The 57,671-nt window shown below is 69.8% G+C and carries 48 protein-coding genes (2 of these 48 running past the window's edge); 36 read left to right on the top strand and 12 right to left on the bottom strand.

Annotated features, from left to right (window positions below; translation table 11 throughout):
* The 7 genes from CHC08_RS06150 to CHC08_RS06120 all read left to right on the top strand — a co-directional run.
* Positions 1–510, top strand: partial view of an LLM class F420-dependent oxidoreductase gene (locus CHC08_RS06150; RefSeq protein WP_089206277.1) — the 3' portion only. It extends 531 nt beyond the left edge of the window; the window shows 510 of its 1,041 coding nt (coding positions 532–1,041); its start codon lies off the left edge, out of view; it ends in the stop codon at positions 508–510.
* A 226-nt stretch (positions 511–736) separates the two neighbouring features.
* A complete protein-coding gene (locus tag CHC08_RS06145; RefSeq protein WP_089206169.1) occupies positions 737–1,804 on the top strand; it encodes a M24 family metallopeptidase in 1,068 nt (355 codons plus the stop codon).
* A 25-nt stretch (positions 1,805–1,829) separates the two neighbouring features.
* On the top strand, positions 1,830–2,390 hold the full coding sequence (efp, locus tag CHC08_RS06140; protein ID WP_089206168.1) for an elongation factor P: 561 nt from the start codon (positions 1,830–1,832) through the stop codon (positions 2,388–2,390).
* Positions 2,390–2,800, top strand: coding sequence for a transcription antitermination factor NusB (gene nusB / locus CHC08_RS06135; protein WP_089206167.1), 411 nt, complete (start codon positions 2,390–2,392; stop codon positions 2,798–2,800). Before efp ends, nusB begins: the two co-directional genes overlap by 1 nt.
* 237 nt (positions 2,801–3,037) lie before the next feature.
* Positions 3,038–3,796 carry a class I SAM-dependent methyltransferase gene (locus CHC08_RS06130; RefSeq protein WP_089206166.1) on the top strand — a complete coding sequence of 253 codons (759 nt, stop codon included), beginning with the start codon at positions 3,038–3,040 and terminating at the stop codon, positions 3,794–3,796.
* 55 nt (positions 3,797–3,851) lie between these two features.
* Positions 3,852–5,072, top strand: a complete 1,221-nt coding sequence (dinB, locus tag CHC08_RS06125; protein ID WP_089206165.1) for a DNA polymerase IV — start codon at positions 3,852–3,854, stop codon at positions 5,070–5,072.
* Between the two features lie 147 nt (positions 5,073–5,219).
* Positions 5,220–5,618 (top strand): DUF3040 domain-containing protein, encoded by a 399-nt coding sequence (locus CHC08_RS06120; protein ID WP_089206276.1) that lies wholly within the window; start codon positions 5,220–5,222, stop codon positions 5,616–5,618.
* A 135-nt stretch (positions 5,619–5,753) separates the two neighbouring features.
* Here CHC08_RS06120 and CHC08_RS06115 read toward each other — a convergent pair whose 3' ends face one another.
* Genes CHC08_RS06115 through CHC08_RS06105 form a run of 3 tightly spaced genes read right to left on the bottom strand, consistent with a single transcriptional unit; the run spans position 5,754 to position 10,500 of the window.
* Positions 5,754–8,201, bottom strand: coding sequence for a transglutaminase TgpA family protein (locus tag CHC08_RS06115; protein ID WP_089206164.1), 2,448 nt, complete (start codon positions 8,199–8,201; stop codon positions 5,754–5,756).
* Positions 8,198–9,454 carry a DUF58 domain-containing protein gene (locus CHC08_RS06110; RefSeq protein ID WP_089206163.1) on the bottom strand — a complete coding sequence of 419 codons (1,257 nt, stop codon included), beginning with the start codon at positions 9,452–9,454 and terminating at the stop codon, positions 8,198–8,200. The genes CHC08_RS06115 and CHC08_RS06110 overlap by 4 nt, the downstream gene beginning before the upstream one ends.
* Positions 9,451–10,500, bottom strand: coding sequence for an AAA family ATPase (locus CHC08_RS06105; protein WP_420823556.1), 1,050 nt, complete (start codon positions 10,498–10,500; stop codon positions 9,451–9,453). Before CHC08_RS06105 ends, CHC08_RS06110 begins: the two co-directional genes overlap by 4 nt.
* Positions 10,501–10,953: 453 nt before the next feature.
* Between CHC08_RS06105 and mraZ the strand changes: the two genes are divergently transcribed.
* The 18 genes from mraZ (at position 10,954) to CHC08_RS06015 (ending at position 31,965) form a co-directional block, all read left to right on the top strand.
* A complete protein-coding gene (gene mraZ / locus CHC08_RS06100) occupies positions 10,954–11,385 on the top strand; it encodes a division/cell wall cluster transcriptional repressor MraZ (RefSeq protein ID WP_089206161.1) in 432 nt (143 codons plus the stop codon).
* Positions 11,386–11,612: 227 nt separating this feature from the next.
* Positions 11,613–12,605, top strand: coding sequence for a 16S rRNA (cytosine(1402)-N(4))-methyltransferase RsmH (gene rsmH, locus CHC08_RS06095; protein ID WP_089206160.1), 993 nt, complete (start codon positions 11,613–11,615; stop codon positions 12,603–12,605).
* A gap of 196 nt (positions 12,606–12,801) precedes the next feature.
* Entirely contained in the window at positions 12,802–13,119 is a 318-nt protein-coding gene (locus CHC08_RS06090) for a hypothetical protein (RefSeq protein ID WP_089206159.1), read from the top strand.
* 785 nt (positions 13,120–13,904) lie between these two features.
* Complete coding sequence (locus tag CHC08_RS06085) at positions 13,905–15,650, top strand: peptidoglycan D,D-transpeptidase FtsI family protein (protein WP_476718280.1); 1,746 nt, start codon at positions 13,905–13,907, stop codon at positions 15,648–15,650.
* A 40-nt stretch (positions 15,651–15,690) separates the two neighbouring features.
* Positions 15,691–17,235: a UDP-N-acetylmuramoyl-L-alanyl-D-glutamate--2,6-diaminopimelate ligase gene (locus CHC08_RS06080; protein ID WP_089206157.1), complete on the top strand. Its 1,545-nt coding sequence runs from the start codon at positions 15,691–15,693 to the stop codon at positions 17,233–17,235.
* A gap of 12 nt (positions 17,236–17,247) precedes the next feature.
* The gene (locus CHC08_RS06075; RefSeq protein ID WP_089206156.1) at positions 17,248–18,738 is read left to right on the top strand and encodes a UDP-N-acetylmuramoyl-tripeptide--D-alanyl-D-alanine ligase; all 1,491 of its coding nucleotides are present in this window, start codon (positions 17,248–17,250) and stop codon (positions 18,736–18,738) included.
* A complete protein-coding gene (gene mraY / locus CHC08_RS06070) occupies positions 18,735–19,790 on the top strand; it encodes a phospho-N-acetylmuramoyl-pentapeptide-transferase (protein ID WP_089206155.1) in 1,056 nt (351 codons plus the stop codon). The genes CHC08_RS06075 and mraY overlap by 4 nt, the downstream gene beginning before the upstream one ends.
* Positions 19,791–19,825: 35 nt before the next feature.
* Positions 19,826–21,265 carry a UDP-N-acetylmuramoyl-L-alanine--D-glutamate ligase gene (gene murD, locus CHC08_RS06065; protein ID WP_089206154.1) on the top strand — a complete coding sequence of 480 codons (1,440 nt, stop codon included), beginning with the start codon at positions 19,826–19,828 and terminating at the stop codon, positions 21,263–21,265.
* Positions 21,262–22,542: a putative lipid II flippase FtsW gene (gene ftsW, locus CHC08_RS06060; protein WP_089206153.1), complete on the top strand. Its 1,281-nt coding sequence runs from the start codon at positions 21,262–21,264 to the stop codon at positions 22,540–22,542. Before murD ends, ftsW begins: the two co-directional genes overlap by 4 nt.
* Positions 22,543–22,556: 14 nt before the next feature.
* Positions 22,557–23,648, top strand: coding sequence for an undecaprenyldiphospho-muramoylpentapeptide beta-N-acetylglucosaminyltransferase (gene murG / locus CHC08_RS06055; protein ID WP_089206152.1), 1,092 nt, complete (start codon positions 22,557–22,559; stop codon positions 23,646–23,648).
* Entirely contained in the window at positions 23,645–25,051 is a 1,407-nt protein-coding gene (gene murC, locus CHC08_RS06050; RefSeq protein WP_089206151.1) for a UDP-N-acetylmuramate--L-alanine ligase, read from the top strand. Before murG ends, murC begins: the two co-directional genes overlap by 4 nt.
* 40 nt (positions 25,052–25,091) lie before the next feature.
* Entirely contained in the window at positions 25,092–25,760 is a 669-nt protein-coding gene (locus CHC08_RS06045) for a cell division protein FtsQ/DivIB (protein WP_089206150.1), read from the top strand.
* A gap of 226 nt (positions 25,761–25,986) precedes the next feature.
* Complete coding sequence (ftsZ, locus tag CHC08_RS06040; RefSeq protein ID WP_089206149.1) at positions 25,987–27,378, top strand: cell division protein FtsZ; 1,392 nt, start codon at positions 25,987–25,989, stop codon at positions 27,376–27,378.
* 90 nt (positions 27,379–27,468) lie between these two features.
* Positions 27,469–28,173: a YggS family pyridoxal phosphate-dependent enzyme gene (locus CHC08_RS06035; RefSeq protein WP_089206148.1), complete on the top strand. Its 705-nt coding sequence runs from the start codon at positions 27,469–27,471 to the stop codon at positions 28,171–28,173.
* Positions 28,174–28,293: 120 nt separating this feature from the next.
* Positions 28,294–28,797 carry a cell division protein SepF gene (locus tag CHC08_RS06030; RefSeq protein WP_089206147.1) on the top strand — a complete coding sequence of 168 codons (504 nt, stop codon included), beginning with the start codon at positions 28,294–28,296 and terminating at the stop codon, positions 28,795–28,797.
* 82 nt (positions 28,798–28,879) lie between these two features.
* The gene (locus CHC08_RS06025; RefSeq protein WP_089206275.1) at positions 28,880–29,167 is read left to right on the top strand and encodes a YggT family protein; all 288 of its coding nucleotides are present in this window, start codon (positions 28,880–28,882) and stop codon (positions 29,165–29,167) included.
* Between the two features lie 48 nt (positions 29,168–29,215).
* Positions 29,216–30,076 carry a DivIVA domain-containing protein gene (locus CHC08_RS06020; RefSeq protein ID WP_089206146.1) on the top strand — a complete coding sequence of 287 codons (861 nt, stop codon included), beginning with the start codon at positions 29,216–29,218 and terminating at the stop codon, positions 30,074–30,076.
* 44 nt (positions 30,077–30,120) lie between these two features.
* Complete coding sequence (locus CHC08_RS06015) at positions 30,121–31,965, top strand: hypothetical protein (protein WP_143653124.1); 1,845 nt, start codon at positions 30,121–30,123, stop codon at positions 31,963–31,965.
* A 351-nt stretch (positions 31,966–32,316) separates the two neighbouring features.
* On the opposite strand, the gene ileS is transcribed toward CHC08_RS06015, so the two are convergent.
* Positions 32,317–35,481 carry an isoleucine--tRNA ligase gene (ileS, locus tag CHC08_RS06010; RefSeq protein WP_089206144.1) on the bottom strand — a complete coding sequence of 1,055 codons (3,165 nt, stop codon included), beginning with the start codon at positions 35,479–35,481 and terminating at the stop codon, positions 32,317–32,319.
* A 471-nt stretch (positions 35,482–35,952) separates the two neighbouring features.
* Here ileS and CHC08_RS06005 point away from each other — a divergent pair, with 471 nt between their 5' ends.
* From CHC08_RS06005 to CHC08_RS05995, 3 genes are read left to right on the top strand one after another with little or no spacing between them, the layout of a single operon-like run.
* Positions 35,953–36,360 (top strand): TraR/DksA family transcriptional regulator, encoded by a 408-nt coding sequence (locus CHC08_RS06005; protein WP_089206274.1) that lies wholly within the window; start codon positions 35,953–35,955, stop codon positions 36,358–36,360.
* Positions 36,324–36,929 (top strand): signal peptidase II, encoded by a 606-nt coding sequence (locus CHC08_RS06000; protein ID WP_089206143.1) that lies wholly within the window; start codon positions 36,324–36,326, stop codon positions 36,927–36,929. Before CHC08_RS06005 ends, CHC08_RS06000 begins: the two co-directional genes overlap by 37 nt.
* The gene (locus CHC08_RS05995; protein ID WP_089206142.1) at positions 36,922–37,851 is read left to right on the top strand and encodes an RluA family pseudouridine synthase; all 930 of its coding nucleotides are present in this window, start codon (positions 36,922–36,924) and stop codon (positions 37,849–37,851) included. Before CHC08_RS06000 ends, CHC08_RS05995 begins: the two co-directional genes overlap by 8 nt.
* A gap of 243 nt (positions 37,852–38,094) precedes the next feature.
* Here the strand turns inward: CHC08_RS05995 and CHC08_RS50550 are convergent, their stop codons facing one another.
* Positions 38,095–39,690: a serine/threonine-protein kinase gene (locus CHC08_RS50550; RefSeq protein WP_218825138.1), complete on the bottom strand. Its 1,596-nt coding sequence runs from the start codon at positions 39,688–39,690 to the stop codon at positions 38,095–38,097.
* Positions 39,691–40,100: 410 nt separating this feature from the next.
* On the opposite strand from CHC08_RS50550, the gene CHC08_RS05985 reads away from it, so the two are divergent.
* Positions 40,101–40,940 carry a transporter substrate-binding domain-containing protein gene (locus CHC08_RS05985; RefSeq protein ID WP_218825137.1) on the top strand — a complete coding sequence of 280 codons (840 nt, stop codon included), beginning with the start codon at positions 40,101–40,103 and terminating at the stop codon, positions 40,938–40,940.
* A 79-nt stretch (positions 40,941–41,019) separates the two neighbouring features.
* Here the strand turns inward: CHC08_RS05985 and CHC08_RS05980 are convergent, their stop codons facing one another.
* Together CHC08_RS05980 and CHC08_RS05975 are read right to left on the bottom strand one after the other, a co-directional pair.
* Positions 41,020–43,176 carry a serine/threonine-protein kinase gene (locus tag CHC08_RS05980; protein WP_179281904.1) on the bottom strand — a complete coding sequence of 719 codons (2,157 nt, stop codon included), beginning with the start codon at positions 43,174–43,176 and terminating at the stop codon, positions 41,020–41,022.
* A gap of 48 nt (positions 43,177–43,224) precedes the next feature.
* Entirely contained in the window at positions 43,225–45,357 is a 2,133-nt protein-coding gene (locus CHC08_RS05975; RefSeq protein ID WP_089206140.1) for a serine/threonine-protein kinase, read from the bottom strand.
* A 317-nt stretch (positions 45,358–45,674) separates the two neighbouring features.
* Here CHC08_RS05975 and CHC08_RS52750 point away from each other — a divergent pair, with 317 nt between their 5' ends.
* Complete coding sequence (locus tag CHC08_RS52750) at positions 45,675–46,604, top strand: chorismate mutase (protein ID WP_089206272.1); 930 nt, start codon at positions 45,675–45,677, stop codon at positions 46,602–46,604.
* Positions 46,605–46,846: 242 nt separating this feature from the next.
* On the opposite strand, the gene CHC08_RS05965 is transcribed toward CHC08_RS52750, so the two are convergent.
* The 3 genes from CHC08_RS05965 to murA all read right to left on the bottom strand — a co-directional run bounded on the left by CHC08_RS05965 (position 46,847) and on the right by murA (position 51,368).
* The gene (locus CHC08_RS05965; RefSeq protein WP_179281903.1) at positions 46,847–47,422 is read right to left on the bottom strand and encodes an RDD family protein; all 576 of its coding nucleotides are present in this window, start codon (positions 47,420–47,422) and stop codon (positions 46,847–46,849) included.
* A gap of 369 nt (positions 47,423–47,791) precedes the next feature.
* On the bottom strand, positions 47,792–49,999 hold the full coding sequence (locus tag CHC08_RS05960; protein WP_089206138.1) for a transglycosylase domain-containing protein: 2,208 nt from the start codon (positions 49,997–49,999) through the stop codon (positions 47,792–47,794).
* A gap of 52 nt (positions 50,000–50,051) precedes the next feature.
* Complete coding sequence (murA, locus tag CHC08_RS05955) at positions 50,052–51,368, bottom strand: UDP-N-acetylglucosamine 1-carboxyvinyltransferase (protein ID WP_089206137.1); 1,317 nt, start codon at positions 51,366–51,368, stop codon at positions 50,052–50,054.
* Between the two features lie 99 nt (positions 51,369–51,467).
* Between murA and CHC08_RS05950 the strand changes: the two genes are divergently transcribed.
* Complete coding sequence (locus tag CHC08_RS05950) at positions 51,468–52,016, top strand: hypothetical protein (RefSeq protein WP_089206136.1); 549 nt, start codon at positions 51,468–51,470, stop codon at positions 52,014–52,016.
* Here CHC08_RS05950 and CHC08_RS05945 read toward each other — a convergent pair.
* Together CHC08_RS05945 and ybaK are read right to left on the bottom strand one after the other, a co-directional pair.
* Positions 52,003–53,394, bottom strand: a complete 1,392-nt coding sequence (locus tag CHC08_RS05945; protein ID WP_089206135.1) for an amidase — start codon at positions 53,392–53,394, stop codon at positions 52,003–52,005. The two genes, CHC08_RS05950 and CHC08_RS05945, sit on opposite strands and share 14 nt — an antisense overlap.
* Before the next feature lie 226 nt (positions 53,395–53,620).
* Positions 53,621–54,121: a Cys-tRNA(Pro) deacylase gene (gene ybaK, locus CHC08_RS05940; RefSeq protein ID WP_089206134.1), complete on the bottom strand. Its 501-nt coding sequence runs from the start codon at positions 54,119–54,121 to the stop codon at positions 53,621–53,623.
* A 322-nt stretch (positions 54,122–54,443) separates the two neighbouring features.
* Here ybaK and hisD point away from each other — a divergent pair, with 322 nt between their 5' ends.
* The 5 genes in view from hisD to hisH are tightly spaced (at most 7 nt apart) and all read left to right on the top strand, a layout consistent with a single transcriptional unit that may run on beyond the window.
* Entirely contained in the window at positions 54,444–55,751 is a 1,308-nt protein-coding gene (hisD, locus tag CHC08_RS05935) for a histidinol dehydrogenase (protein ID WP_089206133.1), read from the top strand.
* Complete coding sequence (locus CHC08_RS05930) at positions 55,748–56,818, top strand: histidinol-phosphate transaminase (protein WP_089206132.1); 1,071 nt, start codon at positions 55,748–55,750, stop codon at positions 56,816–56,818. Before hisD ends, CHC08_RS05930 begins: the two co-directional genes overlap by 4 nt.
* Positions 56,815–57,432: an imidazoleglycerol-phosphate dehydratase HisB gene (gene hisB / locus CHC08_RS05925; protein ID WP_089206131.1), complete on the top strand. Its 618-nt coding sequence runs from the start codon at positions 56,815–56,817 to the stop codon at positions 57,430–57,432. Before CHC08_RS05930 ends, hisB begins: the two co-directional genes overlap by 4 nt.
* Positions 57,429–57,584 (top strand): hypothetical protein, encoded by a 156-nt coding sequence (locus CHC08_RS49335; RefSeq protein WP_179281902.1) that lies wholly within the window; start codon positions 57,429–57,431, stop codon positions 57,582–57,584. Before hisB ends, CHC08_RS49335 begins: the two co-directional genes overlap by 4 nt.
* 7 nt (positions 57,585–57,591) lie before the next feature.
* Positions 57,592–57,671: the 5' end (the start) of an imidazole glycerol phosphate synthase subunit HisH gene (hisH, locus tag CHC08_RS05920; protein WP_089206130.1), read on the top strand. Its footprint extends 553 nt past the window's final position; the window shows 80 of its 633 coding nt (coding positions 1–80); its start codon is at positions 57,592–57,594; the stop codon falls past the right edge of the window.

Genomic DNA, 57,671 nt, shown 5'->3' with positions numbered 1-57,671 from the left:
CTCTCCGCCGAACTGGCCGAGGGCTGGCAGCCGATCTTCTACATGCCGGAGAAGGCCGCGGACGTCTGGGGCGCCTCCCTGGCCGCGGGCAGGGCCAAGCGCGACCCGGCCCTGGGCGAGCTGGACGTCATCGCCCAGGCGGCGCTGGCCATCGGCGACGACGTGTCGGACTGGCTGGAGCTGGGCCGCCCGATGGCGGCCCTCTACATCGGCGGGATGGGCGCCAAGGGCAAGAACTTCTACAACGACCTCGCCCGCCGGTACGGCTACGAGAAGGAGGCCGAGCAGATCCAGAACCTCTATCTCGACGGCAAGAAGGACGAGGCCGCCGCGCTCGTCCCCCAGGAGCTGCTCGAGAAGATGTCGCTGATCGGCTCCGAGGGCCACGTCCGCGACCGCCTTCAGGCCATGAGGGAGTCGGGCGTCACGACCATCAACGTCACCCCGCTCGGCCGTACGCACGAGGAGCGCATCCAGCTGATCGAGAAGGTCAGGGATCTCGCGTCCTGACCTCTCCGTGAGCGGGAGGGCCGGGCTCTCCCCGGGCCGCGGCCCAGACCGGGCCGGTCTCTCCCCGGGTCGCGGCCCAGGCCGGGCCGGTCTCTCCCCGGGTCGCGGCCCAGACCGGGTCGGCCTCTTCCCGAGAGGGGGTCCGTGCCGGGGCGGACCCCTCCCGCTTACGGAAATCACTTCAAAATGGTCGTAGCGCCATGAAATCGGTCAATAACATTCAGATATGACCGTCACCCACGCTCGGCGCCGTGAACACCTGGCGGCTCTGCTCCCCGCTCACGAGGCGGACGCGATCCTGGTCACCCATGGCGTGAACGTGCGCTACCTGACCGGCCTGGACAGCTCCAACGCGGCGGTGCTCGTCCGGGCGGACGCCACCGCGACGCTGGCCACCGACTCCCGCTACACCGAGACCGCCCGGCGGATCTGCTCCGACATCGAGGTGGTCGAGGAGCGCGACGTCGCCGGGGGCCTGGTCTCCAGGGCTCGCAGGATCGGCGTCGAGGCCGACCACCTGTCCGTCGCCGACTACTTCCGGCTGGGCGAGGACCTGCTGCGGGTGTCCGGGATGGTGGAGGCGGTGCGCCTGGTCAAGGACGAGGCCGAGATCGACCTCATCCGCACCGCGTGCGAGCTCACCGACCGGGCCCTCGCCGACGTGCTGCCCATCCTGAGGCCCGGGCTGACCGAGAAGGAGATCGCCAGGGCGCTGGAGTGCCGGATGATCGAGCTGGGCGCCGACAGGCCCGCCTTCGACTCGATCGTGGCGAGCGGCCCCAACGGCTCGATCCCGCACCACTCGCCCTCGGACCGGCCGCTGGAGCGCGGTGACCTGGTCACGATGGACTTCGGGGCGCTGTACGAGGGCTACCACGCCGACATGACCAGGACCGTGGCGGTCGGCGAGCCCGCGCAGTGGCAGCGCGAGCTGTACGAGCTGGTCCGCGCGGCCCAGCGGGCCGGTCGCCGTGCCGTACGGCCCGGCGCGATCACCCATGACGTGGACGCCGCGTCCCGCGACCTGATCGTGGAGGCCGGGTACGGTGAGTACTTCGGGCACGGTCTCGGCCACGGTGTCGGGCTGGAGATCCACGAGGCGCCGTTCCTGTCTCCGGCAAAGCCAGAGTCCGACCCCGAGCACGCTAGACTAAAGGATCGAGTTCCGGTCACCGTTGAGCCTGGGGTTTACCTACCGGGCAGGGGCGGCGTCCGCATCGAGGACACACTCGTGGCGCGTGATCAGGGGCCGGAACTTCTCACACGGACGACCAAAGAGCTGCTTGTCCTTTAAGAGCGGCCGTACGCAGGAGAGACTAGTGGCGACGACGAACGACCTCAAGAACGGCCTGGTGCTCAAGCTCGAAGGCGGTGAGCTCTGGGCGGTTGTGGAGTTCCAGCACGTCAAGCCCGGCAAGGGCGGTGCGTTCGTCCGCACCAAGCTGAAGAACGTCAGGTCGGGCAAGGTCGTCGACAAGACCTTCAACGCGGGCGTCAAGGTCGAGGTGGCCAACGTCGACAAGCGCGAGATGCAGTTCTCGTACATGGACGGCGAGGAATACGTCTTCATGGACACCGAGAACTACGACATGCTCAACGTCTCCAGGACGTCGGTCGGCGCCGCCGCCGACTACCTCCTGGAGAACATGCTGGCCGTTCTGGCGATCAACGAGGGCAACGTCCTCTACATCGAGCTGCCCGCGGCCGTCGAGCTGACCATCACCGAGACCGAGCCCGGCCTTCAGGGCGACCGCTCCACCGGCGGCACCAAGCCGGCCAAGCTGGAGACCGGCGCCGAGATCAAGGTGCCGCTGTTCATCACGACCGGCGAGAAGGTCAAGGTCGACACCCGCACCGGCGATTACCTCGGCCGAGCCTGATGTCGGCACGGGGTAAGGCGCGCAGACGCGCGCTGGACATCCTCTTCGAGGCGGAGGCGCGGAGTGAGAATCCACTGAGCGTCCTCGCCGAGCGTCTGGAGCGGGCCGAGCCACCCGTGAACGAATACACCACCACGATCGTCGAGGGTGTCTGCCGGCACCGGATCCGCATCGACGAGCTGATCACCACCTACGCCGAGGGCTGGACGCTCGACCGCATGCCCGCGGTCGACCGCAACCTGCTGCGTGGCGGCACCTACGAGCTCCTGTGGATGCCCGACGTCCCGGAGGGCGTTGTCATCAGCGAGTGGGTCAGCCTGGCCTCCGAACTGTCGACCGACGAGTCGCCGCAGTTCGTCAACGGCCTGATGGCCCGCTTCAAGCAACTCAAGCCGTCGCTGGCGCTGTAGCCGGCCTGCGGGGGCCGGCGGACCCGTCCCCGGCTCCCCGGCACGCGTATGTATGGCGCCCGTCCTGGTCTCCGGCCGCGACGGGCGCCCGCGTGTTTTCATCGCATCCTTATGCCCCGGAATCGACCCGTGCCGGGAAAAAACTCGATCAAGCGTGAGTATGGATCGTGCTTGGGCCGCTTCACGGGCGGTCCAGCGTAGGCTGGGTTCGTCACCGAAAGAGGAGGCGATCTGAAGTTGCATGCCGTAGGCATCTCGCGGCAGGCAGGCACCCCGGCGGTACGAACCGCTGTCGTGTGGGATGTCCTGCGTGCAGTGCTGGCCGATCAGATGGCCGCTACCGGCCGTGATCGACTCGACATCGTCGATGCCGGGGGTGGAACGGGCGGCTTCGCCGTACCTTTGGCTGATCTGGGACACGCTGTCACGGTCGTCGACTCCAGCCCCGACTCGCTGGCCGCGCTGGAGCGCCGCGCCGCGGAGGCGGAGGTCGAGGTGCGCGCCCTGCAGGGCGACGCCGCGGACCTGGGCGAGCTGCTCCCCGCGGGCGGTGCGGACCTGGTGCTCTGTCACAGCGTGCTGGAGTACGTGGAGGATCCGGTCAGCGCGATGACGGCCATGGCCGGGCTGCTGCGCAAGGGCGGGGTGATCAGCGTGCTGGCCGCCAACCCCGTCGCCGCCGCGTTGCACCGCTCGGTCGCCGGCCGCTTCGACGAGGCCCGCCAGATCCTGGAGGACCCCGAGGGGCGCTGGGGCGATCGTGACCCCACGCCGCGGCGCTTCACCCGCGAGAGCCTGGAGCGACTCCTCGGCATGACCGGTTTTGTCCCCGGGGAGGTTCACGGTGTGCGGATCTTCGCCGACCTGGTGCCCAGCAGGCTGCTCGACGGCGAGCCGGGGGCCGCGCGTGCCCTGATCGCCCTGGAGCAGGCGGCCGCCGCCCATTCGGTGCTCCGTGACATCGCGACCCAGCTGCATGTGTTGGGTCACCGGTGAAGGGCACATCGAACGCGTGTTCTCGTAGAATGACGTCGTGTCGAGAAAACAGCAGATGCCGCGTCCAGGCCCGAATCTGGGCGCCGACGACACCGGCTGCCCCATCCTCCACGTCGACATGGACGCCTTCTACGCCAGCGTCGAGCTGCGCGAGCGCCCCGAGCTCAAGGGAACACCCGTCATCATCGGCGCGCCCGGTGCGCGCGGGGTGGTGCTCAGCGCCACCTACGAGGCCAGAAGGTTCGGCGTGCACTCGGCGATGCCCATGACCCGGGCCCGCCGCCTATGCCCCCAGGCGGTGATCATCCCCCCGAGCCGCGGCAAATACTCGGAGGTCTCCCGGGGCGTCATGGAGATCTTTCACACGTTCACCCCCGAGGTGGAGCCGATCGCCTCCGACGAGGCGTTCCTCGACGTCGGTGGGGCCCGAAAACGGCTGGGCCCGCCGGCCGCAATCGCCGAGATGATCCGCGAACAGGTCGTGCACGAGCACGGAATCACCTGTTCCGTCGGGGTTGCCAACAGCAAGTTCGTGGCCAAGCTCGCCTCGCAGCACTGCAAGCCTGACGGCCTGCTGGTCGTGCCCGTGGACCAGGTGGTCGACTTCCTCCACCCGCTCCCCGTGGCGGCGCTGTGGGGCGTGGGAGAGCGCACTGAGCAGTCCCTCATGAGGCTCGGCATCAAGACCGTCGGTGATCTCGCCAGGGTCCCGGTCGCGACCCTGGAGCGAGGGATCGGCCAGGCGGCGGCCACGCACCTGGCCGCGCTCGCCTGGGGGCGCGACGAGCGCCCCGTGACCCCGCACGTGCCCGACAAGAGCATCGGTGCGGAAGAGACATTCACCACAGATGTTGACGATCCGGTGAAGATTCGCAGGGAGTTGCTCCGCCTCTCAGAACGGGTCGCCGCGAGGCTCAGGCAGGGTGGTCACGTCGGCCGGACGGTCAGTGTCAAGCTTCGGCGGGCCGATTTCAGCACGATCTCCCGTTCCCGGAGCCTCCACGAGCCCACGGACGTCGCCCAGATCCTCTACGCCACCGCCTGCGAGCTGTACGCCGCGGCCGGCCTGGAAAATGTACGACTTCGCCTGGTCGGAGTGCGGGTGGAGAACCTCCGCCCGGCCGACGGGGCGACCAGGCAACTCGGTCTGGGAGAGCGCGAGACGGGCTGGCGGGAGGCCGAACAGGCTATGGACAGGGCGGTCCGGAGATTCGGTCATGATGCGGTGCTCCCGGCGTCGCTTGTTAGCCCGCCGTTTGATGGAATAGACCCATGATGCCGCCTCCGGTTTGGACTACGTTGGACGTTTTCTTTCGTCTACGTCTACAGCCTCGTATTCTGGGGATAACCGACCGCGAGGTTCGGACACCCCGTGTCGTCCGTCACCGTCTTCCCCGTCCTGGGGCTGTCCTTGGGAGGCGCCGTGCCGCTCTCTGAGCACGAGCAGCGCTTGCTCGACCAGATCGAGCAGGCCCTCTACGCCGAGGACCCGAAGTGGGCCAATACCGTCAGGATCAGTGATCCGCGTAGCCATTACAGGCGTCGCCTGGTGAAGGCCTCCATCGGCTTCATCTTGGGCGTCGTCCTGCTGATGGTCGGCGTTGTGATTATCAACATCCCGCTCGGCGTCGGCGGTTTCGTGGTCATGCTCGCCGCGTGTTTGTGGGGTCTGTCCAGTTGGAAGCGGATGAACGGGTTCGGTGAGGCATCCAATGCCGCGCCGTCCGATCAGCCGCAGAGCAAGGCGGGGCGCCGTAGCTCCCGGCCGAGCTTCATGGAGCGCGTAGAAGAGCGCTGGCGCCGTCGACACGACGAACGCTAGTGAGGAAACGCTCCGCCACCTGACGGTGGCGGGCCGTTTTCTTTGATGATGTGGGTCACTCCCGGTGGGAGTGACCCACATCATCGGCCGTGATGTCCCTTTTGCGCGTCCTGTCGCGGTCGAGTCCTCCCGCGTTCAGGCGTTCTTCCTGGTCGGCCGACGGAGCCTGATGTTTTCCAGCCGGTCGAAGCCGTCCAGCAGCCGCCCGCCCATCGCCCGCATCCGCAGGAGCGTGGAGGTCGGCAGCAGCACCGCCCGGATCCGCCTGCCGCGGGTCACGGTGGCCGCCAGTGCCCGCCGTACGCGGTGGAGGTCGGCGCGGAGCGAGCCGATCTCGCCGGGAGTCCTGGCGTAGAGCATCCGCTCCACCACCGTGGCGATCCTGGTCACCGCGGCCGTGGCCTCCGCGTCGAACTCGTACTGCTCGGCCAGCCGCCGGGCCAGAGCCCTGGGACTCTCGCTCGCCTGCCTGGACATGCCGTAGTCGCACAGGGCGTCGTCAAGCTCGGACCACGCCGCACTCACCGCCGGATCCCCCCGGTCGGTCCTGATCGAGGCGACGCCGGTGAACCCGGGGGCGGCCGGATCCTGGAGATCCGCGTCATCGGAGGAGGCCTGGATCTTGCGGGAGTAAGCCCTGCGGCGGCGGGCGCGGAGCTCCAGGCGGAACATCCCCGGGATCAACGCGATCAGCAGGACGATCGCGGCCCCGATGCCGATCTTCGCGATCAGCGGCATGCCCTCGTCCACCGGGACCAGCGCCCCGCCGAACTCGGGGTCGAGCGGGCGGGCGCCTCGGTTGGCCGTCGGTCCGCCCGGCAGGTCCGCGCTACCGGAGCTGGAGGTGGGACTCGCGGAGGGCTCGTCGGTGGTGGTCGGTGCGATCTCGGGCCGGGTGTAGGACGGCACCGTCGCGCTGCCCTGTCCACCTCCGCCGGTCGGGGTGGGCTCGAACCGCAGCCATCCCGTGCCCTCGAAGTAGAGCTCGGGCCAGGCGTGCGAGTCGTGGGTGCGCACCTGCCACTCACCGGCGAAGTTGGTGCCGCTGGTGTAGCCGATGGCGACCCGGGCGGGGATGCCCAGAATTCGTGCCAGCACCGCCATCGAGGAGGCGAACTGCTCGCAGTACCCGGTCCGGTTGCGGATCAGGAAGTCGGTCAGAGCCGAGGCGTTGTTCCCCTGGGTGGCCAGGCTGTAGGTGAATCCGCCCTTCTTGGTGAAGAACTCCTGCAGCTCGACCGCCTTCTCGTAGGGGCTCGCGTTCTGCTTCGTCACCTGTCCGGCCAGATCCCTGATCGCGCGCGGAAGGTCATCCGGCAGCGCCAGGTAGCGCGCGTCGATCGCGGCGGGCGCGGCCCCCGCCGTCTTGAGCGCCTCCGCCGTGGGCTGGGGTTCGGCGGTGGTCACCTCGTAGGTCAGCCCTCCGGCGGTGTCCCGGGTGGAGAACACCATGAGCGTGTCGCGGTCGGGCCGCCAGTCGCCCTCGACGGTGACCCGGGTGGCCGGATAGGGCAGGGGCAGGAAGCTCAGCCCCCTGACCTCATCGTTCACCGTGATCTTGGTGGTCGCCTGAGCGGTGGGCACGGAGGCGCTCTGGCCGGGAGCCGGAGGCATCGGTCCCTCGGAGGTCCGGTCCTCCGGGCGCCCCTTCGGCTCCGACATCGTCCACTGGTCGCCGTCGAAGGTGTCCAGCGAGTACATCCGCAGATAACGCGGGGAGCTGTCGCTGATGGTGTACGTCAGGACGGTGGAGTTGTTCGGCAGCGAGAGCTGGCCCCGCAGGTTGACCATCGGGTTGGGGATGCTGATCGAGTTGCCGCCCCCGCCCCTGCCGTTGCCCACGCCGAACCCGAACAGCGGGTCCGGCTCCAGGGTGGGCAGCAGCGAGGGCAGAAGGACGGCCAGCACGATCGCGGTGACCCCGATGCGCTTGCCGGACAGCCGCAGCGCCCCGGTGTCGGAGGTGGCGGGCCGCGGGGCGACGAAGGACGGCGTCCGGCGCACCAGCACCGTCCGGCCCCAGTGGCTGACCCGTTCGCGGCCGTCGGCGACCAGCAGTGCCAGGTAACCCAGGGCCCCGATGATGAACGCCGGCCAGCTGATCGGATCGACGACGACCGCGGCCGGAACGGTGAACAGCGCCAGCAGGGGCAGTCCGGTGAGCGCCGCCCTGCGCAGCCGGGAGGCCAGCAGGTCGACGAGGATCGCGATCAGGCCGACGCCGCCGCAGGTGAGCAGGACGATGCCGACGCTGTCGGGCACCGGGGCGGCGAATCGCTGGATGTCGGTGAAGCCGGTGGACAGCAGCTCGCCCAGCCTGACGACCGACTCCTTGGTGGGCACCACCTTGGCCCAGGCCTGCTCGCCGGTGAACACCGCGGTCAGATAGATCGCCGCCGCGACCAGCTGGGCCAGGGGCGCCAGCCAGTTCGGCAGGGTGTAGCGGCTGGCCAGGACGCCGACGCCGGTCACCACCAGGATGATCCCGAGACTCGTCCAGAACCAGCTGCCACCCTGGAAGAGGGGGTAGAGCGCGATCGCGACCGCTCCCGTGGCCACTCCCGACGCTATGGGAAGTCTCATGAGCCGCCCTTGCTCGCTGCGAATCGCCCGCGTTGCGCGGCGTCCGGCCACACGCTCGCGATGGAGGCGCCCGCGGGCAGCCGGACGATGCGCCAGCCCATCCCCGCGAGCACCGCCTGCGCCGCCTGGTATTCCTCGTTGTCGCCGAGCTCGGGACGCTCCCAGCCCGCCACGTCCAGCATCACGGCCACGCCGGTCACGTTGCCGTGCCTGAGCCTGGCCAGCTCCTGCGCCTGCTCCAGGTCGATCCCGCCGAGCACGGCCACGATCAGCCCGTCCCCACCGCCCTGCCGCAGTGCGCTGATGCCGTACTCGAGTGATCGCGCCGGGCTCGTCCGCACGACGGCCAGGGTGTCCAGGAGCGACCAGCTCAGCCCACCGTCGGTGAGGTGCTCGGCCCCCTGGTCGGTGACCAGGCGCAGGCCGAGGCCCTCATGGGCGAGCTGCACGCCGATGGAGGCCGCGGCCGAGACCGCCACCTCGAACGAGGATCGCGGTCCCTCGCCCCGGTGCGCGTAGCGGCGGGTGTCCAGGAGCAACGCCCCCCGGCTCTGCCACTGCTGTTCCTCGCGCCGCACCATCAGCTCGCCGTACCTCGCGGTCGAGCGCCAGTGCACCCGCCGCAGGTCGTCTCCCTGCCGGTAGTCGCGCGGCGCGACGTCGTCGTCACCCGCCGACGCCACGCTTCTGGTACGGCTGTCGCCTCCGCCCGTCCACTCGCCGGAGAGGCGGACGTGGGGCAGCGCCGTCACCTGGGGGGTCACCACGAGCGTGTCGCTGATGGTGAAGGACCTGGTCAGCTCCACCAGGCCGAAGGGATCGCTGATCCGGATGGAGAGCGGTCCGATGGTGAAGCGGCCGCGCAGGTCGGAGCGGACCCGGTAGTCGATCTCCCGGATGCCCTGCGACTCCACCCGGTCCAGGACGAACCTGGGCCGGGCGCCGAGCGCGTAGGGAACGGTGTCCTCGATCATCAGCAGGCCGGTCGGCAGCCTCGTGACGTTCTCCAGCCGGAGTGTCACCGTGGCCTCACTGCCCAGCTCGGCCCTCGGCGGGTCCAGGCGGCGCGCGCAGCTCAGCCGGTAGCGCGTGCGGGCCACCACCAGGGCGGCCAGCAGCGGCAGGGAGAGGATCAGCACGCCGATCCTGAGCAGGTCGTGCTCACCGAGGATGAAGGCGCACAACAGGGCCGCGATGCCGGATGCGAGGAAGGACCGGCCGCGGGCGGTGAGCGCCTTGAGGCCGGAGGTCACTTCGCTTGGGCCTCAGGCACGGGCACCCTGCGGATCAGGTCGGTCATCACCTGTTCGGGCAGGCGGCGCTGCCCCTGGGCCTCGACGCTGGGCAGCAGCCGGTGGGCGAGGACGGGGACGCACAACTCCTGCAGGTCGTCGGGGATGACGTAGTCGCGGCCGGCGAGCGCGGCGTGCGCCCGGGCGGCCCTGACCAGCTGCAGGGTCGCGCGCGGAGAGGCGCCGAGCCGGAGGTCGGGGGAGTTCCGGGTGGCGGTCACCAGGTCGATCGCGTACTTCTTGATCCCCTGCGAGACGTAGATCGCGCGCACCGCCTGGATCAGGGCCTGGATCTCGGCGGTGGTGGCCACCGGCTCCAGCTTGTCGAGCGGAGAGGTGCCGCCGTGCACGTCGAGCATCTCCAGCTCGGCCGTGGGCGCGGGGTATCCCATCGCGATCCGGGCGGTGAAGCGGTCGCGCTGCGCCTCCGGGAGGGGGTAGGTGCCCTCCATCTCGATGGGGTTCTGGGTGGCGATCACCATGAAGGGGGTGTCCAGCTTGTAGGTCGTGCCGTCAACGGTGACCTGATGCTCCTCCATGCACTCCAGCAGGGCCGACTGCGTCTTCGGCGAGGCACGGTTGATCTCGTCGCCGACCACGATGTTGGCGAAGATCGGCCCAGGCTTGAACTCGAACTCTCGGGTCTGCTGGTTGTAGGCGCTCACACCGGTGATGTCGCTGGGCAACAGGTCGGGGGTGAACTGCACGCGGCGCACCGGGCAGTCGATGGACCGCGCCAGAGCCTTGGCAAGCATGGTCTTGCCGACTCCGGGCACGTCCTCGATGAGTAGGTGGCCCTCGGCGAGGAGGACGGTCAAGGTCAGGCGGACGACGTCGCTCTTGCCCTCGATCACTGATTCGATCGACTGGCGGATCCGGTGCGCGGTGACGGCGAGATCATCGAGCTGCGGTGAGACGTCATGGGTTACTGCCACCAGGCCTCCATGAAGGTACGGCGTTACGCGCCGGGGGTTCGTATTGCGGACCTTTGTAGGTCCATAGCTCATTCTGCGTACTGACCCTACGGCGCTGTACGTTCCAGCGGCGACTTTATGCGGTCATTAGGGCCGATTCCGGGTGAACAGCCACAGTGTGTGGCATGGCCGTCGTGTTTTCGTGCCATTGACGTACGGACTCTGTGACAGATGGATGCGGCCGGGCGCGGCCGGGACCGGCGTTGACCGGGGGGCTTCACTTTCTGTCACTCATCACCGCGATGCGGTCGATTCACAAATCTTCTGACTATTCGGGTGCCTTCTGGGCGTGCTCGCGACACGCAAGGGGGCCCTCATCCCCTCCACTCCGCACCACCCCTTCTGAGCTGCGGAAATATCAGCAAAACAGCGCGCGAAGACCCGCAGAATCAGTTGACGGTGGGGAGAAGTGGAGTATGGTGGTGCGCAGTGGAGGGCAGGGGCTACTAACGCCGGGCACTCCGCCAGGCACGGGAGGTGGGGCCGGTGTTCCTCGGCACTCATCACCCGCGTCTTGATGACAAGGGACGGCTGTTCCTGCCGGCGAAGTACCGTGAGGAGCTGGCGGAGGGTCTGGTGATCACCAAAGGCCAGGAGCGCTGCCTCTACGTTTTTCCCGTAGAGGAGTTCCAGCGCATTACCGAGGCTCTGCGCACCGCGCCGATGACCGCCAAGGCGGTCCGCGACTACAGCCGTGTCTTCTTCGCCAGTGCATCTGACGAGGTCGCCGACAAGCAAGGCCGGATCACCGTCCCACAGGCTTTGCGCGAATACGCCAACCTGTGCCGTGACTGCGTGGTCATCGGAGCCAACACCCGGCTGGAAATCTGGGATGCACACGCCTGGAGCACTTATCTGGCCGATCAAGAGCAGGCTTTTGCCGATCTCTCGGAGGAGGTGCTGCCAGGGATTCTGTGACTCCACGGTCGACTCATCGGTTAAAACGTCGTTCGGCGAGGTCTCCACCCGCAACCACACCTAGTCCGTCAGCTGATGCACCTTCCCCGGTGTCAGGTGTCGGACCGATACGCGGGTGCGGATGGGGACCTGGCCGGACGGCCCCGAGGGTGGGGGCCAGTAAACATACCGATGAACGTCCGCCGCACGTCTTATGAGACGAGGCGGAAAAAGGGGGATTGCGCTTCATGCGCGCGGGTAACGACAACCATGATCTTCAGGTGCCGGGCGGCCACGTGCCCGTGATGCTTGATCGCGTACTCGAGCTTCTCGCTCCCGCGCTTGCCCGCCCCGCCCCCGTCGTCGTCGACGCCAATCTCGGGCTCGGCGGCCACGCGGAGGCGCTGCTCGCCGCACATCCCTCGCTGCATCTGATCGGGATCGACCGCGACCCCGACGCGATCGAGCGGTCCACGATCCGGCTCGCGCCGTACGCCGACCGGATCACGCTGGTGCGCGCGGTCTCCGACGAGCTCACCGAGGTGCTGGCGGAGGCCGGTCACCCCCGTGTCCACGGCGCGCTCTTCGACCTGGGCGTCTCCTCGCCCCAGTTGGACGAGGGCGAGCGAGGTTTCGCCTACTCCTACGACGCCCCGCTGGACATGCGGATGGACCGCGACGAGGAGCTGACGGCCGAAGTCGTCGTCAACACCTACACGGCCGCCGAACTGATCAAGATTCTCCGCAATTACGGCGAAGAGCGATTTGCTCCGCGTGTCGCGAACCTAATCATCAAGGAAAGGGCCAGGGAGGCCATAACGTCGACCAAGCGGCTTGCGGAGATTGTCCGCACGGCAATCCCAGCCGCGACCAGACGGACCGGGGGCAACCCCGCGAAGAGAACCTTTCAGGCGTTGCGGATCGAGGTGAACGCGGAGTTGACGGCGCTGGAACGCGCGCTCCCAGCCGCGCTCGACGCATTGACGCTGGGCGGGCGCGTCGTCGTGCTCGCGTACCACTCCCTTGAGGACCGGCTGACGAAGCAGGTCATCACGGCGCGGACCAGGGACACCAGCCCGCCGGGGCTGCCCGTCCCGTTGCCGGCGCATCAGCCGCGGTTCGCCCTCCTGACCAAGGGAGCCGAGCTTCCAAGTGAAGAGGAGGTCACCCGCAACCCGCGGGCGGCCTCTGCCCGGTGTCGGGCGGCAGAGAGGATCCGTGAGGCAGTTGACGAGGAGTGAGTCAGACGTCCGCCGCACCGCGCCGAGCCGTGGTGCGCGACCTGCCTACGTCCCCCGCACGATGCCGCAGGGACACAGGCCCAGACCGGCCAGGCCCGCACCGGCCAAGCCCGTGCCCGTCGGTGCGCCGGCCGCGCCGGTCGCGGCCCCCGCGGCCGCGGCGCCCCGGCCTGCGCGTGCGCCGAGGGCTCCCTTCGTGCTGCTCGTGGTCGGTCTGCTCTGCGGTGGTCTGGTCAGCCTGCTGCTGCTGAACACCGTCCTCGCCCGGGACTCCTTCGAGCTGAGCAAGCTGCGCGCCGACATCAACCTGTCCCACCAGCAGAAGGAAGAGCTGGAGCACACCAACATGCTGCTCGAGATGCCCGCCGCGGTCGCGGACAAGGGCTCGCTCCAGGGACTGGACCCCGACTGGAACAAGCTGCTCCCCCTCATCCCCGGCCATCCCACCAGCCGGACCGCCAGCGACGGACAGACGCTCGCCGGGCAGGAGCCAGTGCCGGGCACGGGCCGGTGAGGGACGCCGGAGGCAGGGGCCAGGGGCCGGGCCGGGGCGGTTCCGGCGGTGGATCCGCCGGAGGCACCGGTCGCCGTGCCCCGGGCGGTCCCGGCCGTCCGGACGCGACGGGAAAGCCGGGTCCGGGCCGTCCGGCCCGCCCGGAGGGTCCCGAGGGCCGCGGAGGGCCGGGTTCGTCCGGCAGGCCCTCCTCCGCCGACGGACCGGCCAAGCCCGGTTCCTCCGGCAGGCCGCCGGGTTCCGACGGGCCGAACAGGTCCGGTCCGTCCGGCAGGGCGCCGGGTCCCGACGGGCAGGGCAGGCCCGGTTCCTCCGGCAGGAAACCCGGGCCCGAGAGATCCGCCAGGCCCGGTGCGCCCGGCAAGTCTTCGGGGCCCGAGCGGCCCGTCAGGCCCGGTGCGTCCGGCAAGCCTCCGGGTTCCGCGGCGCCGCGCAGGCAGGGTTCCGCGGGCAAGGCGCCGGAGCCCGGGCAGGGCAGGTCCGGGCGACCCGACAGGCAGGCGAGGTCGCGCTCCGAGGGAGCGGGAAGGCCGGAGGTTCCCGGCAGGCCCGCGCGTCCGGAGACGGCGGGCAGATCCGGCAGGCCTCCGGGCCCCGAAACGCCGCGCCCTGAGACGCCGCGTAGGCCGGGGCGTCCTCCGCGGCCACAGGAGCCGCAGACCGCTCCGGGCCGGGTCCGTCCCGCCCCGAGGCGGACGGGCGAGCAGATGACCGATCCGGGCCGTACGCGCCCCAGGGGATGGTCCGGCGGCAGGCCGCCGCGACCGCCCGCGCGGCCGCCGGCGGTGCTGCGGCTGGGCAACCCCGGCAGGCGCATCAACATCAGCCTGATCGCGATGACCTTCGTGCTCTCCATCTTCGCCGGACGGCTCATCCAGCTCCAGGGCCTCGACTCGAAGGTCTATACGGCGGAGGCGGCCAAACAGCGGGTCCAGGCCGAGAAGCTGACCGCGCGGCGAGGCTCGATCACCGACGTCAACGGACACGAGCTCGCGCTGACCCTGGAGGCGCGCGAGATCTTCGTCGATCCCTCCGAGGTCGACGCCAAGAAACGCGACCAGGTGGCCACGGTCCTCGCCAAGGAGCTGAGCCAGCCGAAGGAGGGGATCGCGGCCAAGCTCGCCGACACCAGCAGTCACTACGAGCAGGTGGCCGCCGCCGTCGACCCGCCCGTCGCCCAACGGATCATGGATCACGAGTTCAAGGGCGTCGGCGCCAAGCACCGTTACCGGCGCGACTACCCCGGTGGCAACCTGGCGGGCACCCTGCTGGGGTTCGTCGGCGACGACGGCACGGGACTGACCGGGCTGGAGAGCACCTACGACAAGCTGCTGGCCGGCCGCGACGGACAGCAGTTCGTCGAGACGGGAGCCATGGGGCAGCGCATCCCGATGACCCGCAACACCCTGGAGGCGCCGGTGGAGGGCCGGGACGTACGGCTCACCATCGACCGCGACGTCCAGTGGGCCGCGCAGAAGGCGATCACGGACCAGGTCACGGCCACCGGAGCCCGCACCGGCAGCGCCATCGTGATGGACGTGCAGACCGGCCAGGTGGTCGCCATGGCCAACGCCCCCGAGCTCGACCTGAAGAACTGGTCGAAGACCCCCGCCAAGGACTGGGTCAACCGGTCGGTGGCGGACGTGTTCGAGCCGGGCAGCACCAACAAGGTCATCACCGCGGCGGCGGCCCTGGAGTCGGGAGCCGTGCGGCCCGACACCCTGTTCACGGTCCCCGACCAGGTCAGGTGCGCGGACCGGGTGCTTCGCGACTCCCACCCGCACGCCGTCGAGCGGCTGACCTTCTCCGGCATCGTGGCGACCTCCAGCAACGTCGGCACGATCCTCGCCGCGCACAAGATCGGGGACCAGAAGGTCGGAGACCAGAGGCTGTACGAGATGTTGCAGCGCTTCGGTTTCGGCGCCAAGCCCGGTGCCGGCCTCCTGGGTGAGGAGGCCGGGCTCCTGCCCGACTGGAAGTCGTGGTCGGGCAGCCAGCGCTGCACGATCGCCTACGGCCAGGGCGTCTCGGTGACCGCGCTCCAGACGGCCAGCGTCTACCAGACCATCGCCAACGGCGGAGTCCGCGTCGCCCCGCAGGTCGTGGCCGGCACCACTGCCGAGAACGGCGCGTTCACGCCGTCGAAGCCGGGCAAGCAGACCCGGGTGGTCGGTGAGCGTACGGCGAAGGAGATCTCCTCCATGCTGGAGGCCGCGGTGAGCGAGGAGGGCACGGGCCACCTCGCCGCCATCGACGGCTACCGGGTGGCCGGTAAGACAGGTACCGCGATGCGCTATGACGCTAAATGTCAGGGTTATTGTGGATACAGCGCGACATTTGTCGGGTTTGCCCCCGCGGACAAACCCCGTCTGGTCGTCCTGGCAGTGGTCCAGGACCCCCAGAAGGGCTACTACGGCGGGGAGATCGCGGCCCCGGTTTTCAAGCAGGTGATGACGTTCGCCTTGAAGAGCAAGAAGATCCCGCCGACCGGCACCCAGCCCTCTCCGGTGCGGATACGCGCCGGGGAATGATGAGTGAAGGTACGCTCTCGCCGTGCGTCCCCCGTCGTCCATGCGACCATCCACCAGTTCACCCCGTTCGCTCTCGGGGCTAGCAAGCCTGCTCGGCGCGCCTTCCGGCACGTCACGAGCGCCGCTGGCCGCAATCTCGGGGATCACCATCGACTCGCGCCAGGTGCGGCGGGGAGATCTTTACGTCGCGCTGCCGGGAGCCGCCTCCCACGGCGCCGACTTCTCCGCGCAGGCCCTCGCCGCGGGAGCCACCGCGATCCTGACCGACCAGGCGGGCAGGGAGGCCGCGATCGCCACGGGCCTGCCCGTCCTCGTCGTGCCGGATCCGCGCCGTTTGCTCGGGCAGGTCTCCGCCTGGGTGTACGGCAATCCCGCGGCGGACGTGATGGTCATCGGCGTCACCGGGACCAGCGGCAAGTCCACCACCAGTTTCCTGCTGGAGGCCGGGCTGCGGGCCGCGGGACACAAGGCGGGGCTGATCGGGGGCGTGGAGATCCACGCCGGCGAGCTCCGCTTCATGCCGAAGCTGACCACCCCGGAGGCCAGCGACCTGCAGGGCCTGTTCGCCCTCATGCGCGAGCAGGGCGTCACCGCCGCCGCCATGGAGGTCTCCAGCCACGCGCTGGCACTGGGCCGCGTCGACGTGGTGTTCTACGACGTCGCGCTGTTCACCAACCTGTCCCAGGACCACCTCGACTTCCACAAGGACCTCGACGACTACTTCACGACCAAGGCCCGGCTGTTCACCCCCGAGATGAGCCGCGTGGGCGTCGTCAACCTCGACGACGTCCACGGGCGCAAGCTCCTCAGCCTGGCCAAGATCCCGATGACCACCTTCTCCGCGGAGGGCACCCCGGAAGCCGACTGGCGGGCCGTGGACGTGCGTCTGGGCGCCGAGGGCAGCGCCTTCCGCGTCGCCGGCCCCGGCGGCGTCGAGGAGGCCGTGACGATCTCGCTGCCGGGCCTGTTCAACGTGGCCAACGCCCTGGGCGCGATCGTCTCCCTCGTGGAGGCCGGGGTGCCGCTGCGGACCGCGGTCGCGGGCGTCGGCACGCTCGCCGGAGTGCCGGGCCGGATGGAGCGGGTGCCCGGGGGCGAGGATTTCCAGGCCATCGTCGACTACTCGCACAAGCCGGGCGCCGTGGAGTCGGTCCTGCGCTCGCTTCGCGCGGTCACCACGGGCAGGCTGACCGTGGTGCTCGGTTGCGGCGGTGACCGTGACCGGGGCAAACGCCCGATGATGGGGGAGGCCGCCGCCCGGTTGGCGGATGTGGCTATTCTCACCAGCGACAACCCCCGCTCCGAGGATCCGCTGCGGATTCTCGCGGAGATGATGGACGGAGTTCTCAGCGTGCCCCAGGATGGGCGCGCACATGTGATCATTGAGCCGGACCGCGCCGCGGCCGTCGACCTGGCGATTAGCCGGGCGGGTTTCGGTGATGTCGTCGTCGTGGCTGGGAAAGGTCACGAGCAGGGGCAGTACGTCGGTGACGAGGTGCTCCCGTTCGACGACAGACAAGTGGTCGCCGACGCGATCGTCAGGCGGCGGAACCGAACCGGGCGCCGAAGCACGTATGGAGAGTAGGGAAGACGCATCATGATCCCGTTGCCGCTGGCCAGGATCGCCGAGATCACCTCGGGCGCCCTCGCGGGCATGGCCGATCCCCGCGCGGTGGTGCGCGGCCCGGTCGTCATCGACTCCCGGGCCGTCGAACCGGGGTCGCTGTTCGTCGCCATCAAGGGCGAACGAGTCGACGGGCACGACTTCGCGGCCCAGGCCATCGCCGACGGAGCGGTCGCCGTGCTGGCGTCCAAGCCCGTCGAGGTCCCCGCGATCATCGTGGGCGACACCGTGGCCGCGCTCGCGGCCCTGGCCACCGCCGTCTGCGCGGACCTGCCGGAGACCACGGTCATCGGCATCACCGGCTCGGCGGGCAAGACCACGACCAAGGACCTGCTGGCCAGGCTCACCGCCAGGATCGGCCCGACCGTGGCCCCCGCCGAGTCGTTCAACAATGAGATCGGCCACCCCCTCACCGTGCTGAAGGCCGACGAGGGCACCCGCTACCTGGTGCTGGAACTCAGCGCCAGATACATGGGCGACATCAAGCACCTCACCCGCGTCGCCCCGCCGAAGATCGGCGTCGTCCTCAACGTCGGCAGCGCCCACCTGGGCGTCTTCGGCGGCAAGGAGGCGATCGCCAAGGCCAAGGGAGAGCTGGTCGAGGCGCTGACCAGCGGCGGCGTGGCCGTACTGAACGCGGACGACCCGCTGGTGGCCGCGATGGCCGAGCGCACCGAGGCCAGGGTCACCTGGTACGGCCGCGCCGAGAGCGCGGCCGTACGGGCCGAGGACGTGACCGTCGACGCCCGGGGCCGCGCCGCCTTCACGCTGCGCACCCCGTCCGGGGCCGCTCCCGTCCGGCTCAGGCTGTACGGCGAGCACGCCGTGCAGAACGCGCTAGCCGCCGCCGCGGCCGCCTACGAGCTCGGCCTGCCGGTCGCCACCATCGCGGAGGAGCTGTCGGAGGCCGAGCCCCGCAGCCGCTGGCGGATGGAGGTCACCGACCGCCAGGACGGGGTCACCGTGATCAACGACGCCTACAACGCCAACCCCGAGTCCATGCGCGCCGCCTTCGGCACCCTGGACACCCTCGCAGGCGGGCGCCGCCGCTTCGCGGTCATCGCCGCGCTGCGGGAGCTGGGCGAGGAGAGCGCGACCCTGAACGAGGAACTGGGCCGTCTGGCCGGGAGCGCCGGTCTCGCGGGCCTGTTCGTCGTCGGCCCCGACGCCGAGCCGGTCCTGGCCGGCGCCAGAGCCGTCGCCCAGGACGGAGCGAGCGGCGTTCCGGGAGGCGGCGATCCGGGTCCGGACGGCGCGAACTCCCCGCAGGAAGACCAGGAAGACCAGGAAGGCGGAGCCGCAGCCGCGGCCACCGTACACATCACGCACGTCGCCGACGCGGCCGCGGCGGGCGCCGAGTTGTCGGGGCTGCTGGCCCCGGGTGACGTGGTGCTCGTCAAGGGGCCGCGTGCGGCCGGACTGGAACGTGTGGCCGCAGCGCTGCTCGAAGGTGACCGCCAATGACAGAGATCATCATTGCGGCGGCGGTAGGCCTGCTGCTGTCCATGTTCGGCACGCCGCTGGCCATCCGCCTGTTCTCGCGGCGTGGCTACGGGCAGAGCATCCGTGAAGAGGGCCCCTCGGGCCACCACGACAAGCGCGGTACCCCCACCATGGGCGGCACCGTGATCGTGATCGCGTCGCTGATCGGGTTCGCCTGCGCCCACCTGGTCAGCCAGACCACGCCCACGATCTCCGCGGTCCTGGTGCTGTTCCTGATGGTGGGCCTCGGCGCGGTCGGCTTCCTCGACGACTTCATCAAGATTTACAAGCAGCGCAGCCTCGGCCTGCGCAGCGGCGCCAAGGCGCTGGGGCAGCTGGTCATCGGCGCGGTCTTCGCGGTCCTGGTGACCCGCTTCCCGAACGCCTACATGATCACCCCGGCCGAGACCCGGCTGTCGTTCCTGCGGGACTTCGGCCCGTCCATCGGTCTCATCGGGTTCGCGATCCTGGTGCTGATCATGATCGTGGGTTTCTCCAACGCGGTGAACCTCACCGACGGCCTCGACGGCCTGGCCAGCGGTGCCACCGGTGTGGTGCTGGCCTCCTACGTGCTGATCGGCAACTGGCAGCTCCGTAACAGCTGCACCGTCCAGCTCGGTCCCAACTGCTACTGGGTCCGGGACCCGCTGGACCTGGCCGTGGTCGCCGCCGCCGTGCTCGGCGCGCTGGTCGGCTTCCTGTGGTGGAACGCCCCGCCCGCCAAGATCTTCATGGGTGACACGGGCTCGCTGGCCCTGGGCGGCGTGCTGGCCGGACTGGCCATCACCACCCGCACCCAGTTCCTGCTGATCATCCTGGCCGGGATGTGCGTGATCATCACGATGTCGGTGATCATCCAGGTGGGCTTCTTCAAGATGACCGGCAGACGGGTCTTCAGGATGGCTCCACTCCAGCACCACTTCGAGCTGGCGGGCTGGGCGGAGACGACGATCGTGGTGCGCTTCTGGCTCATCGCCGCGCTCTGCGCCGCCGCCGGCCTCGGACTGTTCTACGTCGAATGGATGCCCAAGTGACGAGCGAGCGCGGCGAGTGAACCGATGAGCACACGATGAGCACGGCAGCTCCGTCCGCGGGGGAGGGCGGCGTGATCTGCGTCGCCGGTCTCGGGGTCTCCGGCACGGCCGTCGCCCGGATCATGGCCGCCCGGGGCGAGAAGGTGATCGTTCTGGAGGGCAGGGACGGCGAGCGCGCCAGGGCGAGCGCGGAGGAGCTCGCCGGGCTCGGGGTCGAGGTCCGCTTCGGCGAGCCCGTGGAGCCGCCTCCGGGCACCTCCATGGTCGTCACGACCGGCTGGCCGCCGCACCACCCGCTGCTCGTCGCCGCCGCGGCGGCCGGGATCGAGGTGATCGGTGAGGTCGAGCTCGCCTGGCGGCTCCGTCCGGCCGGTGCGGCCCCGTGGCTGGCGTTGACGGGCACCAACGGCAAGACCACCGCGGTGCGGATGCTCACCGCCATGCTGGCCGCCGCGGGGCACAGGGCGCTCGCGGCGGGCAACGTCGGGACCCCGGTCCTGGAGGCCGTCACGGGGCCCTGGGACGTTCTGGCGGTGGAGCTGTCCAGCTTCCAGCTGCACCGCTCGCCCAGCGTGGCCCCGCACACCGCCGCCCTGCTCAACGTCGCCCCCGACCATCTCGACTGGCACGGTTCCCTGGAGGAGTACGCCCGCGTCAAGGGCGAGATCTTCACCCGGGCCGGGACGGTCGTCCACAACGCCGACGACGAGTGGGCCGCCCGCCTGGCCGCACCGTACGAGAGCGCGCGGGGATATCCCGGAGCCGCGCGGAGCGTGAGCTTCACCCTCGGCGTCCCCGGGCCCGGCCAGATCGGCGTGGTCGAGGACCTGCTGGTGGACCGGGCCTTCGTGGCCGACCCCGTGCGCAACGCCGAGGAGCTCGCCTCGTTCGCCGACGTCCGGCCGTTCGCGCCGCATAACGTGGCCAACGCGCTCGCCGCCGCGGCCCTGGCCAGGTCCTACGGGGTGCCGGCCGAGGCCGTACGGCGGGGCCTGCTGGACTTCGTCCCCGACCCGCACCGGATCGCGCACGTGGCCCGGGTCGGCGAGGTCGACTACGTGGACGACTCCAAGGCCACCAACCCGCACGCCGCCGCCGCGTCGCTCGCCGCCTACGCGTCGATCGTCTGGATCGCCGGAGGTCAGCTCAAGGGCGCCGACGTGGACGAGCTCGTACGGCGGGCAGCGCCGCGGCTGCGCGGCGCGGTGCTCCTGGGTGTCGATCGCGGGCGAATTCGCGAGGCTCTGGCGCGACACGCCGGGAATGTTCCGGTGGTTGAGGTGCCAGGGCAAGACACTGGGGTCATGGATCGCGTCGTCACCGAAGCCGCAAGGCTCGCCACCCCCGGAGACACCGTGCTGCTGGCTCCGGCCGGTGCCTCCCTGGACATGTTCGCCGGTTATCCGGCCCGAGGGGAGGCGTTCGCCCGAGCCGTGCGGCGTCTTGCCACAGAGGACGGCGGGAGACGGGCGTGAGCGTGACGGCGCATGAGGGCGCCGCCTCCCGCCAGGACGGGTTCCGCGAGCATCTGAACGCCTTCCGGGAGCTGCTCAACCGGCCGCTGACCTCCTACTACCTGATCCTGGGATGCAGCGCCCTGCTGCTCGCGCTGGGCCTGATGATGGTGCTGTCCGCCTCCAGCATCGAGGCGCTGCAGGAGACGGGAAGCCCGTTCTACTGGTTCTTCAAGCAGTCGATCTCGGTCGCGATCGGCGTCCCGCTGATGTGGATCTGCGCGCAGCTGCCGCTGCGGTTCTTCAAGCTCGCCGGATACCCGCTGATGGCGCTGTCGATCATCGGACTGGTGCTGGTGCTGTTCGTCGGCACCTCCCAGCTCGGGGCCCAGCGCTGGATCGACCTCGGTCCGATCTACCTGCAGCCGTCCGAGCCGGCCAAGTTCGGGCTGATGCTCTGGGGGGCCGACCTGCTGGCCCGCAAGGCGCGCGGCGGCCGGATCGAGTGGCGAAACCTGTTCATCCCGCTGATGCCCGGCACGGTGATCCTGGCCGTCATGGTCATGCTGGGGCGCGACCTCGGCACCACGCTGGTGCTGATGCTGATCTTCCTGTCGCTGCTGTGGGTGGTGGGCGCGCCGCTGAAACTGTTCGGCGGGATCCTCGGGGTGGCGGTGCTCGCGGTCATCGTCATGATCAGCACCGAGGGCTACCGCTCCGAACGGATCGCGGGATGGCTGGACCCGTGGGGCAACGCCCAGACCTCGGGCTTCCAGGCGGTGCAGGGGCAGATCGCCATGGGCAGCGGCGGCTGGTTCGGGCTGGGTCTGGGCTCCAGCAGGCAGAAGTGGAGCTGGATCCCGCACGCCGAGAGCGACTTCATCTTCTCCATCCTCGGAGAGGAGCTCGGCCTGATGGGCACGCTCGTCGTGATGGCGCTGTTCGGCCTGCTCGGCTACGCGGGGCTGCGGGTGGCCACCCGGGTCAAGGACCCGTTCGTCCGGCTCGCCTCGGCCGCCGCGGTCGCCTGGATCGCCGGCCAGGCGATCGTCAACATCGGCGCGGTCATCGGCGTGTTTCCCATCACCGGGATCCCGCTGCCGCTGGTTTCCTACGGCGGATCCGCCCTGTTACCCACCCTCGCCGCGCTCGGCATGCTGCTCTCGTTCGCAAAACATGAGCCTGGCGCGCGCGAGGCTCTCGCCGCGCATGGCCCCGGACCGGTGGCGCGGGGCCTAAGCTGGCTTGGCCTGGGTGGTCCGGCGCTGAAACGATGGCCGGTCCGCAGAAAACGATAAGCGAAAGGACCGACATGAGGGTGGTCCTCGCCGGCGGCGGGACGGCCGGTCATATCGAACCAGCGCTGGCTCTGGCCGACGCGCTGCGCCAACTTGACCCGAACATCGGGATCACCTGTCTCGGCACGGAGCGCGGCCTGGAGACCCGGTTGGTGCCGGCGCGGGGTTACGAGCTGCAACTCGTGCCCGCGGTGCCGCTGCCCCGGGCCATCACGCCCCAGCTCCTGAGCGTGCCCGGGCGCCTGGCGGGCGCCATCAACGCGGCCGCGGGGATCATGGACCGTGTCCAGGCCGACGTGCTGGTCGGTTTCGGTGGTTACGTCGCGACCCCCGCCTACCTGGCGGCACGGCGGCGCGGGGTGCCGATCGTGGTGCACGAGGCCAACCCCCGGCCCGGACTGGCCAACCGGCTGGGCGCACGGCTCACCGACCACGTCTTCACCGGCCACCCGGACACCCCTCTGGCCCGCGCGAAGTATGTGGGGATCCCTCTTCGCCGTGAGATCGTCACGCTGGACCGGCTGTCCATGGGTGACAAGGCGCGCTCCTGGTTCGGGCTGGAGGCCGACCTGCCCACGCTGCTGGTCACCGGCGGCTCCCAGGGCGCACGGTCGCTCAACCAGGCGGCCCTGGCCGCCGCCCCCGCGCTCCGCAGGGCCGGGGTGCAGGTGCTGCACGTCATCGGCCCGAAGAACACGCTCGAGGTGGAGCCGCCGCCGGGCGACCCCCAGTACGTCGTGCTGCAGTACGTCGACCGGATGGACCTGGCCTATGCCGCCGCCGACTTCGCCCTGTGCCGGAGCGGCGCCATGACCTGTGCCGAGCTGACCGCCGTGGGCCTGCCGGCCGCCTACATCCCGCTCCCGCACGGCAACGGCGAGCAACGCCTCAACGCCATGCCGATCGTGCAGGGCGGGGGCGGCATCATGATCGACGATGCCGATCTGACCTCGGAGTGGATCATCCAGAACCTTCTGCCCATCCTGTCGGACCCCGAACGCGTGGTCATCATGTCCGAGGCGGCGTCCAGGATGGGCCGCAAGGACGCCGATGTGACGCTCGCCCGCCAGGTGATGCAGATCGCGCAGCAGGGGAGAAGTAAGTGAGCCTCGTCAAGTTGGTCGATCCGGTCGCGGCAGGAGATCTCGGACGGGTCCACTTCATCGGGATCGGCGGTTCCGGAATGTCTGGCATCGCCCGCATCCTGCTCAAGCGCGGCGTGCCGGTCTCCGGCAGCGACTCGCGCGGCTCGGACATGCTGAACGGACTGCGGGAGCTGGGGGCCAGGGTCCACATCGGCCACGCAGCCTCGCACATCAAGAACATCGACACCGTCGTGGTCTCCACCGCGATCCGCGACTCCAACCCGGAGCTCGGCGAGGCGCTGCGCCAGGGCCTGCGGGTGATCCCCAGGGCCGCCGCGCTGGCCTCCGTCATGGCGGGCAAGACGGGGGTCGCCCTGGCCGGGACCCACGGCAAGACCACCACCACCTCGATGCTCACGGTGGCGCTGCAGAAGTGCGGTGCCGACCCGTCCTACTGCGTCGGCGGCCAGCTGGTGACCACCGGCCTGGGCGCCGACGAGGGCACGGGCGAGGTCTTCGTCGCCGAGGCCGACGAGAGCGACGGCTCCTTCCTCATGCTGGCTCCGGACATCGCCGTGGTGACCAACGTGGAGCCGGATCATCTGGACAACTACGGCGATCCGCGCGCGGTCTACGACAGCTTCGCCCGTTTCGTCGAGCGCGTCGGCAAAACCATGGTCATCTGCGCCGACGACCCCGGCTCCGCCGCGCTGGTCCCGATCGCCCGTGCGCGCGGCCTCAGAGTGATCACGTACGGTGAGGCCGACGACGCCGACCTCAGGGTGGGTGAGATCACTCCTGACGGCCTGGGCATCACTTTTGAGGTCCACGGCCACGGAGAGGTCAGGCTGGCCGTCCCCGGCCGTCACAACGCGCTCAACGCCGCCGCGGCCATCGCGGTGGCGGCGGAGCTGGGTGTGTCCTTCGACGAGATCCGTGACGGCCTGGCCGCCTTCACCGGTGCCAAGCGCCGCTTCGAGGCCAAGGGGGAGGCCGGGGGAGTCGCGGTCTTCGACAGCTACGCCCACCATCCGACAGAGCTCGCCGCCGACCTGCGCGCGGCGCGGGACGTGGTGGCGTCCTTCTCGGGCACGGGCAGGGTCATCGCGGTCTTCCAGCCGCATCTCTACTCGCGGACCAGGTTCTTCGCCGACGAGTTCGGCATCGCCCTCGGGCTGGCCGACGAGGCCATCGTCCTGGACGTCTACGGTGCCCGTGAGGATCCCGAGCCGGGTGTTTCGGGGGCGCTGGTGGCGGGTAAGGTGCCGCTTCCGGCCGATCGGGTGGCCTACGCGCCGCAGCGGGAGAGCGTCCCCGCCCTGGTGGCGGAGAGGGCCAGGCCCGGTGACATCGTGCTCACCATGGGTGCGGGCGACGTGACCGAGCTCGGGCCCAGAATCGTGGCGGAGCTGGCCGCGCGGTGACCCGCGCCAGACGACGTGGGTCGCCGGAGGGGGCGGGGCGATGAGCAGTGTGTGGCGGTCGGCCTTCCTGGCCCTGCTCACCGTGGGGGTGGTGGGCACCGCCGCCTGGCTGGTGTTCTTCTCGTCGGTGCTCGGGGTGAGGGAGATCCAGGTGGTGGGCAACCTCGGCCTTCCCGCCCAGCGGATCCAGCAGGTGGCGGGGGTGGCCGAGGGCAAACCTCTCGCCACGGTGGACCTGGCCGAGGTCGAGGACCGGATCGGCAGGATCCCGCAGATCGAGTCGGTCGTGGTCAGTCGCGGCTGGCCGGGCACCCTGCTGGTCGAGATCGTGGAGCGTGAGCCGGTGGCGGTGGTACAGGTCGGGCTCAAATCCGCGCTCATGGACCGGCACGGGGTGGTGACCGAGATCAGGGACGTCGCGCCCCCGACCCTTCCCGTGCTGCGGGTGGACCGCCCGGGGCCGAACGACCCGGCGACCGCCGCGGCGCTGACCGTCATGGGCGCGCTGCCGGCGGATCTGGCCCCGCGGGTCGCGGAGGTGCTCGCGCCCTCCGCCGAAACGGTCTCATTGCGTCTCAAGGACGGCCGCACGGTCGTGTGGGGCGGAGGGGACCGTCCGGCGGACAAGGCGCGGATCCTTGTTACGCTGCTTAGACGTCAGGCTGACACCTATGACGTCAGTTCGCCTGACGTTGTGACCGTTAAGTGACGTCATCGGATCACGCGCGTTCTCTGGACAAGGGCGGCCTGCGACACGCCGGGCGCCCTTGCGGCGCGGTTAGTTGACCCGCCTGGAGCGTAACTCCTACTGTCCGTATCACTCCTCAGGTTGACATAAAGCTAAATCTCAACTTGAGGGTGAGGGTTTTGGAAACGACGGCACGGGCCCCGTGCCGCATGAAATTGCAAGTCAACGAGCGGAAAGGCCCCTCGTCGTGGCAGCACCGCAGAACTACCTCGCGGTCATCAAGGTTGTAGGAATCGGCGGAGGCGGAGTCAACGCCGTCAACCGGATGATCGAGGAGGGACTCAAGGGCGTCGAGTTCATCGCCATCAATACCGACGCCCAGGCGCTGCTGATGAGTGACGCCGACGTCAAACTCGATGTCGGACGCGAACTCACCCGCGGCCTCGGCGCGGGAGCGAATCCCGAAGTCGGGCGCAAGGCGGCCGAGGACCACCGTGAGGAGATCGAAGAGGTCATCAAGGGCGCCGACATGGTGTTCGTCACCGCCGGTGAGGGCGGCGGCACGGGCACCGGCGGAGCTCCGGTGGTGGCCAACATCGCCCGCTCCCTGGGTGCGTTGACCATAGGCGTAGTGACCAGGCCCTTCAGCTTCGAGGGCCGTCGCAGGGCAATGCAGGCCGACGCCGGGATCGAGACCCTCCGCGAGGAGGTCGACACCCTCATCGTGATCCCGAACGACCGGCTGCTGTCGATCTCCGACCGGCAGGTGAGCGTGCTGGACGCCTTCAAGGCGGCCGACCAGGTGCTGCTCTCCGGTGTCCAGGGCATCACCGATCTCATCACCACCCCGGGTCTGATCAACCTCGACTTCGCCGACGTGAAGTCGGTCATGTCCGGCGCCGGTTCGGCGCTCATGGGCATCGGCCACGCGCGCGGCGACGACAGGTCGGTCGCGGCAGCCGAGATGGCCGTCTCCAGCCCTCTGCTGGAGGCCAGCATCGACGGTGCGCACGGTGTGCTGCTGTCGATCGCCGGTGGATCCGACCTCGGTCTCTTCGAGATCAACGAGGCGGCTCAGCTCGTCTCCAACGCGGCCGCGCCGGATGCCAACATCATCTTCGGTACGGTCATCGACGACGCCCTCGGCGACGAGGTGCGCGTCACCGTGATCGCCGCCGGGTTCGACGAGCCGGTCGCGGAGGTCAAGACGGTCGTTCCGCAGCCCGCCTCCCGGCCGCAGCCGGCGTCCCGCCCGGTCCAGCCGCCCTCGGTGACCTCCCCGGTTCGTCCGATGGCGCCCACGGTCAAGGCCGAGCCCCGTCCGGAGCCGAGGGTCGAGTACACCCCGCAGCCGATGCGGCCGATCGCGAGCCCGCCCCCCGCCCCGGCGGAGGCACCGCCCGCACAGCAGCAGAGCCACCCGGTTCAACCCGCCTCGCAGGCGCATTCTCCGGCGGAGCATGCCGAGCCGCACCGCACGGAGGAGCCGCACTCCCCGCAGGTGTCGATCCCGCGCCCGGCTCCCGAGCCGTCGCACCCGAGTTCGATCTCCGCGAGGGTTCCCGACCCCGGCCGCCGGCGTCCGGTGATCTTCGAGGAGCAGGAAGAGGAGTTGGACGTCCCCGATTTCCTGAAGTGACATTGCTCACGGCTGGGTGGATGACGGATCACTCAGCCGTGGCCGGAAGAATAGATTCCGCCTGTTTGTCAGTATTCGAGCGGCGGAGACGTGACGGAAACAACACGACGTGATGAGATCGCGGCCGGCCTGGCCAAGGTGGAGGCGGAGATCGCCGAGGCCTGCCGGGCCGTCGGCCGTACCCGCCGGGAGCTGACGCTCATCGCGGTGAGCAAGACCTACCCAGCCTCGGACGTGCGACTGCTGGCCGAGTTGGGGGTGACGGACGTGGGGGAGAACCGTGACCAGGAGGCCTCGGCCAAGGCGCGGGAATGCGCCGACCTGGGCCTCGTCTGGCACTTCATCGGCCAGCTGCAGACCAACAAGGTCCGTTCGGTGATCGGTTACGCCGACGTCGTTCATTCGGTGGACCGCCCGCGCCTGGTGGCGGCACTCAGCCAGGAGGCGCTCAGGGTGGGCAGGGAGATCACCTGCCTGGTGCAGGTCGCCCTGGACGGTGACCCCGCAAGGGGCGGCGTGCCGCCCCAGGACGTGCCGGCCCTGGCCGAGGCCGTCGCCGGATCCGGGGGGATCAGGCTGGGCGGGGTGATGGCGGTCGCGCCGCTGGGGGAGGAGCCCTCCAGGGCCTTCGCGAGATTGCGGGAGATCGCGCAGGTCGTACGGGATGCTCATCCCGGGGCCGACGCCATCTCGGCTGGAATGAGTGGTGATATGTCCCAGGCTATTGCGAATGGTGCGACACACCTGCGTGTTGGTACGGCGTTGCTCGGTCGCAGGAAGCCCTTCGTCAGGTAATGTCCCTTCAAGTGGGCCTTGGCGTCCGCGTATCCAGATAGAGGTCGAACGGTGGTGAGCTCCAAGGGGGTGTGGCTACCGCCCCGGGCAAATCAAAGTAAGACGGAGGAAGAACTAGCGATGGCCGGCGCGATGCGCAAGATGGCGGTCTACCTCGGTCTTGTGGAGGACGACCGCTACGAGAGATACGACAGCTATTCCGACGACGAGTACGAAGACTTCGACGACCCTCGGCGTGAGGGCGATGAGCGCCCTGGCACGGTCCAGGACCGCGAGGACGACACTGATCCAGGCGTGCCCGCCCCGAGGCCCGCGACGACCGTCCTGGAGCGCCGGACGACCGATCTGGCCCGTATCACGACGCTTCATCCCCGTACATACAACGAGGCGCGCACCATTGGTGAGCACTTCCGTGATGGGACTCCGGTCATCATGAATCTGACCGAGATGGTTGACAGTGATGCAAAACGACTTGTTGATTTTGCGGCAGGTCTCGTCTTTGGCCTACATGGCAGCATTGAACGTGTTACCAACAAGGTGTTCCTGTTGTCCCCAGCCAATGTTGAGGTGACCGCCGAGGACAAGGCTCGAATCGCGGAACGCGGGTTCTTCAACCAGAGCTAGAGTTCCACCATGAACAGTGACCGACCGGACAGGCCCCGACGGGACCCAAGGCGGCAGGACAGAGTGGAGACAGGGGCGGACCATGGAGCTCTTTAGAGGGATCTTGGTCATCGTCCTTTCGATCTACCTCGTTCTGCTGATCGGCAGAATGATCTTTGAGACGGTGCAGGCGTTCGCACGTCAGTGGCGCCCCACCGGGATCGTCCTCGTGTTGGCGGAAGCCGTATACACGGTGACCGATCCACCTCTCAAGTTCCTCCGCCGTTTCATTCCACCACTCCGGTTGGGTACGGTGGCCTTTGACCTAAGCTTCACAGTGCTGTTCATTGTGGTCTTGGTCTTGATCCAACTCGTGTCCGCGCTTCCGTGATCGAGTACCGTCCTCCGGATCGACTCCAAGCGCGCCAAGGAGACCGAAATGCCGCTGACGCCCGCTGATGTGCGGAACAAGCAATTTAGTACGACCCGACTCAGGCCGGGTTACGACGAGGAAGAGGTAGACGCCTTCCTTGATGAGGTGGAGTCCGAGTTGGACCGCCTCATTCAGGAGAACGAGGAGCTCCGCGCCAAGCTGGCGGAGTGCCTACGGGGCAAGGTCCCCGGTGGAATGGGCATGTCCATGGCGCCCGCCCCGATCGCCGAGCCCAAGCCTGAGATGATGATGCAGCAGCCGGAGCCGATGCGTGCTCCCGAGCCGGTGCAGCATCAGCAGCCTGTTCCCGTCGGCATGGGGATGCCCCCGGCTGAGGACAACATGGACACTGCGGCTCGCGTGCTCGCCTTGGCCCAGCAGACTGCGGATCAGGCGATCGCCGACGCCCGCCGGGAGGCGGACGAGACGGTGACCAGGGCGCGTCGCGAGGCCGACGACATTCTCGGCAAGGCGCGTCGCCAGGCCGAGCAGGTCATCGGTGACGCCCGTGCCCGCGCTGAGACGCTCGAACGCGACGCGCAGGAGCGGCACCGTCAGGCCATGGGCTCTCTGGTGCAGACTCGTGACGAGCTTGAGCGCAAGGTTGAGGAGCTCCGCTCCTTCGAGCGCGAATACCGCAGCCGTCTGAAGCTGTACTTGGAGAACCAGCTCGCCGAGCTGAACGTGGCTGCCGAGGGCAGCGGCGGATTCCCGATCGTGAGCGGGCCTCCGGCCATGTCCCACGCCGTGGCTCCGGGCGTTCAGCAGCCGATGCAGGGCCCCCCCAACAACCCGTTCGGTGGCGATCCGTCGCAGCATTCAGGCGCCTTCCAGGGCGTTGACGGTCCTCACAACGACCGCCGCTAAGGTGTCGCGGGTCATCCCCCTTGATCCGCACCAGGAGTTTTTCTGTGATCCTTGTCAGCGCTGGCTTGGTGCTCACGGCCATCGTCCTGCTTATCGCGGGGTTCGTGCTGGGCCAGGCATATCTGGTCATGTGGTCGATCGCGATCAGTCTTCTGTCCGCGGTCTTCCTGGTGATCGGGGCGTTGTTGCGCCGCCACGAGTTGTTCCCCGGCGGGCACGCCGGGGCTGCTCCGGCGTTCCCCCAGAAGGGGCCGGTTCCGGCCGGGCCGCTGCCCGCACCGCACATGATGCCGAACCAGACCTCTCCTCACCCCCCGCAGATGATGATGCCGCGCGGCATGCAGCAGACGGCGACCGTCGCGGCCCAGCCACGGCTGAGTCCGATGGCCAGGCCGGTCCCCGCCGCGAGGCAGGGCCCCCTGGACGACGGGGCGATCGTGCTGGTGATCCCCGGACGTAAGCGTTATCACGTCGCGGGATGCCGGCAGCTGGTCGGCAGGGATCATGAGGAGCTCACTCATGAGGAGGCGCGGGAAGAGGGCTTCACGCCCTGCACCACGTGCCTACCCGAGTCCATCGCCGGGGCGCAGCCGCAGGACGCCCCCGCAGGAGCGCAGGAGCCCGTCAAGCCCCTCGGGCAGGTGGCCTCCTCCCAGGAGTCCAGCTCCTCCGGCGCCTCGCGAGAGCCCGGTCATCACGAGGCCACCGCCAGATTCACGTCCCCGTACAAGCCCGTCGCCTCGCCCGCCGGGCAGGAGACCTCGTCCAGGCAGGAGAGCCCGCTCGCCGGGCAGGAGATCTCGGCTTCCGGGCAGGAGACCGTCGTTCCGCCGGCCAAGCCCTACGCCCATCCTCCGGCGGCGCAGACACCCCCTTCGGAGTCTGGGCGGACACGTTCCCAGGAGCCGGGGGAGACGCGTCCTCAGGAGCCGGTGAACCCGCCGCCCCGCACCGGGCAGTCCGCCGTCCCGTCGTTCTCGTTCCTGTCGCCGTCCATTCCGGAGATCCCCCCGGCCGAGTCCGAGGCGACCAGCTGGTTCAACCGCGACGCGGTCGCGCCTGCGGAGTCCGGCACCGAAGCCCCGGCGAATCCCGATCCCGAGCTCGTCAAGCCCGGATCGCCCGCCGAGTCCGAGCCGGCCACGCGAAAGCCCGCCGAGCCCGGATCGCCCACGGCGGCCGAGTCGTCGACCGGGTCCGAGGCATCGGCCCGGTCCGAGACTTCGGCCGACCAGCCGGAGACCCCCGAACCCGTCAAGCCTGAGGCCGCCGGATCCAAGTCCGCCAAGCCCGAGGCCTCCGGATCCCAGGCGGTCAAGCCTGAGACCGCCGAATCCGAATCCGCCGAGTCTGAGACCGCCTCTGCCAAGGGGGCGGCCCCTGAGGCCTCCTCCGAGGTGAAGCGGAAGGCTCCCGCCGTGCCCGCGCCCGCGGAACCGGCGGACGATGTCGCCGAGCCCGTGGAGTCGGCCGAGACCGCATCCGGGCGCGCTGGGCAGCCGGTTCCAGCCGACCTCACCCCGGCGGAGTCCGCGGCGGCCGAGCCCGACGAGGCCGCGGTGCAGTCCGCTCAGAAGGCCCAGGAGAGGGTTCCGTTCGAGGATCGCGATGACGACGACACCTCCCCGGGGGGTATCCCGGTCATCTGGGATCGGCCAGGTTCGGCGGATCCGGAGGCGGAGCCCGACCAGGAGGCAGAGCCCGACCGTGAGACGGAGTCCGGCCCGAAGCGGGAAGCGGTCAAGGTCATCGCCGGCACCCGCCGCTTTCACGACTCCGACTGCCCCCTCATCAAGGGCATGGGCGGCAGCGGCGTCGAGACCATGTCCCAGAGCGAGGCCGAGGACGCCGGTCTGACCAGCTGCCCCGTCTGCCTGAGCGATCACTAGCCCGCGCCCGCTGGCGGCTCTGCCGTGGGCGGCGCTTCCCCGGCGTCACGAGCGGGCGGAGGCTCCGGACGCTCGTGACCCGGATCGGGACACGTGTGAGCAGTAGAAGTGGATCGGGACATGTCTGAACCACGCGGTTGTAGGAGTGGGCCAGGACATGTCTGAACCACGTAGTCGTAGGAGCGGGCCAGGACGCGCCGGAACCACGCGCGGGCCGTGGAAGTGGATCAGGGTACGCCCGAACCGCGCGGGTCGTGGAAACGGATCAGGAAACGCCGGCACATGAGAAAGGGCCCCGGGACTCGGCCCTTTCTCATGGGTGGATCCTGCCCGCGGCCGCCCGCGGATGGATCAGACCGTACGGCGGAGCTGGAAGGTCAGACCCAGGTCGGTGTCCTGCAGGACGGGAAGGTCATCCGTGGCGCCCTCGGTGAGGGACACGGCGAGGACCTCGTCGGCCACCGTCTGACCCTGGGTGCGCAGGGCCTCGGCCAGGTCCGCGTCGCCGGTGGACCACCACACGTCGATCCGGTCGGAGATGGACAGGCCGGTGGACTTACGGGTGTCCTGGAGCAGGCGGATGACGTCGCGGATCAGACCCGAGCGGCGCAGCTCATCGGTGATGGTCAGGTCGAGGGCGACGGTCTCACCGGTACCGGTGTCGACGGCTCCGGTCTCCACCGCCCAGCCGGACATCGGCTGCTCGGTGACGATCACGTCCTCGGTGGTGAGCTCCACCGTGCCCAGCTCGCCCGCGTCCACCGAGACCGGCGAACCCGAGCGGAGCACGTGAGCGAGCTTCCCGGCGTCGGCGGAGGTGACGGCGGCGGCGACCAGCTTGGTCTGCGAGCCGAACCGCTTGCCCAGCGCCCGGAAGTTGGGCTTGACCGTGAAGGAGACCAGGTCGGACTCAACGCCGGACAGGTCCTCCAGGCCCTTCACGTTGAGCTCGTCGGCGATCAGCTCACGCAGCTCGGAGGAGAGCGCGGCCCAGCCGCGAGCGCCGACCAGGGCGCGGCCGAGCGGCTGGCGGGTCTTCACCCCGCTGGAGGCGCGGGCCGAGCGGCCCAGCTCCACCAGGCGGCGGACCAGCGCCATCTGCTCCGACAGAGCCCCGTCCAGCAGGTCGTCGTTGACCGCCGGCCAGGTGGCCAGGTGGACCGAGACGGGGGCGTCGGCGTCGCGGAGCACGTCCCAGACGTAGTCGGTGGTGAACGGCACCACCGGCGACATCAGCCGGGTGACGGTCTCCAGGCACTCGTACAGCGTGGCGAACGCCGAGGCGTCACCGGACCAGAACCGGCGGCGGGAGCGCCGGACGTACCAGTTGGACAGGTCGTCGAGGAACTCCGCCAGCCGCCGCCCCACCCGGGCGGTGTCGTACTCGTCCATCGACGCGGTGACCTCGGCCACCGTACGGTGCAGCTCGGCCAGGGCCCAGCGGTCGATGAGCGGGCGCTCGGCGTACGGGGGGGCCTCGTCGAGCTTGGACGGCGACCAGGACTCGGCGTTGGCGTAGAGGGTGAAGAACGACGCGGTGTTCCAGTAGGTCAGCAGGACCTTGCGGACGATCTCCTCCAGGGCGCTGTGCCCCACCCGGCGGGCCGCCCACGGCGAGCCGCCGCAGGCCATGTACCAGCGCAGCGCGTCGGCGCCGTGCTGGTCCATCAGCGGGATCGGCTCCAGCACGTTGCCCAGGTGCTTGCTCATCTTGCGGCCGTCGTCGGCGAGGATCAGGCCGAGGCAGAGCACGTTCTCGTACGACGACTTCTCGAAGACCAGCGTGCCGACCGCCATCAACGAGTAAAACCAGCCGCGCGTCTGGTCGGTGGCCTCGCAGATGAACTGCGCGGGATAGGCCTCCTGGAGCATCTCGGCGTTCTGGTGGGGGGCGCCCCACTGGGCGAAGGGCATCGAGCCCGAGTCGTACCAGGCGTCGATCACGTCCGGCACCCGGCGCGCCTCGGCGCCGCAGGTGGGGCAGGGCAGCGTGACGTCGTCGACGTAGGGACGGTGCGGGTCGAGCGCGGAGACGTCCTGGCCGGACAGCTGGCTCAGCTCGGCCATCGAGCCGACGCAGGTGATGTGCTCCTCATGGGCCGAGCAGACCCAGAGCGGCAGCGGGGTGCCCCAGTAGCGTGAGCGCGACAGCGACCAGTCGACGTTGTTGCGCAGCCACTCGCCGAAGCGGCCCCACTTGATCGTCTCGGGGTACCAGTTGGTCTTCTCGTTCTCGGCGAGGAGCTGGTCCTTGATCGCGGTGGTGCGGATGTACCAGGCGGGGAGCGCGTAGTAGAGCAGTGCGGTGTGGCAGCGCCAGCAGTGCGGGTAGCTGTGCTCGAAGTGGCCGCCGCGGTAGAGCAGGCCGCGTGCCTGCAGGTCGGCGGTGAGGCCCTCGTCGGCGTCCTTGAAGAACTGGCCGCCGACCTGGGGGACGCCTTCCAGGAAGCGCCCGTCGGGGCCGATCGGGTTGACCACGGGCAGGCCGTACCGCTTGCAGGTCGTCAGGTCGTCGGCGCCGAAGGCGGGCGCCTGGTGGACCAGGCCGGTGCCGTCCTCGGTGGTGACGTAGTAGCCGAGCACCACGTAGTGCGCGCCGGGGATGTCGACCAGGTCGAAGGGGCGGGAGTAGGTGGTGTGCTCCAGCTCCGAGCCCTGGAAGGTGGCCAGCACCTCGGCGTCCTCGCCCAGCGCCGAGACCAGCAGCGGCTCGGCCACCACCAGCACCTCGTCGGACCCGGCGGGGCGCGCCGCGACGTAGGTCACGTCGGGGTGCACGGCCACCGCCGTGTTGGAGACCAGCGTCCACGGGGTGGTGGTCCAGATCAGCAGGGAGGCGCCGAGATCGGCCAGCGGGCCCGAGGTGGCGGGCATGCGGACGTAGACGGACGGGCTGCTGACCGTCTCGTAGCCGCCCGGCTGGCCCAGCTCGTGGTCGGACAGGCCGGTGCCGCAACGGGGGCAGTACGGCGTGATCCGGAAGTCACGGGAGAGGAGATCCTTGTCAAAGATGACCTTGAGGGACCACCAGACCGACTCGATGTAGGCGGGGTCCATCGTCCGGTAGGCCTGGGACAGGTCGATCCAGTAGCCCATCCGCTCGGTCATCTCTTCGAAGGCGTCCACGTGCCGCAGCACCGACTCGCGGCACCTGGCGTTGAACTCGGCGACGCCGTACGCCTCGATGTCCTTCTTGCCGGTCAGGCCGAGCTCTTTCTCGACGGCGACCTCGACGGGCAGGCCGTGGCAGTCCCAGCCGGCCTTGCGGGGCACGTTGTAGCCCTGCATCGACTTGTAACGGGGAAAGAGGTCCTTGAAGACGCGGGCCTCGACGTGGTGCACGCCCGGCATGCCGTTGGCGGTGGGCGGGCCCTCGTAGAAGACCCAGTTGGGACCGCCCGCGTTCTGCTCGACCGAGCGCTCGAAGACCTTGCCGTCCCGCCAGCGGTCGAGGACCTTGTGTTCGAGGGCGGGAAGATCGACCTGCGCGGGAAGAGAACGGAAATAGGCGGACATGGCGAGCGGGACCTCCACGCTGGTGCGGGCAGTGGCGTGGAGGGACGAGACCCTTCGGGCCCCGCGGTACCACCCTCCTTGGCCCTCGCTGGGAGGGCCCTCTTCCTTGGATCTGCGGCCGGGTCTACTGGGCCTGTGAAGACCGTTCTTCCGGCGGCTCCGGGGTGATTTTCCCTCCGCGTCTCGCCCCGGGCTCACACCGTCCCCGGGTCGCTCGTGCGAGGGGGCACGGAGGTAGCTGTCCCCATCAACGCTTTGCAGCCTCAAACGATAACGCAAGGGCTCCCCCGAAGCTTCCCGATTTCGAGGGGCCCCAGGCGGAATCAGGAGGAAGGGGGCGGATGTTACGGGAGTGGTAAACATTACGGCGGGTCGTTTGCCGTTCTGTTATATGAGATCTAAGCTGCCCGCACCGTTTACCACTTTGGACACGGTCCGATCTCGAGTAAGGAGGCCGACATGGCCGCGACTGTGCGCGCCGATGAAAGCGCTGTAGTGCCGTCGTCGAACGGTGCCGTCGTCACCTGGTCGGCCAAGGAGCTCGCGGAGGTTCGCGAGCAACTGGCCACGGAGATCGAGGAGCTGAACGGGGAGATCGCCAAGTCCGAGTCGGAGATCGCGTCGAGCGATGTCACCGACGGTGCGGGGGACGACCAGGCGGATGCCGGGGCCAGGACATATGAACGCGAACGCGAGATCGCCCTTACCCTGAACTCACGCGACCTGGTCGCGCAGAACGAGCGAGCGATCGCCCGGATCGACGCAGGGACCTACGGAGTGTGCGAATCGTGCCATCAGCCGATCGGAAAGGAGCGCCTGCAGGCGTTTCCGAGGGCGACGCTGTGCGTGGCCTGCAAGCAACGGGAGGAGCGCCGCTGACCGGCGACACCGTTGACGGGGCGGCTCCGGCCGCCCCGCTCGCGGCGCGCCGGATCGGCGTGCTCGCGGTGATCGTCCCCATCGTCTACCTTCTCGATCTCGTCACGAAGACGATCGTGCTGAAGACGCTTGAGGGCAGGGAGCCGTTTGTCGTCATCCCCGACGTGCTCCAGTTCCGAGTGATCTTCAACTCCGGGGCCGCGTTCAGCCTCGGCGCCGGCATGACGATCGTCTTCACGATCGTCGCGGCGGCGGTCGTGGTGGCCATTCTGCGCACCGCCCGCAATCTGCGCAGCCTGCCGTGGGCGATCACGCTGAGCCTGCTGCTCGGCGGAGCGCTCGGCAATTTGACCGACCGCGTCTTCCGCTGGCCGTCGGGCTTCGGCAGGCCCTCACCGTTCCAGGGGCACGTCGTCGACTTCGTCGAGACCTTCCCCGGGCACTTCGCCGTCTGGAACGTGGCAGACTCGGCAATTGTCTGCGGCGGAATCCTGGCTGTCTTCCTCGCCTGGCGGGGTTACCAGATCGACGGCACGCGCGACATAAGAGAAGAGAAGAAAGATGGCTGAACAGCGGAGTCTCCCGGTTCCCGAAGGGCTGGAAGGTGAGCGCCTCGACGCCGCACTGTCGCGGCTGTTCGGCTTCTCCCGCACCCGCGCGGCTGAGCTGATCGTCGCCGGTGACGTGCTCGTGGACGGCTCGCTCGCGGCCAAGTCCGACCGGGTCCACGGGGGTGCGTGGCTGGAGGTGACGCTGCCGCCGCCGCCCGTCGCGCCGATGCCGGTGGCCGAGCCCATCCCCGGCATGAAGATCGTCTACGAGGACGACGACATCGTCGTCGTGAACAAGCCCATCGGCGTGGCGGCCCACCCGACCACCGGCTGGACCGGGCAGACGGTGATCGGCGGCCTGCTCGGCACCGGGCACCGGGTGTCGACCAGCGGTGCGGCCGAGCGCCAGGGCATCGTTCACCGCCTGGACGCCAACACCACCGGCGCCATGGTCGTGGCCAAGAGCGAGCACGCCTACTCCCACCTGAAGCGGGCCTTCAAGGAACGCACGGTCGAAAAGCACTATCACGCGCTGGTCCAGGGTCATCCCGACCCGTCGCGCGGCACCGTGGACGCTCCGATCGACCGCCACCCCTCGGGGGACGGCCGCTGGGCGGTCGTGGCCGGAGGCAAGGATTCGATCACCCACTACGACACGATCGAGGCGTTCCGCGCGGCGTCCCTGCTGGACGTCAAGCTGGAGACGGGCCGGACCCACCAGATCCGGGTTCACATGTCGGCGCTGCACCACCCGTGCGTCGGCGACCTGATGTACGGCGCGGACCCCACGCTGTCCGCACGTCTGGGCATCACCCGGCAGTGGCTGCATGCGGTCTCCCTGGCCTTCGAGCACCCGTCGACGGGGGAGTGGATCACCTTCACCACCGAATACCCGGAGGACCTGTCCCACGCCCTGAAGGTCCTGGGCGGAGAGTCCTAGCGGCTGGACTGTCCGGAGGGCCTGCCTCACCGTCCTGAGGGTCCTTGGGCGGAAAGGTCCTGGCGGCTCTGACGGGACTGTCCGGAGGACCTGTCGCACGGCCCTGAGGACCCCGGGTGGAGAGTTCCCATCGGGGCCTGACGGTCCGGGCCCCTTCCTCCGGCCTGCTCTTCCTCGCTCATCTCCGCCGGGGTCGCCGGTCGTGCCGTCCCGGCCCCAACCTTGCCCGTCCCGGCCCTGACATCAGCCTCGGAGGCCGAGGGCGGTCCCTTCCTGGGGCGCGAGCTGAGCGGGGCCGCCGGCCTGTCCCGAGTCCTCCCCGGAGCCATGCCCCGAGCCCGAGTCCTGCCCCGAGCCCTGGTCGGCGTTCTGGCCGGGGTCGTCCACGGAGCCTTCTCCGGAGTCCCCGGAGTCGTCACCCGAGCCGTTTCCCGGATCCTTCCCCGGGTCGTCCTGAGAGGGCTTGCCCGACGGCTTGCTCGTGGGTTTGCCCGAGGGCTTGCTCGTGGGCCTGCCCGAGGGTTTGGCCGATGGGGCGGGTCTGTCCCAATCGGACCTGTTCGGGGCCGGATCGTAGTAGGGCTGGCTGGGGGCCTGCCTCGTCCTGGCCGGTGCGGGATCGTCCTGCACGGGCAGTTTCGCCTCCTCGGGCTTGTTCTCCGAGGTGGTTTTCCGCACGGGAGTGCTCGGCAGGGCCGGTGACTCCGCCGGGTTCGTCGAGGAGGAGTTCGAGACGACCCAGGCCATCCCGGCCGAGGTGAGGGCGATGGCGAGCGCCATCGCCATGACGGCGAGCAGCACCGGGCGCCGCCGTCGCCCGGTGGAGGTCAGGATGGGCCCGGGGTCCGACACGAAGGACGGCTCGTCCATCGGCGCCGCGTCATGGGCCGGGTTCCGCGTGGGACCGTCCTGCACGGACGACGGTGCGAGCGACGGCATCGACGGTGCGGCCGGGATCGGGGCCGCGACCCGGGTGGGGTCAGGAGCGGAGAGATCGATCGGCACGGTGGGCTGCGGGGCGGTCCCGTTCACGATCGCCCAGAGGTGGGTCTGCGCCTCCTGCGCGGACATGCGCTCCGCCGGGTCCTTGCGGAGCAGGCCGAAGATCACCGGGCCCAGCGGTCCGGCGAGCTTCAGCGGCGCCGGATGCTGGTGCATGACCGCGCTGAGCGTGGCCAGCGGATGGGCCCGTTCGAAGGGCGAACGCCCTTCGACCGCCACGTAGAGCGTCACGCCGAGCGACCACAGGTCGGAGGCGAACTCCGCGGGCCCCCCGCTCGCCCGCTCCGGCGCGATGAACGCCGGGGTGCCGATGAGCGAGCCGGTCTTGGTCAGCGAGGAGTCGCCCTCGAGGACGGCGATGCCGAAATCTGTCAGCACGGCCCGCCCGTCGCCCGCGAGCAGCACGTTGTCCGGCTTCACGTCACGGTGCAGGACACCCACGTGCTGGGCCGCCAACAGCGCCCCGAGCACCTCGATCCCGATCTGGGCCACCCGCGCCGGCGGCAGCGGCCCGTCCTCCCGTACCACGGCCCCGAGGGTCCGGGATTTCACCAGCTGCATCACGATCCACGGGCGCCCGTGCTCCTCGATCACGTCGTAGACCGTGGCGACGCCCGGATGCCCGACCCGCCCGGCGGCGCGGGCCTCCCTGAGCGTCCGCATGGTGAAGATCTCGCGCTCGGGACCGGTCAGGTCAGGAGAGGGAATGATCTCCTTGACCGCGACCTCCCGGCCGAGGACCTCGTCGCGTGCCCTCCAGACCGTTCCCATGCCTCCGCTGCCGATGCGTTCCAGCAATCGGTAACGGGCCCCGATGATCTCCTGCGAGTCGGACATGTGCCTCGAGTACCCCCAGATGAGGTCAACAATCCGTATACACGGTATCCCGCGATGAGAGAAGTGCTGGTACGGCCTGCTCCGTTATCGTGTCCCGGAGGCCTTGACCCCGCACGGAAGGGCCATTCTACGAGGAGTCCACGGCGGGAGTGTTCCATCGGTAGATCTTTGATTGCAATCGTATCGTGATCGACCGGCCAGAGCGTTCCTGGTCGCGGAGCACGGGTTTTTGGGGGACCGCTCGCCCGAATAAACCCGCCCTCACCGGATAAACCACCGTGAGGGTCTCCCGCACCGAGCTGGAAACGGTCTGAAAATCATTCGGGGGACGGCCGGCCCGGTGCGGGCTTTTCCCGCCCTTCCCTGCGTTCGCCAGGTGGAGGGGCGAGAGGAGGGAGTGACCTGTGAGCGTGAGACGACGTGCTGCCGTCCTGGCTCTTCTCCTGGGCGTGGGCGTGGGCGTGGGCGTGGGCATGGGCGTGGACGCCACGACCGCGGGCGCCGCCCTCGCCGTCGAGCGGCCGGGGCCGTCTCCGGGGCGCTCCGGCACGCTGCTCGACGAGGTGCCGCACAGCGGGGAGCTACGCGTGTGCACCACCGGCGACTACCGGCCGTTCACCTACCGGGACCCGAGGACCGGCGCGTACAGCGGCATCGACATCGACATGGCTCGGGACCTGGCCAGGAGCCTCGACGCCAAGGTCGAGCTCACCCCCACGACCTGGGGGAGCCTGGTCGCGGATCTGGCCGCGGGCCGCTGCGACATCGGGATGGGCGGGATCTCGGTGACCCTGGACCGGGCCCGTGAGGCGGTGTTCAGCGAGCCCTACCGCACCGACGGCAAGACGCCGATCGCGCGATGCGCGGACAAGGACAGGTACGGCACGCTGGGGCAGATCGACCGGTCCGGCGTGCGGGTGATCGTCAATCCGGGCGGGACGAACGAGACGTTCGCCCGCGTGCGCCTGCGCCACGCGACGATCACCGTGCACCGGGACAACAACACGATCTTCGACGAGATCGTGGCCGGGCACGCGGACGTGATGATCACCGACGCCAGTGAGGCGCTCTACCAGGCCAAACTGCATCCCCAGCTGTGCGCCCTCCACCCCGACCGGCCGTTCACCTTCGCCGAGAAGGCGTATCTGCTGCCGCGCGGTGACCAGGAGTTCGCGAACTACGTGGACGAATGGGTGCACCTGCGCACCCACGACGGGACCTACCGGCGATACGCGCGGTCCTGGCAGTAGGTCCTGTAGGTCCTGTAGGTCCTGGCGGCAGGCGGGTGCGGTCCCCGCGGCCGAACCACTCCCGGGCCGGGCCGTGCCGTCACGACTTGGGCTTGAAGGTCGCGGTGAACGTGTCGAAGAACGCCGGGTCCCACTCGGAGTCCGGGCTCTCCCAGTAGATCGCGTACGGGGTCTCGGAGGCCGTGTGGAACCCCCGATCGAGGACGTGCGTCCGGACACCCTTCTTGAGGTAGAGGAACTCCCAGTCGGCGGCGGCCACGCCGCGATAGGTCAGCAGGGTGATGCGGATCCGCTCGTAGCCCGGCCAGAGGTTCTTGGCCGTCCCGGCCTTCTCGACCTTCTGCCAGTGCCTGACGGGGTCCTTCTCGGAATCCTCGGTCGACTCGATCCACAGGAAGGCGTCCGAGTCCGGATCCCGGAACTCCACCCGGTCGCGGTCGGGAAACCGCCTGGCGCTCCAGCCTCTCGGTATCGCGACGGTGAAACCCATCGAGTCCCGGTGCATTTTCCAGCCCGGGGGAATGGCCTGGCCGGACGGGGCGGGAGTCGCCCGGCGCGTCTTCGAGGGACGAGGAGAGGGCTCGGCGGTGCTGTCGCCGAGGTCGTCGGGGAACGTGGCCGTGGACACCGGCCGGTCGCCCTGGCTCGGCGTGTCGTCCGGGCCGCCGGTCAGCAGCCAGATGCCGACCCCGACCACCGCCACGAGGGCGGGCACCCCGATCAAAATCGCGATCCGCTCCACCGGCGGCCGCCGGCGGAGAAACCCGATCACGGTGCCGGTGGGCAGACCTCGATGCGACCGGGAACCCGGATACGAGGGCTCGGCGCCGTGGGGCGGCTGCCCGGAGTGGGTGGGCGCGCCCCGATACGACGGTTCGCCGCCGTACGGCGACGGCTCGGAGTACGGAGGTCCGCCCTGGTACGGGGACTGCGCCGGGTTGCTCCTGTAGGCGGGCTGCCCGGATCCCGCCGGACCGTCCTGGTGGTCAGGCCGGCCCGGTTCGGCCGCACGACCCCGGTAGGCGGGCCGTCCGGGATCGGCGGGACCGCCCTGATAGGCCTGCTGCCCGAGATAGGCGGGCCGCCCCGGCCCTGCCGGACCGCTCTGATGGGGGCGGCCCGGCTCGGCCGCGTCGCCCCGGTAGGCGGGTCGTCCAGGTTCGGCCGAGCCGTTCCGCCCCGGATCGCCGGGGGAGTGCCGCAGGCGCCACGCGCTCGCCGCCCCGGACGGAGGGGCCGGATGAGAGGGCCCCCCGGCGTACGGCGACCGGGATTCGTACGGTGGCTCGCTCCGATGGGCCTCGGCGCCCGGGCGGGACGACGGGGTGGGGCGGGAGGCGAAGCCGTGATCCGGCGACTGCGCCGTCGGCCCGTCCGCGTCGAGGAGGCTCCTGTGCCGGGAAGCCTGGTTCCCGGGTCCGGAGGCCTGACCCGAGGACACCCGGTTGAGCAGGGCCTCGGCCTGCTCGGGGTCCATCCGGGCTCCCGGGTCCCTGGACATCAGACCGAGGATCACGACGGAGAGGGGCCCGGTATGCGTCATGGGGCTGGGCTCGCCGTGGAGGACCGCCTGCATGGTCGCGGCGGCCGTGGACCGCTCGAAGGGCGGACGGCCCTCCAGGGCCGCGTACAGGGTCGCCCCGAGGGACCACAGGTCCGACAGGGGGGTGGCCGCCAGGCCGTGGAGCCGTTCGGGGGGCAGGAACGCCGGGGTGCCGACCATCCCGCCCGTCCGGGTGATCGCCGTCTCGTGCGTCATCGCGGCGATGCCGAAGTCGGTCAGCACCACCCGGCCGTCGTGGGCCAGCAGGACGTTCTCCGGCTTGACGTCACGGTGCAGCACGCCCGAGGCGTGCGCCGCCCGCAGCGCGCTCAGCACGTGCAGGCCGACCGAGGCCACCTGGCCCGGCGACAGCGGCCCGTCCTCGCGGATGACCGCGCCCAGCGACCGCGACCGGACCAGCTGCATGACGATCCAGGGCCGGCCCTCCTCCTCGACCACGTCGTGCACGATCACCACGGACGGATGGTCGAGCCGGCCGGCGGTCCTGGCCTCCCGGATCGTCCGCCGGTTCAGGTCGGCCCGGGCGCTCTCGTCGACCCCGCGGTAGCGGACCTCCTTGACCGCCACGATCCGGTCGAGAAGCTCGTCATGGGCACGCCAGACGATGCCCATCCCACCTTCACCGATGGGTTCGAGCAGACGGTAACGGCCCGTGACCTTCCGTTCGGTCAATTCCTCTCGCCCCCCAGGCTCATGCATCGTCGTCGGTCAGGACGCCGCTCACTTCTTCGACGAGAAGGTCTTGGCGAATCCCTCGAAAAGGGGCAGGTTCTTCTTCCAGTCGGCGGCGAGGGTGTGCCAGTAGATGGCGTAGCCCCGGCCGCCCTTCTTGGCGATGAACCCCCGGTTGATCACCCGGGCCTTGCCCGCGCTGACGTTCCAGGTGAACTCCCAGTCGGCGGCCTTCACCATGTAGTCGACCTTCTCGATCCGGATCCGCTTGTAGCCGGGGAAGTTGCCCCTGCTGTAGAGCTCCTGCTGCTCCCAGTCCTTCTTCGGGTCCGAACCCCCCTTGTCGACGTACTCGATCATCAGGTAGCTCACCGAGTCGCTCGGGCTGCGGAACCGCACCTGTTTCCCGTTCCGCCTCTCCACGTACCACCCCTTGGGCAGGCCCACCGAGAAGCCGTTTCCGTCCTTGTGCATGTGCCAGCCGGCGGGGAGCGCGGACTCCTCCTTCTCCTTCGTCTTGGTGGGACTCGGCGAAGGAGACGGTGAGGGCTTCGGCTCGGGAGTGCTCTCCGGAGTCGTCTCGGCCGGACCGCTCGGCGCGTTCGACCCGGTCGATCCGGTTGCTCCGTTCGGCCCGTCCGAGCCGCTCGGGCGCGCCTGTGACGAGCCGGTGCCCTGGTCTTCGGTGGTCTGGCCACTGCGCAGCCCGAGCCAGCCCGCGACCACCCCGACGATCAGCAGCGCGGGCAGGATCACCAGCAGGCCCCGCTTCATCGGCGCCCGCGGCACGTTTCGCGACGTCGCCGTCATCATCCTCTGGAAGGAGGGATCCTCGGTCCCCGCGTCGTCGGAGGAGAGCTCGGAGACGTACCCCTTGGACGGGGCGACGGGTTCGGGCCGCGGGGCCGGGACGGGCTGCCGTATGGGAGGGAAGGGGTTCGGCCGGCCTCCGGGAGCCGGGCGCACCGGCGGCTTCGGCTCGGGCCTGGGGGCGGGAACGGAGCTCTGCCGTGCCGGCGGGGCGGTCTCCGGCCGCGCGGACGGAACGGCCTCCGGCGGGGTGGGTTTCCGCTCCGTCCCGGACGTGGGCTTCTGCCGTACCTCCTCGGCCGGTGCCTTCGCGGCGGGCTCCCGAGGCTCCTCCCGCGGGGGCGGGGGAGAGACGGGAGATTTGGGAGGCGCAGGTACGGCGACGCCCAGTTTCGCCCCCGTGGCGGGGAATCCCTCGGCCCGGAACTGGACCCCCGGATCGGTCTCGGCGGTGGCCGAGGTGCTTGAGACGCTTGAGGGGCTCATCACGGCGGGCATGACGGACGTCTTGGCGGGCTGCTGGGGCTGCTTGGGCTCGCCCTCGCCCTCGCCCTCGGCCACCGCGCGCAGCAGCCGCTCGGCTTCGTCGTAGTTCATGCGCAGGGCCGGATCCTTGCGGAGCAGCCCTTCGAGGACCGGGGCCAGCTGTCCGGCGTTGACCGGGGGCTCGGGCTCGTCGTTCAGGATGGCGTGCATGGTCGGCAGCGCCCCGCCGCGATCGTGCGGGGGCTTGCCCTCCACCGCCGCGTACAGCGTCGCCCCGAGGGACCACAGGTCGGACTCACGCTGCGCGGTCGCGCCCTTGATGCGCTCCGGCGGGATGAACGCAGGGGTTCCGGCGATCCCGGTCATGGTCAGCGCGGTCTCGGTCTCGAGCGTCGCGATGCCGAAGTCGGTCAGCACCACCCGGCCGTCGTGGGCCAGCAGGACGTTCTCCGGCTTGACGTCACGGTGCAGCACGCCCTGGGCGTGCGCGGCACGCAGCGCGTCCAGGAGCTGGAGCCCGATCTCCGCCACCCGTTTGGGCGGCAGCGGACCGTCCTGCCGCATGACCTTGCCGAGGGAGCGGGACTCCACCAGCTGCATGACGATCCAGGGCCGTCCGTCCTCCTCGACCACGTCGTGGACCACCACGACGTTCGGGTGCGTCAGTCGTCCGGCGGCGCGCGCCTCACGCTTGGTGCGCCGGTTGAAGTCCTCCTGGTTGTCCTCGCCGAGCATGTCGGCGTAGCGGACTTCCTTGATCGCGACTTCGCGGTCGAGGAACTCGTCGTGGGCCCGCCAGACGATGCCCATGCCACCTCGGCCGATGGCTTCGAGCAGGTGGTAGCGGGAGGCGACCCGGCGCCCCTCAGGCTGTGCTTCGGCCATCAACCGCCTTACCTCCTTCTAAACCCCCGAATACTCTCATAGCCAAGTAAAGTGATCGACTTAAACGGGGTTTTGGAGTCCACACTTTGAGATGCGGTGTCCGGCAGGTGGCAGGTGGCGGGGCCATGGCTTATCGTTGGGCACATGACTTGCTGTTCAGCGTTTATCGTGCCGGCTCCGGAGGGCCGGTCGTGACAGCGTGATTCAGTGACCATCCGGAGCCGGCGCGAGGCAGAGACACATCGTCTCTGCCTTTTCTGTTTTCTGACGAACCCGCCGGCTCGCGGGATGTGCGCCGGCTGACCATGGGAGCCGAGATGTCGTTGACCGCACGCCTGGAGCGTGGAGCCGTGGGGCTGGGAACGCTCGCGGTGGGGGCGGGACCCGTCGTGGTGATCGGCGGCGCCGGGGCGGACGCCCGATGGATCAACCTGCGTGACCACCACGGGCGCGTCCCCGCGGCCGAATCGGTGGCGGCGGTCCGCGCCGACTGGTCCGGGCCCGTCCTGGTGGAGCCGTTCTCGGCGGCGGATCTGCCGGAGATCGCCGCGAACGCCGCTGGCGTGGTGGTCGGCGCGGCCTGGATGCAGGATTTTCAGCTGGTCCGCGCGGTCGCCCGGCTCGGCCTTCCCGTGGTCGTCCAGCGTGCCCCCTCCGCGACGCTGGAGGAGTGGCTGGCCATCGCCGACTACTGCGTGGCCGAGGGAAACGACAGCGTTGTGCTCTGCGAGAGCGGCAGCCGTACGCACCTGGGCGGGGTCACCCTCGACCTGGCCCTGATGCGCGCCGCCCGTGAGAAGTCCGGCCGCCCCGTCCTGGCGGACCTCGGCGGTGACCCCGCCCTGGCCGCCGCCGCGGTCGCAGCCGGCGCCGACGGCCTGCTCCTGTCCCCCGGCTCCACCGAGCAGGAGGCCCTCGCCGCCCACGAGGCCGTGAAGATCGTCGGAGCCGTCACCCGCAGGGAGGACCCCGACTCCCTGCTGACCGCCCGCGATGCCATCGACCGTGTCGACGCGGCCCTCGCCGTCCTGCTGGAACGCCGGGCCGAGCTCGCGGGCACCATCCAGCGGCTCAAGCCCGTCGGCGGCTTCGCCGGTCGCGACATGGACCGCGAACGCCGCCTGGTCGCCGACATGGCCCGCCGGGCCCCCACCCTCGGTGAGGACCGTCTCGCCCTCATCATGAACGCCGTCATCGAGGCGGGCCTGCACCTCGCGGAGGAACGCATGACGACCCACCGGGGCTGAACCCGCCGCCGGTCATCCTGTGACGGTCGGCCGACCGGACGGGAGCGCCCTCGCTCCCCGACGGCCGTCGTCGAACGGGACGGCACGCGCGCGTGCCGTCCCGTTCGACGTGGCCGACCTCGTCGTCATCGCCGACGGGAGCGGTCACAAGAGAAACCCGCCGGTCCCGTACGGCGGTGTGTGCCGTGGGGACCGACGGGGTCACCTGTCGCGAGGGCCGATGCGGCCGCGAGAGGTGTCGTTCAGCGGGGCATCCGCACGACGACGGTGTTCGCCACCTTGTCGTGCAGGCACTGCCTGAGCGGCTTGTCCCAGAACTGGGACAGGACGTTCACCAGGCTGAAGAGACCGGCGAGAAGATAGAGGACGCTCTGGAAGGAGAGCAGCTGCGGCCCCCAGAGCACGGCGGTTCGCTTGAGGGCGGTCTCCGAGTCGAGCCCGCCCTGGACGCCGGCGCCCACCGTGGTGATGCGGATCTTCACGAGCTTCTTGCCGAGGGTCTGCCCGTCACGGGTGATCTGGAAGTACTCGTAGGCCGCATAGATCGCGAATCCCACGATGGCGGAGATCAGCAGCCCGAGGAACGAGACCGTCGGCACCTCGACCGTGACACCGAGCAGGGTGGTCGCCTCGGTGGTCGTGAACGGCCCCGTGATGATCGGGGTGATGATGAGGGAGACGACGACGAACAGGATGATGACGTCGATCACGCGGGCGAGCAGGCGCTCCCACCAGAGGGCCAGCTCGGGGAGAGGCGGGGGAGCGGCCTCGTAGGGGTTCTGGCCGTACTGGTTCTGGTAGGGGGGTTCAGCGGTCATTGACGTTCTCCACTTGCTCGCCCAGAGGGCTGTCGACGTTCGGGGGGTGTCGCTGTTCCAGGCCGGTGTCCGTCCGATCTTCCTGTGATCACCGCTTAAGCGGGACAGAGGGGAGACAGGCCAGATCGGAGCGCCGGTTTGCTGCTTTCCGGACAAGAACATACCGCCAGGATCAGCGAATCGCTCCAGTATGCACCCGACCAACCCCGGAGTGTTATTTTTCCTTTGGGTTGAGTTTGGTCCCTGTTTGGCCGGGGTCTGCGAGAGGGCGCCTGGCAGGGCTGAGCAGCTCGGCGAGGACGACGACGCTCCCGCCACGCTCCCTCCGCGTACGGCATCCTCGCGCGCCGTGTTCCCGTGTTCCCGTGTTCAGCCGCGCTGCCCCATGTGCTTGCGACGACCGGCGACGCGGTGCGCGCGCCCCTCGTCGCTGCGGCCCTCCTCCTCGTCCTCGCGGCGTTCGGCCTCCAGCGCCTCCTTCATGCCGGGGGTGAATCCACCGCCGAAACGGCCCATGTCCGGGTGGTGGAAGGAGGTCGGGGGGACGTTGCGCAGGGCCCTGGTCATCGACGACACCCAGATCGGTCCCGGGAGAGAGGCGCCCTGGACCGCGCCGTAGTACTCGTCGCCGATCTGCACGCCGGTCAGCGGATGTTTGTAGGAGCCGCGGATGTCGCCCACGCTGACCGCGGCGGCCAGGTCGGGGGTGTATCCGGCGAACCAGGCGGAGGTGTAGCCGTTGTTGGTGCCGGTCTTGCCCGCCGCGTCGCGGCCGATGTCCTGACCCGTCATGGTGCCCTTGGTGAACACCCCGGACAGCACGTGGTTCACCGCGTCGGCCACGTCGCGCTCGACCGCCCTCTTGCAGCTCGGCCGGACCGCCACGCGCGTGCCGTCCCGTTCGATGATGTCCATGATGGCCATCGGGCGGCAGTAGCGGCCCCGTGCGCCGAACGCGGCGAACGCGGCCGCCACCGTCAGCGGATCCATCTCGTTCACCCCGAGGGTGAAGGTCGGGACCTCACGCAGCGGGGTGCCGTCGGCGCGGGCGATCCCGAGCGCCCTGGCGGTCTTGACCACCGAGCAGAGGCCCACCCGCTGCTCCAGCATCATGTAGAAGATGTTCACCGACTTCCAGGTGCCGGTGTAGATGCTCTGCGGGCCTCCCGAGCCCTCGCCGCTGGCGTTGAAGATCTTGGCCGTGGGGGCGTTGACCTTGCGGCCGTTGCAGTTGGTGAAGCCCGAGCGGGGCACGAACATGCCCGGCGTCATGAAACCGTCGTCGAACCGCCAGCCCTTGCTCAGCGCGGTCGCCAGGGTGAACACCTTGAACGTGGACCCCGCCTGGAAGCCCTGGCCGCCGCCGTGCGCCACGTCCACGGGAAGGTTGAAGGTGGTGCTGGGACCGTTGTTGTCCTTGCCGGAGTCGCGGCCGTACTTCTTGCTCGCGGCCAGCGCCCTGATCCGTCCGGTGCCCGGCTCGACCATGGCCTCGGCCGCGACCTCGGTGTCGCGCTGGCCGACCCGCGAGGAGATGGCGCGTTGCGCGGCCCGCTGGTCCTGGGGGTCCAGGGTGGTGTGCAGTACGAGGCCGCCCCTGGCCAGGCGCCGCTCCCGCTCCGGGCGGCTCGGGCCGAACGCGGGGTTGGTCAGCAGCTCCCGATGGACGTAGAGGCAGAAATAGGGATAGGAGCTCTCGGCGCAGCCACCCGGCTCCGGCTTGAGGTGGATGTTCAGGGGACGCCGCTTGGCGGCGGTGACCTTGGGCTGGGGGGCGTACGAGAGCTGGGCCATCCGATCCAGGACGATGTCCCTGCGCTCCCGCAGGCGCTCACGACGCTGTTTGCCCAGTGACGGGTCGGTCGAGTACGGCGCCCGCACCGCGCCGGCCAGCGTCGCCGCCTGCGACAGGGACAGTTTCGACGCCGGGATCGAGAAGAAGCGCTGCGCTGCGGCCTCCACCCCGAAGGCCCCAGCGCCGAAGTAGGCGATGTTGAGATACCGCTCCAGGATCTCGGCCTTGCTGTACTTCTTCTCCATCGCCAGCGCGTACCGCAGCTCGGTGATCTTGCGCTGGATGCTCGGCGCGCGGGCCTGGTCGCGCTCGTTGTCGCTCTCGGAGTTCTCGACCAGGATGTTCTTCACGAGCTGCTGGGTGAGCGAGGATCCTCCCTGCCGCACCTCGCCCGCCTGGGTGTTGGTCACCAGCGCTCGCAGCGTCCCCTTGATGTCCAGGCCCGCGTGCTCGTAGAACCGGGCGTCCTCGATCGCCACGATCGCGTCGCGCATGACCGGGGCGACCTGGTCGAGCTTCACGAGCGTCCGGTTCTGCTTGTAGAACTGGGCGAACTGCTTACCGCGCCTGTCCAGGAGCACGGTGCGCTGGGAGAGCGGATCCTCGCGCGGGCTCGGCGGCAGGTCGGTGAGGGTGGTCGTGACCTTGTTGGCGGTGAGCCCCACCGTGCCGACCAGGGGTAGCGCCGCCATCGCCGCCAGCAGCCCGCCGAGCACACCGCAGGTCACCAGCCCGCGCAGGCACGCGGAGGGCTTACGTCTCTCCTCGCGTCGCAATGTCACGCATAGTAAGGTGCAACCGGGTGATCACCTACAAACACCCGATTGCGAATCCTTACCCGTCCTGCACCTTTTCTCTACTGATCTTCAGGCCCAGCGAGGCGAACTGCTCGAACGGCCGGTGGTAGCCCCGTTCGATGTGGTGCACCCCGCGCAGTGTGGAGGTGCCCTCCGCCGCGGCCGCCGCGAGCACGGCGGAGAACCCGGCCCGGATGTCCGGCAGGGTCACGTCGGCGCCGCTCAGCTTCGACACGCCGCGAACGACCGCCGAGTGCTTGGCGTTGGTGTCGTGGTAGCGGCAGGCCGGGCCGCCGAGGCACACGTCGAAGACCTCGATCTCGCAGCCCATCTTCTGCAGGGCGGGCACGTAGACGAGGCGGTTCTCGAAGACCGTCTCGTGCAGCACCGACATGCCCTGGGCCTGCGTGAACAGCACCATCAGAGGCGTCTGCCAGTCGGTCATGAACCCCGGGTGGGTGTCGGTCTGCACCGCCGCCGCCCGTAGCCCGTTCGGCGCCGACGCCGACAGGTAGTCGTCGGTGATGTCCATCTCGGCGCCCATCCGGGCCAGGGTGGTGATCGCGGTGACCAGCCGGTCCTGCGGGCAGCCGTGCACCCGCACCTGCCCGCCGGTGATCAGACCGGCCGCCAGGTAGGAGAACGCCTCGATCCGGTCACCGTTCAGCCAGGTGGACGCGCCGTGCAGGCGGTCCACCCCCTCGATCACGATGCGCCGGTCCGGGCTGAGCTCGATGCGCGCGCCCATGCGCTGCAGGAACAGGGCGAGCTCCACCACCTCGGGCTCCATGGCCGCGCCCTTGAGCACGGTCTTGCCCTCGGCCAGCACCGCCGACATCAGGATCGTCTCGGTCGCGCCCACGCTGGGGTAGGGCAGCTCGATGCGGGTCCCGCGCAATCGCTTGGCCTTGGCGTAGATGCCGGTGTCGCTCACCTCGACCTCGGCGCCCATCGCGCGCAGCGCCTCGACGTGGAAGTCGACGGGCCTGCGCCCGATCGGGTCGCCGCCGACCAGCGGCACGAAAGCCTCGCCCGCCAGGTGCAGCAGCGGGCCCAGCATCAGGATGGGGATCCGGTTGAGACCGGTGAACGCCGCCGGGACGTGGGGATTGATCTGCGGCCCCTGGGAGATGACGATCTCCCCGGAGGTGATCTCCACGTCGATGCCGAGCGCCCGCAGCATCTGCGCGGTGATCCCGACCTCACCCACATCGGGCGCGTTGTGAATCGTGCTCTCACCCATGCCGAGCATGGCGGCGACCATGTGCTTGGAGACGCCGTTCTTGGAACCACGCACCTCGACGTCACCGCGTAGCGGTCCGGAGGGTTCGATCAGCCATGCCTCTTCGTTCACTTGGACAGAGTAACTGGAGTCCATCGGAACCTCTGGTAGCGCCTGGCGAGCTGGTGGGTAACATCGGGCACATCAACACAGAGGGTGAGGGGTATTACATTGCGGAACGCGCGTGACTTCGCTGTCACCGTGCTGGCACTGGGCCTGGCCGGGGTGATCGCCGGAGTCCTGTGGTCGCTCGCCGCGCCCCGTCCGCCGTACGTCATGACCAAGCAGGGCCCGCTGCTGGCCGACCCCACCACCCAGGCGCTCATCGCGGCCGACGGCTGGTTCGTCATCATCGCCGGCGCCCTCGGCCTGGCGTGCGGCGCCCTCGGCTACAGCCTGTCGCGCAGGGGCCGTCCGCTCGCCGTGGTGCTGGGACTGGCCGCGGGCGGCCTGCTCGGCTCGTACATCACCCTGGTGGTCGGCCAGGCGGTCAACCTCGGTGCGGCGACGGTCACCGCCTCCGGGACGTCCACGTCCCTGATCGCCGGACCGCTGAACCTGACCGCCCAGGGCGTGTTGCTGGTGTGGCCGGTGCTCGCCGTCGGGCTCTTCTTCGTCCTGGAGAGCGTCGCGGGTTACCGGGACTCGCCGCTGCGCCGTCCGTTCGGCGGGGAGGACCCCTACGGACCGCTGTCCGGCTACGACATCAGCGACAGGTAGGTCTGCGCGTGCCGTGCCCGGTGGCCCTCTCGAACGCGTGAGCCAGGCGCAGAACCTGCATGTCGGCGAAGGGACGTCCGACGATCTGCACGCCGACCGGCAGCCCGCCGCCGGTGAACCCGCACGGCACCGACGCCGCGGGGGCGTGCAGCACGCTGATCCAGTAGGCGGAGCGCATCCACGCCAGATAGTCCGGCAGCGCCTGTCCGTTGATCTCCGAGACGTACGGCGCGTCCACCGGGAACGGCGGCACCTGGCTGACCGGGGCGATCAGGAAGTCGTAGGTGCGGAAGAAGTCGCCCATCCGCTGGTAGAGGCCGCTGCGCAGCCGTTCCGCGCGCGCCAGGTCGGCCCCGGTCACCTCGCGGCCCCGCTCGACGTTCCACCGGACATTCTCCCCCACGCGGTCCTGGGGGAGGTCGCCGAAGGACGACGCGTAGTGCCACGCCCGGTAGATCCGGAACGCGTCCTCGGCGTCTGACAGATCCAGGTCCACCCGTTCCACCCGCGCGCCCAGCCCTTCGAGCACGGCCGGGGCGTCCGCGGTGACCTTCGCCGTCTCCGTGTCGACCGGCAGCCCGCCCAGGTCCGGGCTCCACGCGATGCGCAGTCCGGTCAGGTCCAGCCCCAGCGGCTCGGCGAAGACCGCGCCGCTGGAGGTGATCGACAGGGGAGAGGCGGCGTCGAACCCGGCCACCGCGCTCATCATCAGCGCCAGGTCCTCCGCGGTGCGGGCCATCGGCCCCGAGACGCCGAGGGTGAACCACGCCGCGATCGCCGAGGGCGACGGCACCCGCCCCGGCGTCGGCCGCAGCCCTGCCACGTTGCAGAACGAGGCCGGGTTGCGCAGCGAGCCGCCCATGTCGGAGCCGTCGGCCAGGGCCACCATCCCGGTCGCCAGCGCCGCGGCCGCCCCGCCGCTGCTGCCGCCGGCCGACTTCGACAGGTCGTACGGGTTGCGGGTGGCGCCGAACAGCTCGTTCACGGTGTGCGAGCCGGTGCCGAACTCCGGGGTGTTGGTCTTGCCGACGGTGATCGCCCCGGCCTCGCGCATCCGCCGTACGATCGGCGCGTCCTTGACGGGAACGTGGTCGGCGAAGAGCGGTGAGCCGTACGTGGTGCGGATCCCCGCGGTGTCCGTCAGATCCTTGTGCGCGACCGGCAGTCCGTGCAGCGGCCCGCGCCAGTGCCCCCGCGCCAGATCCCGATCGGCCTCCCGGGCCTCCTCGCGGGCGCGTTCGGCCACCAGCGTGACGATCGCGTTGACCTCCGGGTTGATCTCCTCGATCCGGCGCAGGTGCGCGTCGAGCAGCTCGACCGCGCTGACCTCCCGCGCGCGCAGCAGCTTGAGCATCTCGGTAGCGGTCAGGTAAAACATCTGCTCCCCCGATCAGGTACGGCCTGTGCCGAGTCTCGCCGAAGGCCGTCGTTGAGCGCGCTGGCAACCTTCGCCAGGATTGCCCGGGATTCCCCGGGAACGGGCTCGCCGGGGAAACCCTCGGCCCGCACACGGCGTTAACCGGATTCGGCCGCTCCGTCCCCGAGACACCCGGTCAAGGACCTCCGCCCCCGAGACGACCCGGTCGGGGCGCGGAGGCGCTTCGCTAGCCAGTCTTGCCGATGGGCGCGGTGATCGCCTGCGTGAGCCGTGCCAGCTCCGAGGGGGCGGTCTCGATCTGCAGCCCGCGCCGTCCGGCGGAGAAGTAGATCGTCGCGAAGTCCAGCGCGGAGGCGTCGATCACGGTCGGCAGGCGTTTGCGCTGTCCCAGGGGGCTGATGCCGCCCACCACGTAGCCGGTGACGCGTTCCACCTTGGTGGCGTCGGCCATCGCGGCCCGCTTGCTCTTCAGCGCCGCCGCGAACGCCTTGAGGTCCAGCTTGCCCGCGACCGGCACGACCGCGACGGCCAGCCCGCTCTCCACCTCGGCCACGAGCGTCTTGAAGATCTGCTCGTACGGCACGCCGAGCGCGTCTGCCGCCTCCTCGCCGTACGCCTGCGCCTCGGCGTCGTGCTCGTAGGGATGAAGGGTGAAATCCACCTTGGCCTGGGTCAGCGCCACCGTCGCGGGGGTCCCCTGACCGCCTGTGCGCTTCGACTTACTCACGGCTGGCAGCTTACTCGTGCCCGGCGGCGTGGGGCATTGAATGAATCTACAACGTAAAGGAGCGCGCTCGCGCATGTGCGCTCGGAAGCCGTACCGAGCAGCGGCCGGAGTCCTGATCGGGCGCACTTCTCCTCCGCGGGAGCGAGGGAAACGCCGTTGTCGAGGCGTGTCCGGACCCCTTCGGAGGGACGAGGGGACGCTGTTCTTAACTCTGCGCCTTTGAGTGAATACCCAATGTATTTTCCGCTGTTTAACGAAAGGATGAAGCGTCCGGATGGTGGACAAGATGAGACCGGGCGTCAACCCTCCGTAGACTGGGCGGGTGATTTCCCGTACCGACCTGCGTGGAGCCCTCCCCGAGGACCTCCATGGCGTGCTGCCCCGTGCCCAGCTCGACGTTGAGGCCGCCCTGGAGAAGGTGCGGTCGATCTGCGAGGACGTGCATCATCGCGGGGCCGCGGCCGTACGAGAGTGGACCGCCAGGTTCGACGGCGTGGAGCTGGAGTCCACCCGCGTCCCCGCCGAGGCGATCACCAAGGCACTGGAGGAGCTCGACCCGAGGATCCGGGCGGCCCTTGAGGAGTCGATCCGCCGCGCCCGCCTCGTCCACCGCGACCAGCGGCGCACCGACGTCACCACCCAGGTCGTGCCCGGCGGCACCGTCACCGAGCGCTGGGTCCCCGTCGAGCGCGTGGGCCTGTACGTCCCGGGCGGCCGGGCGGTGTACCCCTCCAGCGTGGTCATGAACGTCGTCCCCGCCCAGGAGGCGGGGGTCTCCTCCCTCGCGCTCTCCTCGCCCGCGCAGCGGGAGTTCGGCGGGCTGCCGCACCCGACCATCCTGGCCGCGTGCGCGCTGCTCGGGGTGGACGAGGTCTACGCCGTCGGCGGGGCCCAGGCCGTGGCGATGTTCGCCTACGGCACCGAGGAGTGCGCCCCGGTCAACCTGGTCACCGGCCCCGGCAACATCTGGGTCGCCGCCGCCAAGCGCCTGCTCAAGGGCCGTATCGGCATCGACTCCGAGGCGGGGCCCACCGAGATTGCGATCCTCGCCGACTCCACGGCCGACCCGGTGCACCTCGCCGCCGACCTGATCAGCCAGGCCGAGCACGACACGATCGCCGCCGCCGTCCTCGTCACCGACTCCGTGGAGCTGGCCGAGGCCGTCGAGCGGGAGCTGCCCCGCCAGGTCGCGGCCACCAAGCACGGTGAGCGGATCGCCGAGGCCCTGTCCGGGCGTCAGTCGGGCATCCTCCTCGTCGACGACATGGAGGCCGGGCTGCGCGTCGTCGACGCCTACGCCGCCGAGCACCTGGAGATCCACACCGTAGGCGCGTCCGCGCTGGCCGCCCGGGTGCGCAACGCCGGAGCCATCTTCGTCGGCGCCTACGCGCCGGTCTCACTCGGCGACTACCTCGCCGGGTCCAACCACGTGCTGCCCACCGGCGGCTGCGCCTGCCACTCCTCCGGACTGTCGGTGCAGACCTTCCTGCGGGGCATCCACGTCGTCGACTACAGCCGTGAGGCCCTCGCCGAGGCGGCGGCCCACGTGTGTGTGCTCGCCGACGCCGAAGACCTTCCCGCGCACGGCGCCGCCATCCGTGCGCGTTTCGACTGGGAGATCCCCTCGTGAAGCTTGAGGACCTGCCGATCCGCGACGACCTTCGGGGGCGCACGCCGTACGGCGCGCCCCAGATCGACGTCCCGGTCAGGCTCAACACCAACGAGAACCCCTACGGCCCCTCCGCCTCCCTGGTCACCGACCTGGCCGAGGCGGTACGGCACAGCGCGGCCGGGCTCAACCGCTACCCCGACCGCGACGCCGTCGCGCTCCGCCAGGACCTGGCCGCCTATCTCGGCCATGACCTGACCACGGAGAAGGTCTGGGCCGCCAACGGCTCCAACGAGGTGCTCCAGCAGATCCTGCAGGCCTTCGGCGGCCACGGCCGCACCGCGATGGGCTTCGAGCCCTCCTACTCGATGCACCCGATCATCACGAGCGGCTCCTCGACCGAATGGATCTCGGGAGCCCGCGAGGAGGACTTCGGGATCGACCCGGACAAGGCCGTCGCCGCGATCGAGGAGCACCGGCCCGACATCGTCTTCCTCACCTCGCCCAACAACCCGACCGGCACCGCGCTCGATCCGAGCGTGATCGCCAGGATCGTCCAGGCCGCGCCGGGCATGGTCGTCGTGGACGAGGCCTACTTCGAGTTCGCGCGCACCGGCACCCCGTCGGCGCTGGTCCTGCTGCCGGACAACCCCCGGCTCATCGTCACGCGGACGATGTCCAAGGCGTTCGCCATGGCGGGCACCCGCCTCGGCTACCTCGCCGCCGACCCGGCGGTGATCGAGGCTCTGCTCCTGGTCCGTCTTCCGTACCACCTGTCGACGCTCACCCAGGCGGCGGCGCGCGTCGCGCTCGCCCACCAGACCGAGCTGCTCGGCACCGTCGACCTGCTGCGGGCCGAGCGGGACGCGACGGTGGAGTGGCTGCGCGGCGAGGGGCTGACGGTCGCCGACTCCGACGCCAACTTCGTGCTGTTCGGCCGTTTCCCGGATCGGCACGCGGTCTGGCAGGGCATGCTTGAGCGCGGAGTGCTGATCCGCGAGGTGGGCCCGCCGGAGTGGCTGAGAGTGTCCATCGGAACGGCCAAGGAGATGGCGGCGTTCCGCGCCGCCCTGGAGGGAACCCTGTGAGCAGTACCACCGGTGAGTTCGCGCCGCGCCGAGGTCGCGTGGAGCGTGGCACCAAGGAGACCTCGGTGCTGGTCGAGGTCAACCTTGACGGCACCGGAAACGTCGACGTGTCCACGGGTGTCGGGTTCTACGACCACATGCTGAACCAGCTCGGCAAGCACGGCCTGTTCGACCTGACCGTGAAGACCGAGGGCGACCTCCACATCGACTCCCACCACACGATCGAGGACACCTCGATCGCGCTGGGCGCCGCGTTCCGCGAGGCTCTGGGCGACAAGTCGGGCATCCGGAGGTTCGGTAACGCGTCCTGCCCGCTGGACGAGGCCCTCGCCCAGGTCACGGTGGACCTGTCCGGCCGCCCGTACCTCGTGCACAGCGAGCCCGAGGGCATGGCCCCGATGATCGGCCCCGACTACGACACGACGATGACCAGGCACATCCTGGAGTCGTTCGTCGCGCAGGCCGCCATCTGCCTGCACGTCCACGTCCCCTACGGCCGCAACGCCCACCACATCGTGGAGGCCCAGTTCAAGGCCCTGGCCAGGGCCCTGCGCGAGGCGTCCGAGCTCGACCCCCGCGCCACCGGCGTGCCCAGCACGAAAGGTGTGCTGTGAGCCAGAACTGGGCGGCCACGGCGATGGCCTTCATCGCGCTCTTCCTGGTGGGCGGGATCTTCTCGTTCTTCAAGCAGGGACTGAAGAAGGGCGCGATACTGCTCGGCGCCCTCGCGGTCCTGGCGACGACGGCGGCGGTGCTCTGGTGGTGATGCCCCGATGGTGAACATAACCGTTCTGGACTACGGCTCCGGCAACCTGCGCTCCGCGGAACGCGCTCTGGCCCGGGTCGGGGCCAA

The organism is Streptosporangium subroseum, assembly GCF_900188345.1.
GTDB classification, from domain to species: Bacteria; Actinomycetota; Actinomycetes; order Streptosporangiales; family Streptosporangiaceae; genus Streptosporangium; species Streptosporangium subroseum.
This window is presented reverse-complemented; position numbering and strand designations above follow the sequence as displayed.

Coding starts and splice junctions, on each gene's coding strand:
- CHC08_RS06145 (WP_089206169.1), top strand. CDS start 737: ATGACCGTCACCCACGCTCGGCGCCGTGAACACCTGGCGGCTCTGCTC.
- nusB (WP_089206167.1), top strand. CDS start 2,390: ATGTCGGCACGGGGTAAGGCGCGCAGACGCGCGCTGGACATCCTCTTC.
- dinB (WP_089206165.1), top strand. CDS start 3,852: ATGCCGCGTCCAGGCCCGAATCTGGGCGCCGACGACACCGGCTGCCCC.
- CHC08_RS06115 (WP_089206164.1), bottom strand. CDS start 8,201: ATGAGACTTCCCATAGCGTCGGGAGTGGCCACGGGAGCGGTCGCGATC.
- CHC08_RS06105 (WP_420823556.1), bottom strand. CDS start 10,500: ATGAGCTATGGACCTACAAAGGTCCGCAATACGAACCCCCGGCGCGTA.
- rsmH (WP_089206160.1), top strand. CDS start 11,613: ATGCGCGCGGGTAACGACAACCATGATCTTCAGGTGCCGGGCGGCCAC.
- CHC08_RS06080 (WP_089206157.1), top strand. CDS start 15,691: ATGCGACCATCCACCAGTTCACCCCGTTCGCTCTCGGGGCTAGCAAGC.
- CHC08_RS06075 (WP_089206156.1), top strand. CDS start 17,248: ATGATCCCGTTGCCGCTGGCCAGGATCGCCGAGATCACCTCGGGCGCC.
- mraY (WP_089206155.1), top strand. CDS start 18,735: ATGACAGAGATCATCATTGCGGCGGCGGTAGGCCTGCTGCTGTCCATG.
- murD (WP_089206154.1), top strand. CDS start 19,826: ATGAGCACGGCAGCTCCGTCCGCGGGGGAGGGCGGCGTGATCTGCGTC.
- murG (WP_089206152.1), top strand. CDS start 22,557: ATGAGGGTGGTCCTCGCCGGCGGCGGGACGGCCGGTCATATCGAACCA.
- CHC08_RS06045 (WP_089206150.1), top strand. CDS start 25,092: ATGAGCAGTGTGTGGCGGTCGGCCTTCCTGGCCCTGCTCACCGTGGGG.
- CHC08_RS06030 (WP_089206147.1), top strand. CDS start 28,294: ATGGCCGGCGCGATGCGCAAGATGGCGGTCTACCTCGGTCTTGTGGAG.
- CHC08_RS06025 (WP_089206275.1), top strand. CDS start 28,880: ATGGAGCTCTTTAGAGGGATCTTGGTCATCGTCCTTTCGATCTACCTC.
- CHC08_RS06020 (WP_089206146.1), top strand. CDS start 29,216: ATGCCGCTGACGCCCGCTGATGTGCGGAACAAGCAATTTAGTACGACC.
- ileS (WP_089206144.1), bottom strand. CDS start 35,481: ATGTCCGCCTATTTCCGTTCTCTTCCCGCGCAGGTCGATCTTCCCGCC.
- CHC08_RS05995 (WP_089206142.1), top strand. CDS start 36,922: ATGGCTGAACAGCGGAGTCTCCCGGTTCCCGAAGGGCTGGAAGGTGAG.
- CHC08_RS50550 (WP_218825138.1), bottom strand. CDS start 39,690: ATGTCCGACTCGCAGGAGATCATCGGGGCCCGTTACCGATTGCTGGAA.
- CHC08_RS05975 (WP_089206140.1), bottom strand. CDS start 45,357: ATGGCCGAAGCACAGCCTGAGGGGCGCCGGGTCGCCTCCCGCTACCAC.
- CHC08_RS52750 (WP_089206272.1), top strand. CDS start 45,675: ATGTCGTTGACCGCACGCCTGGAGCGTGGAGCCGTGGGGCTGGGAACG.
- CHC08_RS05965 (WP_179281903.1), bottom strand. CDS start 47,422: ATGACCGCTGAACCCCCCTACCAGAACCAGTACGGCCAGAACCCCTAC.
- CHC08_RS05945 (WP_089206135.1), bottom strand. CDS start 53,394: ATGTTTTACCTGACCGCTACCGAGATGCTCAAGCTGCTGCGCGCGCGG.